General features: G+C 34.5%; 63 protein-coding genes and 8 pseudogenes (2 of these 71 running past the window's edge). 32 read left to right on the top strand and 39 right to left on the bottom strand.

All coding sequences use genetic code 11. The features are described from left to right. The 3 genes from NST60_RS07875 to NST60_RS07885 form a co-directional block, all read right to left on the bottom strand. Window positions 1-97 carry the 5' end (the start) of a GNAT family N-acetyltransferase gene (locus NST60_RS07875; RefSeq protein ID WP_169187814.1) on the bottom strand. Its footprint begins 413 nt before the window's first position, so the window shows 97 of its 510 coding nt (coding positions 1-97); it begins with the start codon at window positions 95-97; its stop codon lies beyond the left edge, outside the window. A 192-nt stretch (window positions 98-289) separates the two neighbouring features. After that, window positions 290-1,405, bottom strand: a complete 1,116-nt coding sequence (locus tag NST60_RS07880; protein WP_100525938.1) for an IS4 family transposase — start codon at window positions 1,403-1,405, stop codon at window positions 290-292. Window positions 1,406-1,703: 298 nt separating this feature from the next. Further along, the gene (locus NST60_RS07885) at window positions 1,704-2,285 is read right to left on the bottom strand and encodes an LOG family protein (protein WP_025911950.1); all 582 of its coding nucleotides are present in this window, start codon (window positions 2,283-2,285) and stop codon (window positions 1,704-1,706) included. A 99-nt stretch (window positions 2,286-2,384) separates the two neighbouring features. On the opposite strand from NST60_RS07885, the gene NST60_RS07890 reads away from it, so the two are divergent. From NST60_RS07890 to NST60_RS07900, 3 genes are all read left to right on the top strand, one after another. Then, window positions 2,385-2,705 carry a MazG nucleotide pyrophosphohydrolase domain-containing protein gene (locus NST60_RS07890; protein ID WP_025911952.1) on the top strand — a complete coding sequence of 107 codons (321 nt, stop codon included), beginning with the start codon at window positions 2,385-2,387 and terminating at the stop codon, window positions 2,703-2,705. Between the two features lie 39 nt (window positions 2,706-2,744). Beyond that, window positions 2,745-3,716, top strand: a complete 972-nt coding sequence (locus NST60_RS07895) for an HD domain-containing protein (protein WP_025911953.1) — start codon at window positions 2,745-2,747, stop codon at window positions 3,714-3,716. Between the two features lie 167 nt (window positions 3,717-3,883). Then, on the top strand, window positions 3,884-5,461 hold the full coding sequence (locus NST60_RS07900) for an IS1182 family transposase (RefSeq protein WP_224427701.1): 1,578 nt from the start codon (window positions 3,884-3,886) through the stop codon (window positions 5,459-5,461). A gap of 138 nt (window positions 5,462-5,599) precedes the next feature. On the opposite strand, the gene NST60_RS07905 is transcribed toward NST60_RS07900, so the two are convergent. After that, the gene (locus NST60_RS07905) at window positions 5,600-6,025 is read right to left on the bottom strand and encodes an HIT family protein (protein ID WP_061786470.1); all 426 of its coding nucleotides are present in this window, start codon (window positions 6,023-6,025) and stop codon (window positions 5,600-5,602) included. Window positions 6,026-6,177: 152 nt separating this feature from the next. Between NST60_RS07905 and NST60_RS07910 the strand changes: the two genes are divergently transcribed. The 7 genes from NST60_RS07910 (at window position 6,178) to NST60_RS07940 (ending at window position 12,301) form a co-directional block, all read left to right on the top strand. Then, complete coding sequence (locus NST60_RS07910; protein WP_061786471.1) at window positions 6,178-6,744, top strand: GNAT family N-acetyltransferase; 567 nt, start codon at window positions 6,178-6,180, stop codon at window positions 6,742-6,744. Window positions 6,745-6,853: 109 nt separating this feature from the next. After that, window positions 6,854-7,315 carry a GNAT family N-acetyltransferase gene (locus NST60_RS07915; protein WP_169187812.1) on the top strand — a complete coding sequence of 154 codons (462 nt, stop codon included), beginning with the start codon at window positions 6,854-6,856 and terminating at the stop codon, window positions 7,313-7,315. A gap of 160 nt (window positions 7,316-7,475) precedes the next feature. Next, window positions 7,476-7,670 (top strand): hypothetical protein, encoded by a 195-nt coding sequence (locus tag NST60_RS07920; RefSeq protein ID WP_025908917.1) that lies wholly within the window; start codon window positions 7,476-7,478, stop codon window positions 7,668-7,670. Next, window positions 7,667-8,020 (top strand): IS66 family insertion sequence element accessory protein TnpB, encoded by a 354-nt coding sequence (gene tnpB, locus NST60_RS07925; RefSeq protein WP_139367959.1) that lies wholly within the window; start codon window positions 7,667-7,669, stop codon window positions 8,018-8,020. Before NST60_RS07920 ends, tnpB begins: the two co-directional genes overlap by 4 nt. Window positions 8,021-8,110: 90 nt before the next feature. Then, window positions 8,111-9,706: an IS66 family transposase gene (tnpC, locus tag NST60_RS07930; RefSeq protein WP_169189603.1), complete on the top strand. Its 1,596-nt coding sequence runs from the start codon at window positions 8,111-8,113 to the stop codon at window positions 9,704-9,706. A gap of 1,055 nt (window positions 9,707-10,761) precedes the next feature. Continuing rightward, complete coding sequence (locus NST60_RS07935) at window positions 10,762-11,355, top strand: uridine kinase family protein (protein ID WP_169187811.1); 594 nt, start codon at window positions 10,762-10,764, stop codon at window positions 11,353-11,355. Between the two features lie 169 nt (window positions 11,356-11,524). Beyond that, complete coding sequence (locus NST60_RS07940; RefSeq protein WP_169187810.1) at window positions 11,525-12,301, top strand: SDR family NAD(P)-dependent oxidoreductase; 777 nt, start codon at window positions 11,525-11,527, stop codon at window positions 12,299-12,301. Between the two features lie 130 nt (window positions 12,302-12,431). On the opposite strand, the gene NST60_RS07945 is transcribed toward NST60_RS07940, so the two are convergent. Together NST60_RS07945 and NST60_RS07950 are read right to left on the bottom strand one after the other, a co-directional pair. Then, a complete protein-coding gene (locus tag NST60_RS07945) occupies window positions 12,432-12,851 on the bottom strand; it encodes a replication/maintenance protein RepL (protein ID WP_061786475.1) in 420 nt (139 codons plus the stop codon). Window positions 12,852-13,237: 386 nt separating this feature from the next. After that, window positions 13,238-13,684: pseudogene (locus tag NST60_RS07950) on the bottom strand (Tn3 family transposase); the annotation flags it as partial. A 1-nt stretch (window position 13,685) separates the two neighbouring features. Here NST60_RS07950 and NST60_RS07955 point away from each other — a divergent pair. Both NST60_RS07955 and NST60_RS07960 read left to right on the top strand, forming a co-directional pair. Then, a complete protein-coding gene (locus NST60_RS07955; protein WP_224427707.1) occupies window positions 13,686-14,897 on the top strand; it encodes an ATP-grasp domain-containing protein in 1,212 nt (403 codons plus the stop codon). A 261-nt stretch (window positions 14,898-15,158) separates the two neighbouring features. Beyond that, window positions 15,159-16,514 (top strand): transposase, encoded by a 1,356-nt coding sequence (locus NST60_RS07960; RefSeq protein ID WP_016205203.1) that lies wholly within the window; start codon window positions 15,159-15,161, stop codon window positions 16,512-16,514. A 150-nt stretch (window positions 16,515-16,664) separates the two neighbouring features. Here NST60_RS07960 and NST60_RS07965 read toward each other — a convergent pair whose 3' ends face one another. The 4 genes from NST60_RS07965 to NST60_RS26745 form a co-directional block, all read right to left on the bottom strand. After that, the gene (locus tag NST60_RS07965) at window positions 16,665-16,997 is read right to left on the bottom strand and encodes an Imm44 family immunity protein (protein WP_318010530.1); all 333 of its coding nucleotides are present in this window, start codon (window positions 16,995-16,997) and stop codon (window positions 16,665-16,667) included. Window positions 16,998-17,622: 625 nt separating this feature from the next. Continuing rightward, window positions 17,623-17,748 (bottom strand): hypothetical protein, encoded by a 126-nt coding sequence (locus NST60_RS07970; RefSeq protein WP_263479876.1) that lies wholly within the window; start codon window positions 17,746-17,748, stop codon window positions 17,623-17,625. Between the two features lie 45 nt (window positions 17,749-17,793). Further along, window positions 17,794-18,693, bottom strand: coding sequence for an IS3 family transposase (locus NST60_RS07975; RefSeq protein ID WP_040344397.1), 900 nt, complete (start codon window positions 18,691-18,693; stop codon window positions 17,794-17,796). Between the two features lie 11 nt (window positions 18,694-18,704). After that, complete coding sequence (locus NST60_RS26745) at window positions 18,705-19,016, bottom strand: transposase (protein WP_016205489.1); 312 nt, start codon at window positions 19,014-19,016, stop codon at window positions 18,705-18,707. Window positions 19,017-19,213: 197 nt separating this feature from the next. Here NST60_RS26745 and NST60_RS07980 point away from each other — a divergent pair, with 197 nt between their 5' ends. Genes NST60_RS07980 through NST60_RS07990 form a run of 3 tightly spaced genes read left to right on the top strand, consistent with a single transcriptional unit; the run spans window position 19,214 to window position 22,933 of the window. Then, window positions 19,214-20,695 (top strand): spore germination protein, encoded by a 1,482-nt coding sequence (locus NST60_RS07980; protein ID WP_341098594.1) that lies wholly within the window; start codon window positions 19,214-19,216, stop codon window positions 20,693-20,695. Window positions 20,696-20,703: 8 nt separating this feature from the next. Continuing rightward, complete coding sequence (locus tag NST60_RS07985; protein ID WP_341098595.1) at window positions 20,704-21,798, top strand: GerAB/ArcD/ProY family transporter; 1,095 nt, start codon at window positions 20,704-20,706, stop codon at window positions 21,796-21,798. 4 nt (window positions 21,799-21,802) lie between these two features. Continuing rightward, window positions 21,803-22,933, top strand: a complete 1,131-nt coding sequence (locus NST60_RS07990; protein WP_341098596.1) for a Ger(x)C family spore germination protein — start codon at window positions 21,803-21,805, stop codon at window positions 22,931-22,933. Between the two features lie 116 nt (window positions 22,934-23,049). Here NST60_RS07990 and NST60_RS07995 read toward each other — a convergent pair whose 3' ends face one another. Continuing rightward, complete coding sequence (locus NST60_RS07995) at window positions 23,050-23,622, bottom strand: DUF3967 domain-containing protein (protein WP_169187806.1); 573 nt, start codon at window positions 23,620-23,622, stop codon at window positions 23,050-23,052. A gap of 364 nt (window positions 23,623-23,986) precedes the next feature. Between NST60_RS07995 and NST60_RS08000 the strand changes: the two genes are divergently transcribed. Next, entirely contained in the window at window positions 23,987-24,781 is a 795-nt protein-coding gene (locus NST60_RS08000) for a DUF3800 domain-containing protein (protein ID WP_169187805.1), read from the top strand. Window positions 24,782-25,250: 469 nt separating this feature from the next. Here the strand turns inward: NST60_RS08000 and NST60_RS08005 are convergent, their stop codons facing one another. The 4 genes and pseudogenes from NST60_RS08005 to NST60_RS08020 all read right to left on the bottom strand — a co-directional run. After that, window positions 25,251-25,511, bottom strand: coding sequence for a YetF domain-containing protein (locus NST60_RS08005; protein ID WP_340906144.1), 261 nt, complete (start codon window positions 25,509-25,511; stop codon window positions 25,251-25,253). Between the two features lie 95 nt (window positions 25,512-25,606). Beyond that, a complete protein-coding gene (locus NST60_RS08010) occupies window positions 25,607-26,044 on the bottom strand; it encodes a hypothetical protein (RefSeq protein WP_160549868.1) in 438 nt (145 codons plus the stop codon). A gap of 294 nt (window positions 26,045-26,338) precedes the next feature. Next, the gene (locus NST60_RS08015) at window positions 26,339-26,926 is read right to left on the bottom strand and encodes a YitT family protein (protein WP_169187804.1); all 588 of its coding nucleotides are present in this window, start codon (window positions 26,924-26,926) and stop codon (window positions 26,339-26,341) included. Between the two features lie 614 nt (window positions 26,927-27,540). Next, window positions 27,541-28,005 (bottom strand): annotated as a pseudogene (locus NST60_RS08020) (DUF421 domain-containing protein); the annotation flags it as partial. Between the two features lie 395 nt (window positions 28,006-28,400). On the opposite strand from NST60_RS08020, the gene NST60_RS08025 reads away from it, so the two are divergent. The 3 genes and pseudogenes from NST60_RS08025 to NST60_RS26750 form a co-directional block, all read left to right on the top strand. Next, the gene (locus tag NST60_RS08025; protein WP_169189601.1) at window positions 28,401-28,673 is read left to right on the top strand and encodes a hypothetical protein; all 273 of its coding nucleotides are present in this window, start codon (window positions 28,401-28,403) and stop codon (window positions 28,671-28,673) included. A 13-nt stretch (window positions 28,674-28,686) separates the two neighbouring features. After that, window positions 28,687-29,034: a spore coat protein gene (locus NST60_RS08030; RefSeq protein WP_174752363.1), complete on the top strand. Its 348-nt coding sequence runs from the start codon at window positions 28,687-28,689 to the stop codon at window positions 29,032-29,034. Between the two features lie 252 nt (window positions 29,035-29,286). Continuing rightward, window positions 29,287-29,658 (top strand): annotated as a pseudogene (locus NST60_RS26750) (PBECR4 domain-containing protein); the annotation flags it as partial. Window positions 29,659-29,747: 89 nt separating this feature from the next. On the opposite strand, the pseudogene NST60_RS08035 reads toward NST60_RS26750, so the two are convergent. The 4 genes and pseudogenes from NST60_RS08035 to NST60_RS08050 all read right to left on the bottom strand — a co-directional run. Beyond that, window positions 29,748-30,296 (bottom strand): annotated as a pseudogene (locus NST60_RS08035) (alcohol dehydrogenase catalytic domain-containing protein); the annotation flags it as partial. 18 nt (window positions 30,297-30,314) lie between these two features. After that, the gene (locus NST60_RS08040) at window positions 30,315-30,683 is read right to left on the bottom strand and encodes a spore coat protein (protein ID WP_126409024.1); all 369 of its coding nucleotides are present in this window, start codon (window positions 30,681-30,683) and stop codon (window positions 30,315-30,317) included. 16 nt (window positions 30,684-30,699) lie between these two features. Next, the gene (locus tag NST60_RS08045) at window positions 30,700-30,945 is read right to left on the bottom strand and encodes a spore gernimation protein GerQ (protein WP_108897239.1); all 246 of its coding nucleotides are present in this window, start codon (window positions 30,943-30,945) and stop codon (window positions 30,700-30,702) included. Between the two features lie 301 nt (window positions 30,946-31,246). Continuing rightward, window positions 31,247-32,340 (bottom strand): annotated as a pseudogene (locus tag NST60_RS08050) (L-dopachrome tautomerase-related protein). 406 nt (window positions 32,341-32,746) lie between these two features. Here NST60_RS08050 and NST60_RS08055 point away from each other — a divergent pair. After that, window positions 32,747-33,187 (top strand): cell wall hydrolase, encoded by a 441-nt coding sequence (locus NST60_RS08055; RefSeq protein ID WP_169187803.1) that lies wholly within the window; start codon window positions 32,747-32,749, stop codon window positions 33,185-33,187. A 425-nt stretch (window positions 33,188-33,612) separates the two neighbouring features. On the opposite strand, the gene NST60_RS08060 is transcribed toward NST60_RS08055, so the two are convergent. Then, window positions 33,613-34,296, bottom strand: a complete 684-nt coding sequence (locus NST60_RS08060) for a DUF421 domain-containing protein (RefSeq protein WP_169187802.1) — start codon at window positions 34,294-34,296, stop codon at window positions 33,613-33,615. Between the two features lie 23 nt (window positions 34,297-34,319). Next, window positions 34,320-34,574: a hypothetical protein gene (locus NST60_RS08065; RefSeq protein ID WP_341098607.1), complete on the bottom strand. Its 255-nt coding sequence runs from the start codon at window positions 34,572-34,574 to the stop codon at window positions 34,320-34,322. A gap of 458 nt (window positions 34,575-35,032) precedes the next feature. Here NST60_RS08065 and NST60_RS26755 point away from each other — a divergent pair, with 458 nt between their 5' ends. From NST60_RS26755 to NST60_RS08080, 4 genes and pseudogenes are all read left to right on the top strand, one after another. Then, entirely contained in the window at window positions 35,033-35,200 is a 168-nt protein-coding gene (locus NST60_RS26755) for a hypothetical protein (RefSeq protein WP_445304407.1), read from the top strand. 25 nt (window positions 35,201-35,225) lie between these two features. Next, window positions 35,226-35,678, top strand: coding sequence for a DUF3231 family protein (locus NST60_RS08070; protein ID WP_341099806.1), 453 nt, complete (start codon window positions 35,226-35,228; stop codon window positions 35,676-35,678). A gap of 565 nt (window positions 35,679-36,243) precedes the next feature. Next, window positions 36,244-36,588, top strand: a complete 345-nt coding sequence (locus NST60_RS08075) for a hypothetical protein (RefSeq protein ID WP_017697713.1) — start codon at window positions 36,244-36,246, stop codon at window positions 36,586-36,588. Between the two features lie 524 nt (window positions 36,589-37,112). After that, window positions 37,113-37,401 (top strand): annotated as a pseudogene (locus tag NST60_RS08080) (reverse transcriptase/maturase family protein); the annotation flags it as partial. A 581-nt stretch (window positions 37,402-37,982) separates the two neighbouring features. Here the strand turns inward: NST60_RS08080 and NST60_RS08085 are convergent. After that, window positions 37,983-38,156, bottom strand: a complete 174-nt coding sequence (locus NST60_RS08085; protein ID WP_017695329.1) for a hypothetical protein — start codon at window positions 38,154-38,156, stop codon at window positions 37,983-37,985. 356 nt (window positions 38,157-38,512) lie between these two features. Here NST60_RS08085 and NST60_RS08090 point away from each other — a divergent pair, with 356 nt between their 5' ends. From NST60_RS08090 to NST60_RS08105, 4 genes and pseudogenes are all read left to right on the top strand, one after another. Beyond that, window positions 38,513-38,719, top strand: coding sequence for a DUF1657 domain-containing protein (locus NST60_RS08090; RefSeq protein WP_160549936.1), 207 nt, complete (start codon window positions 38,513-38,515; stop codon window positions 38,717-38,719). Between the two features lie 77 nt (window positions 38,720-38,796). Beyond that, window positions 38,797-39,252, top strand: a complete 456-nt coding sequence (locus NST60_RS08095) for a YhcN/YlaJ family sporulation lipoprotein (RefSeq protein ID WP_160549937.1) — start codon at window positions 38,797-38,799, stop codon at window positions 39,250-39,252. A gap of 17 nt (window positions 39,253-39,269) precedes the next feature. Next, on the top strand, window positions 39,270-39,749 hold the full coding sequence (gene spoVAC / locus NST60_RS08100; RefSeq protein ID WP_017695333.1) for a stage V sporulation protein AC: 480 nt from the start codon (window positions 39,270-39,272) through the stop codon (window positions 39,747-39,749). Then, window positions 39,749-40,081 (top strand): annotated as a pseudogene (locus tag NST60_RS08105) (stage V sporulation protein AD); the annotation flags it as partial. The gene spoVAC and the pseudogene NST60_RS08105, both read left to right, overlap by 1 nt. A gap of 75 nt (window positions 40,082-40,156) precedes the next feature. Here the strand turns inward: NST60_RS08105 and NST60_RS08110 are convergent. The 3 genes and pseudogenes from NST60_RS08110 to NST60_RS08120 all read right to left on the bottom strand — a co-directional run bounded on the left by NST60_RS08110 (window position 40,157) and on the right by NST60_RS08120 (window position 44,894). Beyond that, window positions 40,157-43,120, bottom strand: a pseudogene (locus NST60_RS08110) (Tn3 family transposase). An 18-nt stretch (window positions 43,121-43,138) separates the two neighbouring features. Next, entirely contained in the window at window positions 43,139-43,993 is an 855-nt protein-coding gene (locus NST60_RS08115; protein WP_169187795.1) for a tyrosine-type recombinase/integrase, read from the bottom strand. Window positions 43,994-44,273: 280 nt separating this feature from the next. Beyond that, on the bottom strand, window positions 44,274-44,894 hold the full coding sequence (locus tag NST60_RS08120) for a flavin reductase family protein (RefSeq protein WP_169187794.1): 621 nt from the start codon (window positions 44,892-44,894) through the stop codon (window positions 44,274-44,276). Window positions 44,895-44,995: 101 nt separating this feature from the next. On the opposite strand from NST60_RS08120, the gene NST60_RS08125 reads away from it, so the two are divergent. Then, window positions 44,996-45,691, top strand: coding sequence for an ArsR/SmtB family transcription factor (locus NST60_RS08125; RefSeq protein ID WP_169187793.1), 696 nt, complete (start codon window positions 44,996-44,998; stop codon window positions 45,689-45,691). Between the two features lie 487 nt (window positions 45,692-46,178). Here NST60_RS08125 and NST60_RS08130 read toward each other — a convergent pair whose 3' ends face one another. The 7 genes from NST60_RS08130 to NST60_RS08160 form a co-directional block, all read right to left on the bottom strand. Continuing rightward, complete coding sequence (locus NST60_RS08130; RefSeq protein WP_101729727.1) at window positions 46,179-46,463, bottom strand: hypothetical protein; 285 nt, start codon at window positions 46,461-46,463, stop codon at window positions 46,179-46,181. A 628-nt stretch (window positions 46,464-47,091) separates the two neighbouring features. Further along, window positions 47,092-47,478, bottom strand: a complete 387-nt coding sequence (locus tag NST60_RS08135) for a YxiJ family protein (RefSeq protein ID WP_016202198.1) — start codon at window positions 47,476-47,478, stop codon at window positions 47,092-47,094. Between the two features lie 43 nt (window positions 47,479-47,521). Next, on the bottom strand, window positions 47,522-47,956 hold the full coding sequence (locus NST60_RS08140; protein ID WP_016202197.1) for a hypothetical protein: 435 nt from the start codon (window positions 47,954-47,956) through the stop codon (window positions 47,522-47,524). Window positions 47,957-48,290: 334 nt separating this feature from the next. Next, on the bottom strand, window positions 48,291-48,731 hold the full coding sequence (locus tag NST60_RS08145; RefSeq protein ID WP_040342972.1) for a DUF4275 family protein: 441 nt from the start codon (window positions 48,729-48,731) through the stop codon (window positions 48,291-48,293). 43 nt (window positions 48,732-48,774) lie between these two features. After that, entirely contained in the window at window positions 48,775-49,152 is a 378-nt protein-coding gene (locus NST60_RS08150; protein WP_016202194.1) for a CPCC family cysteine-rich protein, read from the bottom strand. A 31-nt stretch (window positions 49,153-49,183) separates the two neighbouring features. After that, a complete protein-coding gene (locus NST60_RS08155; RefSeq protein ID WP_016202193.1) occupies window positions 49,184-49,675 on the bottom strand; it encodes a hypothetical protein in 492 nt (163 codons plus the stop codon). A gap of 8 nt (window positions 49,676-49,683) precedes the next feature. Then, complete coding sequence (locus NST60_RS08160) at window positions 49,684-49,878, bottom strand: hypothetical protein (RefSeq protein ID WP_016202192.1); 195 nt, start codon at window positions 49,876-49,878, stop codon at window positions 49,684-49,686. 85 nt (window positions 49,879-49,963) lie between these two features. Between NST60_RS08160 and NST60_RS08165 the strand changes: the two genes are divergently transcribed. Then, window positions 49,964-50,635 (top strand): DUF3885 domain-containing protein, encoded by a 672-nt coding sequence (locus NST60_RS08165; RefSeq protein ID WP_016202191.1) that lies wholly within the window; start codon window positions 49,964-49,966, stop codon window positions 50,633-50,635. Window positions 50,636-50,792: 157 nt separating this feature from the next. Further along, entirely contained in the window at window positions 50,793-51,053 is a 261-nt protein-coding gene (locus tag NST60_RS08170) for a hypothetical protein (protein ID WP_016202190.1), read from the top strand. Between the two features lie 65 nt (window positions 51,054-51,118). Here the strand turns inward: NST60_RS08170 and NST60_RS08175 are convergent, their stop codons facing one another. The 4 genes from NST60_RS08175 to NST60_RS08190 all read right to left on the bottom strand — a co-directional run bounded on the left by NST60_RS08175 (window position 51,119) and on the right by NST60_RS08190 (window position 53,641). Next, complete coding sequence (locus NST60_RS08175) at window positions 51,119-51,550, bottom strand: DUF4279 domain-containing protein (protein ID WP_101729730.1); 432 nt, start codon at window positions 51,548-51,550, stop codon at window positions 51,119-51,121. 18 nt (window positions 51,551-51,568) lie between these two features. After that, entirely contained in the window at window positions 51,569-51,958 is a 390-nt protein-coding gene (locus NST60_RS08180; protein WP_016202188.1) for a DUF5071 domain-containing protein, read from the bottom strand. A gap of 77 nt (window positions 51,959-52,035) precedes the next feature. Continuing rightward, window positions 52,036-52,512, bottom strand: a complete 477-nt coding sequence (locus NST60_RS08185; RefSeq protein WP_169187791.1) for a DMP19 family protein — start codon at window positions 52,510-52,512, stop codon at window positions 52,036-52,038. A gap of 82 nt (window positions 52,513-52,594) precedes the next feature. Continuing rightward, window positions 52,595-53,641, bottom strand: coding sequence for a DUF1835 domain-containing protein (locus NST60_RS08190; protein WP_101729731.1), 1,047 nt, complete (start codon window positions 53,639-53,641; stop codon window positions 52,595-52,597). A 179-nt stretch (window positions 53,642-53,820) separates the two neighbouring features. On the opposite strand from NST60_RS08190, the gene NST60_RS08195 reads away from it, so the two are divergent. Then, window positions 53,821-54,579, top strand: coding sequence for an AAA family ATPase (locus NST60_RS08195; protein ID WP_016202185.1), 759 nt, complete (start codon window positions 53,821-53,823; stop codon window positions 54,577-54,579). 97 nt (window positions 54,580-54,676) lie between these two features. On the opposite strand, the gene NST60_RS08200 is transcribed toward NST60_RS08195, so the two are convergent. The 3 genes from NST60_RS08200 to tnpC (NST60_RS08210) form a co-directional block, all read right to left on the bottom strand. Beyond that, window positions 54,677-54,811, bottom strand: coding sequence for a hypothetical protein (locus NST60_RS08200; protein ID WP_263479781.1), 135 nt, complete (start codon window positions 54,809-54,811; stop codon window positions 54,677-54,679). Between the two features lie 5 nt (window positions 54,812-54,816). Next, window positions 54,817-55,704 (bottom strand): helix-turn-helix transcriptional regulator, encoded by an 888-nt coding sequence (locus tag NST60_RS08205; protein ID WP_101729732.1) that lies wholly within the window; start codon window positions 55,702-55,704, stop codon window positions 54,817-54,819. A 514-nt stretch (window positions 55,705-56,218) separates the two neighbouring features. Further along, a protein-coding gene (gene tnpC / locus NST60_RS08210) for an IS66 family transposase (protein ID WP_101729548.1) crosses the window boundary here: on the bottom strand, window positions 56,219-57,671 show its 3' portion. Its footprint extends 143 nt past the window's final position; 1,453 of the gene's 1,596 nt are visible here — the last part of the coding sequence; its start codon lies off the right edge, out of view — the gene reads right to left on this strand; its stop codon occupies window positions 56,219-56,221.

Here is a 57,671-nt window from a genome sequence, read left to right on the forward strand (position 1 = left end):
GAATTTCATTTACCTCTTTAAGCAAAGCTACCCTTAATTTAATAATCTGGTTGATATCTGAGATTGATGCTTTATCCACGCTATATAATTTTTTCATGCTTCTTCTCCCCTTACAGAAAAATACAATTAATATTTATAATTGCACTAGTGTTGCATAAATGTTGTTAGAATATTCAGTTTAAATATGTCCCCTGTTAAGAGCCAAAAAAGTAAATACCCAACTAAAGGTGGATCCATCCATTTGGAAATTTTTTACAATTAGACTTAAGAGACGACGACAATTTGTTTATTAAGGAATGGTTTTTCCTTCAATCTTTCGAAGCCAAATATGTGCTGGTTTCCACAAAGCTGCCCGTAAATATCGGCTAATTTGTAGGGTTTTTCGTTTACTTTTTGTCTCGATTTGTGCGAGAACATGCAGGCAAAAAACAATAAGTGCGATAAACACTTGATTCTGAATTGCCCATTCGCTTTGGCCGTAAAACTTTTTGATATGGAGATGTTGTTTAATCCATTTGAAAAATAACTCAATCGCCCAGCGTGATTTATACATCTTTGAGATTTCTTCAGCACTTAAATCAAAACGATTTGTGATTAAATGAAGCTCATTTCCTTTTGAATCAATCACTTTTAGAAGACGAAAGTAATTTTCGGCACGGTTTTGCGTCGTACCAATCAACACCATTTGATCCGACAAAACAGATGTATTCTCGGGTAGTTTAAAATCGTAAACCTCCCGTATGACTGCGTTTTTTCGCAGCCTAGAAAGGAAAAAGTAGCCGTCATCTGTCATCCGATCAAAGCGTTCGTAGTCTAAGTAACCACGGTCAAACACATACATACATTCCTTGTCATCAACCATTACTTCAAGCTGACCGCGGTCATGTTCTTTGGCCGTTGTCATAATGGCCTTTTCGGGATAGGATATACCTTTTTCCATAAACACAAGGCGTAAGTGCAATTTAACACCCGCTTTTGTTTTGCGGAATTTTGCCCATTTATGATTAGTCAAATTGAGAGGCAATGTGCTTGAATCAATGATTTTTAATGGCATCACAAGTTTCGTGTTGTGCGTTTTGGCATGAATTTGTGAAACTAAATCAAGGAAAAGCTTTTGGAATAAGTCTGGATTCATGCCATTTAAACGGCGTGAGAGTTGGGAAATACTGATAGAATCAAGATCAATGCCCTTTTGCAGTTGATCATCGAAAAGACAATCGCTCAGCGCATGCAGACTTTCGACTTCTTCTAGCTGCGCAAAAAGTAATAATTTTAGAAATGACTCTGTCGTTAGTTTTTTCGTATAGAAATCTAATTTCAACGTTTTCACGTTTTCTTCAAATAATTGAAGATTTATTGGTGAAAACCATTGTCCAAATGAAGTTTTTCGTGTAATCTTGTCCATGCGATAGTCCTTTTTAGTGGATTTGGACGGGTTACCACCTAACTTATCCATTATAAAGGACTTTTTCTTTGCATAAAATGATAAAATTGAACATTTCAAGTATTTTTAATAGTTAAATTAAATTAACGCAACACTAGTGTTATAATTGTACTTGCAAGCATTTACTGTGTCGAGATAATAGATAATTCTAGTTATCTTATTGATTCTTTAAATGATTTCCTATAACAGTGATTATATTAAGTTACATTGCAAATAAACAAAAGAACAGGATTAGATAGTAACTAATCCTGTTCTTTTATTAGCTTTGAGCTTTTGTGATATATGTTTTCACTGAAGGAGGTTGATATGTATTGAATTGATCTAATAAACCTTGTGGTTTTGTATCTACAAGAGCCATAGAACGATATTTTTCCTGTAGAAATTGCTCTTCTGTCATGTGATTAAATAAAGAAATAAGTGGTGTGTAATAATCATTAATATTCAACAATCCGCAAGGCTTCTGATGTAGCCCTAACTGAGCCCATGTGAAAATCTCAAAGAATTCTTCTAATGTACCTGGACCACCTGGTAATGTAATGAATCCATCTACAAGTTCGGCCATCTTGGCTTTTCTGTCGTGCATAGATTCAACAACGATAAGCTCTGACAGGTTTTTATGAGAAATTTCTCTTTCTTCAAGGAAAGTAGGCATGACACCAATGACATGTCCGCCAGCTTCTAACACAGCATCAGCCACAGCACCCATTACTCCAACACTTGCTCCACCATATACAAGCGAAATATTACGTTTAGCAAGTTCTTTTCCTAGATCCCTTGCACCTTGAATATAAAGGTCAGATGCTCCATTACTTGATCCACAAAATACAGCTATTCTTTTCATAAAGATCCCCTCCTATGTAGTCACCGTTATTGATTATACATAATAATGGATGATTTGGTAAACTTAGTTGAAGTTAAAAAAGGAAGGTGGAACCATTCAATGAACGTAACAGAATTTCAACAGTGGGTAAAGGACTACTACAAAATGAGAGGTTGGTCAGATTTAGATATCTTTATTCGAATTGGTTTTCTGGCTGAAGAAACAGGTGAAGTAGCACGAGCTATTAGGGCTTTAGAAATTGGAAGAGATCGACCAGACGAAGTAGTTGGAACTTTAGAAGAAAATAAGAAAGAATTAACGGAAGAACTAGGAGACGTGTTAGGTAACTTGATTGTTATTGCTAACAAATATGATATTTCATTAGAAGAAATATTCAGATCACATAAAGAGAAGCTTGCAGAACGTTATTCTACTAGATAAATATAGATATGATAAAAGAAGGGAAAGTGAAGTCGTTTTATGAAAATTCATGATTTCATTTATGGATCTTTTCACTTAGAACCAGTCCTAGCAGAATTAATACATACTCAGCCCCTTCAGAGGCTGAAAAAGATTCACCAAGGCGGCGCAAGTTATTTAGTAAATCCAAAGTGGAATGTAACACGATTTGAACATTCTGTAGGTGTCATGCTATTGATTAAAAAATTAGGTGGTTCTATAGAAGAACAAATAGCTGGCTTGCTGCATGATATTTCCCATACAGCTTTTTCTCATGTTATAGATTTCGTTTTAGATAATCCAGAACAGGACTTTCACGACCAAATATTTGAAAAAGTAATTCAATCGTCAGAAATACCTTCTGTTTTACAAAAGCATGGATTTAATATCTTATCTATATTGCCTATTGAGAAATGGTCCTTATTAGAACAACCTCTTCCTTCGCTGTGTGCAGATCGCATCGATTACACGCTTCGTGATTTATCTACCTATAATATGATTTCTTTAGACGATGCTTGTAAATTTGTAGATGAATTAAGAGTGGTTGACGGTAAAATTTGTTTAAAAACAATTGAGGCAGCAGAATGGTTTGTTAAAGCTTACTATACTGAGGTAGTTGACTTCTTTCTTCACCCATTAAATGTATATGGATATGCCATACTAACGGATATATTAAAGATCGCAATAGCCAAGCAGATTATTCATTTTGATGACTTATTATCAGATGATGAAACAGTTTGGAAGAAGTTAATTGACAGTAAAGACCCTGAAGTGCTAAAAAAAATGAAAGATATAAGTAAAAAGGTAATAAATGATGAGAGAAATTACGACATACACCAAAAGAAAAAGGTTCGGATTATCGATCCCTTTGTGCTGGTAGGGAACGCCCGAATGAAGAAAGCAACAGAGCTCTCCACCAAAGTAAGAGAATTAAATCAGTATGCTCTAGAAAAGTCCTTAAAAGGAACATTCCTTAGAGTTCTTAATACTTAGTAAAAAGAAAAGAGGCTGGGACAAAACCCTCCTCTGAACCGAAAAAGCCGGTGACATTTTACGACGAGTAAAATGTCACCGGCTTTGTTTATTTTTACATTAAAATAAGGACCACTTCTGATAAAATAAAGTTACCACACAAAATCTTATCGGAAAGAAGGGTCCTTATGTTTAAAAATTATAACATGAATCAAGTGGTTTTGCCTTTAGATTTAGAAATAAAATTACAAGAAAATGATATTGCCTTCGCCGTTCATCATCTCGTTGAACATATTCCAGATGAAGCCTTTGCCGGCTTCTTACAGAAAACGGGGTGTCCTGCTTACCATCCACGCATGATGATGAAAATCATTTTATGTGCCTACACACAGTCAGTTTTTTCAGGAAGAAAAATTGAAGCGCTTCTCAAAGATAGTATACGTATGATGTGGCTAGCTCAAGGTTACGAACCGAGCTATCGGACAATCAATCGATTTCGTGTTCACCCAGAAGTTCAAGTGCTTCTTCGTGAGTGCTTTGTCCAGTTTCGATGTCAACTTATTCAAGAGAACGAGATTGATAATGAAGCAATCTTCATTGATGGAACGAAGATTGAAGCAAATGCCAATAAGTTCACATTTGTCTGGCGCAAATCAATCGAAAAGTATAGTGCGAGCCTCTTGGAGAAATCAACCCAGCTGTATGACGAACTAGTAGAAAGAGAAATTATTCCACAGATCGAACGAGAAAGTTCGGACGAACTTTCTGTTGAAGAATTATCTCTAATCACTAAAAAATTAGAAGAAAAGGTTGAAGAGTTGACAAAAGAAATTGAAGCAAGTGAAGATGCCGATGAACGAAAACAACTGCGATCAAGCAGAAAAGAACCGAAGAAAGCGTATAAGCAATTTCAAGACTTTGTGAAACGTAAGTTAAAGTATGAAAAAGACATGGAGATTTTTAACGAACGGAATAGTTATTCAAAAACAGATCATGATGCCACGTTTATGCGTATGAAGGATGACTACATGAAGAATGGCCAACTGAAGGCGGGGTATAATGTGCAAATTGCGACAGAAGATCAATATACACTTGCTTACGATGTCTTTTCAAATCCAACGGACACACGAACACTTTGTCCGTTTCTTGACGCAATTGAACATCACTACTTCGAACTCCCAAACTATATTGTCGCAGATGCGGGATATGGAAGTGAAGAGAATTACCTCGATGTGCAGAACAGAAAGCGTACGCCTCTTATCACATATAGTATGTATCGAAAAGAGAAGAAAAAACGCGTTAAGAATGACCCATTTCAGACAGCGAATTGGGATTATCATGAAGAAGATGATTCCTTTACTTGTCCCAACGGGAATAAGTTGACGTTTCGTTACAAATCGCATCGCACAGACCGTTACGGATTTACAAGGTTATTCAATGTGTACGAATGTGAAGACTGTTCAGGTTGTCCTTTTCGTTCACAATGTACGAAGGCGAAGGAAGGAAAGAACCGAAGAATCCATTATAACGAAAAGTGGGAACAACAAAAGAAAAGCATTCAACAGCTGCTTTCAGAAGAAAAAACGGGTAAAATCTACGGAAAACGTAAGATTGACGTAGAACCAGTTTTTGGATATCTGAAGGCTAATTTGCGTTTCACTCGAATGTCCGTAAGAGGCAAAGAGAACGTGAAAAACGAATTAGGGTTTGCGTTCATGGCGGTGAATGTACGAAAGTACATCGCCTCCAGCGTAAAATGTGCATAGACCAATCAAACAGATCAACAAAAAAGGGTTCTCATCATCAAAATGCGATGATGAGAACCCTTTTTCATTATTTTTGGCTAGTTATGTCCCAGCCTCTTTTTAAATGCCGATAATTGTAATTGTGGTAACTAGGGATGACTAGTTTGAAAGATTATTAATTAGCAAATCCTTAGTCTTTTCTAGGTAGTTTTCAGCACTTTTATTATCAATTGGTTCACTCCAAGTAAAACCGTCGCCTTTGTATCTAGGAATGATATGAAGGTGGTAATGGCCCAATTCATTAAACCTTCCACCATTTGCACAGGTAGTAACGCCGTGTGGCTTAAACACTTTTTTAATTAGCTTTATCATATTTACTGTAGCTTTATTTATCTCTATTTGTGTATCTATATCTATCTCATCAATATCGTGAAAGTGTTGCTTTGGTAATATTAATAAATGCCCTTCATTAAAAGGAGCGATATCTAACGTACAACAAATATGTTCGTTCTCATAAATAATATGTCCAGGAGGGACCAATCCTTTAGCAATCTTACAGCCTAAGCATTCATTCTTTTTCGTCATTTGCTTATCTCCCTATATGTAAAAATTAAGATCCTCTTTACAGTTCTTTTTTTTACTATGAAATCCTTTATAAAACGTAGAACAAACAGGGAAATCTAGAAGGAAAAAAGAAATAGTTGATAAGAGATTTTGATTGATAAAGGGGATTAATTATGGTTATAGAAAAGTTTTTGAGTGAAATTCCATTACTAGAAACCCAAAGTCTTTTATTAAGAAAGATAACATTAGATGATGTTGACGATATATTTGAATTCTCTTCTGATATAGAAGTAGCTCATCATATGACTTGGGAAGCTAATAGAAACAAAGAAGAAACGTTGAATAACTTTGTAAATGTAGTTATTGAGGGATATAAGAGGGGACAATCTGCAGATTGGGCAATTGTCCATAAAGGAAGTAACAAGGTTATTGGCACATGTGCTTTTGTAGATTGGTCTAATCAACATAGTAAGGCAGAAGTTGGTTATGTCTTAAACAAGAATTACTGGGGATATGGATTTGCAACTGAAGCTCTTAGCGAATTAATTAAATTTGGCTTTGAATGCATTAGTCTGAACAGAATTGAAGGTGGATGTGATATTGACAATATTGGTTCAGAAAATGTTATGTTGAAGGTAGGAATGAAATTTGAAGGCATTTTAAGAAAAAATGAATTTATTAAAGGTAAATTTCGTGATACAAAAATTTTTGCGATTTTAAAAGAAGATTTTTATTCCTAGAACATGACTTATAGTAACTAACCTTGTATATTCTATCAGTCCCAGAGGATTCTAATTAAGATTATAGAATTTACTACGGACAAAGACTAAAAGGTTAAAGGAGAAAATAATGAGAGTAAGGGAGTTTCAGACAGGAGACATACCTCAATTGGTGCATTTAATGGATCAGCTTGGCTATCCGACTTCTTTAGAAAAGCTAGAGGGTAGATTTAGTAAAATCCAGTCTCAACCTAATTATTATACATTAGTAGCTGAACTGAATAACAAGGTAGTTGGAATGGTGGGACTATGTCATAACTTGTTTTATGAGTATGATAGCTCCTATGTAAGAATTGTCGCTTTTATTGTAGACCATAGACGTAAAGGAATTGGCCAGAAATTAATGAACGAGGCAGAAAAATGGGCGATAGGACAAGAAGCAACTTATATTATGTTGAATAGTGGAAATAGAGAAGAGAGAAAGATAGCCCATAAGTTCTACCTTAATATGGGCTATAAAGACAAAAGTACAGGCTTTTCAAAGCCATTAGGTAAACGAATTATTAAAAATGGAAAAGACCTTAAACTTTAAGGTCTTTTTCTTACATGTGCGGTTGATCATAGCTGCTTTTAATAGTTGATAAAAGTAAAATATATACATGTACATAGTAAGCCCCCATTCAAACAACGCATATAAACACGCAGCACCTTCTGGTACGATACATGTATGAATCAAAGGAGGTGCATGTCTTATGCCACAACAAAAATTAACGATTGTCCCCGTCACACTACACCCAGATACTAAACATTCTTTATCATCCACTTCTTCAAAAGATCCTTCAATAAGCATTTGCACGATCAAAACGGCAAACGCGGAAATATCCTTCTATGGCGGCGTAGGTGAGCACGTTATCCAAACCGTTATGAGGGAGTTGAAACATCTGTGAAATACGATTATACAAGTGTGAAAAATATCTACATCATTTGCGGAAAGACCGATATGCGAAAAGGCATAGACGGGCTTGCCACACTGATTCAAGATTCTTTCGAACTTGATCCATATGGCGATTCCATTTTCTTATTTTCAGGATGGAGTAAAGATCGCTACAAATGTCTGTATTTTGATGGCGATGGCTTCGCCATGCTTTATAAGCGTTTAGATAGTGGAAAACTTCAATGGCCAAAAGATGAAAATGAAGTACGTAATCTTTCACAACAGGAGCTCCGATGGTTACTTGAAGGGTTATCCATTCAGCAACCAAAAGCCATTCAACCATCACTAAAAGGCGCGTTCTAAAATCGTTCAAGTTGGTACTTTTATCTTTATTTCACTATTCAAACTGATTATAATAGGAGGAACGAAACTGAACGGAAAGTAGTGAATGTTGTGTCGAACGCTTCTTCTAATAACAAAAGTAAAGATGAGAAATTAATTCGACTGCTTGAAGAACAATTAGCTCATTCGAATCAACAAAATAAAAAGTTATCGAAAAAGTTGGATCAATCATTGAAACAGATTGAATCGTTGACGCAACAACTTCAACATTTAACAAAACTCTTATATGGCTCTAAAACAGAAAAATCCAAATACAATACGCCCGACGGGCAAGTGTCCTTATTTGAGGATGACCCGTCTTTTACTGATTCTGAGCACACAGAAGAACAAAGCCAACAGACGATTTCTTATACTGTTGTTCGAAACATCCAGAAGAAAAAGAGAAATGATTCATTGCGAGATGATGTAGAAATAGAAGCGATCCATCATCATCCAGACAATACCATCTGTGACTGTTGTCAACATCAAATGGTTGAAATCGGCGGAACGGTTGTCCGTGAAGAAGCTACATTTATTCCCGCAAAAATGATGAAAGTACAGCATATTGAACATGCCTACGAATGTAGGAACTGCAAAAGTGATGCATCACAATCCGCACAAATTAAGCGTGGAAAAGCACCACAGCCACCGATTCAACGTAGCATCGCAAGCCCTAGCGTGCTTGCGAAAGTCATCTATGATAAATTTGCGCAATACTTACCCCTTTACCGCCAGGTCAAGGAATGGTCACGTTATGGTCTAGATACGAATGATAAAAATCTTTCTAATTGGGTCATACATGCAGCACATGATTGGCTACTACCTATTTATGAACGAATGAAAGAGTTGATGATGTTTAAGTCTGTTCTACATGTCGACGAAACGTATTCCCAAATTATTCATCGTTCTGATGGGAAATCTGGTCAATCCAATGCCTATAACTGGGTATATCGAAGTGTGCCAAGCCAAGGTCCCTTGATTATTCTATTTCAAAGCTCTTTATCACGGGCTCGGTCCGTCCTTGAAAGTTTCACGGAGGGGTATTCCGGTACAATTATTTGTGATGGTTACTCTGCCTATGATAAGATTGGCGGAATTACCTTCGCAAATTGTTGGGCACATGTTCGTCGTTATTGGTTGAAAGCCGACAGTAAGAATGGCCAAGTTGGTGTGAAGTATTGTGATGAATTATATCGACTAGAAAGGAAATTTAAACATTTGTCTCCGAGCAAGCGCAGAAAAAAACGCCAAAAATACTCGAAGCCAATCGTTGACAAATTTCTTAACTGGATTGAAACATCACCATTCTACGGAAAAAATGCCCTCGCAAAGGCAGCTGAATATACGTTGAATCGAGCAAATGGGCTTAGAGCATTCTTGAACGATGGCCGCATTGAGATTGATAATAATCCAGCCGAAAACGCCATCCGCCCCAATGTCATTGGTCGAAAAAATTGGCTCTTTAGTGTTAGTGAAGCCGGTGCAAAAGCGAATGCCATCTGTTTGAGTATCGCAGAAACTGCAAAAAGTAATGGCATTGATTTCTATGAATATATAAAGAAACTTTTGACGGATCTACCGAATATCGGCATCCATCAAAATCCTGAAATTCTAGATCAATACATGCCTTGGTCTAAAATGATTCAAGCAACATGTAATAGAAGATAGATGAGGCCGTATTTTTGATAAAAAATCATAAAAATACGGCTATTTATCATGCGTACCATGAAGGTACGCTGTTTTTTATTTCGGGCTTACTGTACATATTTAAAATATAGTATTAGGTTATAATGGGTCTGGTCAAAAGGTAAGCAAAATAAAAAGCAACCTCGACAATTGGCAAGCGAGGTTGCTTTTTATGCTCGTTGAAGAATGAATGCTACAACGACTAAATTATATCATATTTTACCAATAAATATATATTTTTCTTGTTTTTGCATATGTATAAAAGGAGCGCTTTTTATACATTCTTTCTTCAACCACACACCTGAAGATCATCGTCATATCAACGGTGTATAAAAAGCTGCATACTCAAGCAAAAGAATCCTTAGCTGAACCCTACTGCCGCAAGGGTTCTTTTGCTTGCTTGGTTCCTTTAAGAGACTTTATGTAAACTAGCTTTGCATACTGTATACATTAAGAATTCACTTGTTTTTTATAAGTTAGAAGTGAAAATACAATAAAGGAACTGATTAAAATTGATGTAATATGTGTATCTAAATATAGTTTGTGTTCTACAATCAATGTAATAATTGGAGAAAGTATTATAGCAATGAGTATATAAAGTAAGAGCTTTAAAAAGAATTTTGAGGATCTGAATTTATTTTCAATTAAAGCATAGCTCGGTACTAATAAAATATATAATACGGCTCCTAAACCCATAATAAAAAGTACTGAACTAACGGAGAAAAGCCCTTCTAAATATGAGGCCCTCTTACTATTAAAAAAATCACTAATTAAAAGTGAAAGTCCAATTAGAACTGTTGTGATGAATACGGATGAAATTGGTCTATTCTTCATAAAAACACCTCTCTTATGATAATATATTCCAATTATACACTTGTTTTTAAGCCAAAGGGAGAGAGTGTGAATTATATAAGACTGCCTAGAATGCGGATTATGTTAACTAAATATGTATAAAGTATACATATTTAAAACTATAAAGGTTTTTTTTGAAATGAACAGAATTATATCATTGTAATTAGTACAAGGCGGTGATTAAAATGAACCTTTTTCAACAATTAGTCGATTCTATACATAGAATTTCTAAAAAACAATCTACACTTTTATTAGGAATTGATGGCTGTGGGGGTTCTGGAAAAAGTACATTAGCTGAAAAGTTAAAAGAAGAGTTTGCTAATGTGACCATTGTTCATATGGATGATTTTTATCTTCCTTCTAACCAAATTATAAATACTCATCCAACCAAAAAGCCTATTGGTGCAGACTTTGATTGGGAACGTTTATTAAATGATGTGCTAAAGCCAATTAGTCAAGAAATAGAAGGACGATATCAGCGATATGATTGGGAAAAGGATGATTTAGCAGAATGGCATGTAGTGCCTATCGGCGGAATTGTCATCATTGAAGGCGTATATTCAACTCGTAGAGAATTAAAAAATAAATATGATTTTACTGTTTGGGTTGATTGTTCGAGGGAAATAAGGCTAGCTAGGGGAATTCAAAGAGATGGAGATGCTTCTAGGAACATATGGGAAAATAATTGGATGATTTCTGAAGATATCTATGTAAAAGAACATGAACCCAATAAAAGATCAGACTTTATTATACCTGGAACTGGAAAGGATAGAGGATAACTTGATAGTTATCCTCTTGTTTACTGTTTGAGTGCCGATAAGGCACATTATGTTAACTAACTTTGTATATCGTATACAGATATACAAACAGTATTTCTCTAAAAAACATTCCAAAATTTGATAGAATTAATCTATTCAGATTTCATTGAACTTAAAAGGGGAGAAATATATGTTTGAAGAAAAGGTAGGTATCATTACAGGTGGGACATCGGGGATTGGTTTAGCTACAGCAGAATTATTGGCAAAAGAGGGTATGCATGTTGTTATTGCCTCTAGAAGTATTGAAAAAGGAGAAGAGGCCCTTTCCAGGTTAAAAAAGTGGTCTCCCAAATCGATCTTTATTAAAACGGATGTAACTAATAGTCAGGATGTCAAACAGCTTGTTAGCCAAACATATTCCACATTTGGGAGCATAGATATTGCTTTTAATAATGCGGCCAACACAGAGGCTTCTTCTAATGCTACACATCAGTTCAGGGAAGAAGATTTTGACCATTTAATTAATGTTACGTTAAAAAGTGTATGGCTTTGTATGAAATATCAGTTACAAGTAATGACAAAACAAAATAGTGGCGTCATCGTTAATACATCTTCTATGGATGCACTCTTATGTTCTGCAGGAACTGGTGTGTATGCTGCAGGAAAAAGTGGGGTTATAGCTTTGACGAAATCAGTTGCTCAAGAATATGGTCATCAAAATATAAGAATTAACTCCCTTTGTCCTGGTGCATTTCGTACATCTATGCTAGAAGAAAAATTCTCTATTCTATCTCCAGAGGAAAAAGTAAAGCTAAATGAATCCTATCAGAAGTTAAATGCATTAGGTAGAATTGGTGATCCATTTGAAGCAGCAAAAGCTGTAAAATGGCTTCTTTCTGACGATGCATCTTTTGTTACGGGTCAAAACATTATTGTAGATGGTGGAATCGGGTTTAAAATTGAATAACTTTGTAGAGTTATCAATTGATTTTATCACTACCTATAAATGGTTTTATGTTAACTCAAAGTGAACATATATGTGCAGTTGTAGAAAACATCGTGTTCAAAAGAATGAACACGATGTTTTAATGATTTTTTCAATTTGTGTCTTTTAATCTCATAACTTTTCCGTCTGCACTTAGTTCTACTTCGTATCTAATTTTAGATATATCTTTCCATTCACCTCTTCCAAAGAATTGAGGATTTAATAAGAAAACGCCTGTTTCTTTTTTTATTAGAATATTCTTTTTGGTTAACTGATTAACTGCATTAGTTACTGATTGTTGTTTAATCCCTAAATTCTCAGCTACAATTCGTTTATATCCTGAGTTAATAATGATAAATTGGCCTTTATTTGCATAAGTTACGCCCTTTATAAGCTCGTATAATACTTTACTTATCCATCCTTGTATTTCTGCTAACACAACAATATTGTCGAGATATACTTTTATGTAGTCTGGTTCTTTTCCGTAGTTAAAAGAAACACTTGTCGTTTCTTCCGTTATTTCTCCGTTCATATGGCTCTTTTTTACAATTTTAGCATAACGACATTGTAAATATAGTAAATTTTTGTTTAATTGTTTTAGATTTATACATATTCCTAGTCCCAAATGATGAACTTGAGTACAGAACATATCCCATTAAATTGAAAGATAATAAGGGAAGCATCAGAAAACTGCAGTTTTCCTGATGCTTCCCTTATTATCAAGTTTCCACTTGTAATTCATTCATCTTGGTAATCAACTTAAATCAATGTATCTGAGAATATAAATAGGATTCCCCCATAACGTTTAAAGGACATTTGTAAAATAAAAGCCGATGATTACTTAGCGTAGGAATCATTGGGTTTTATTTTGTTGAAATTTCTTAGCGTATGTTTTGCGCTTTTCGTTGGTAGGACCCCTTTTAGGACATTATTTTTCTTAAATTCCTTTGTCACTTCACTTAAATACACAGTATTCCATACGCTTATTGCATTAATTAATATATTTAATGCACTAGCTCTTTGTAGTTGATCTTGTATCCCACGTTCTCTGAATTCACCACGTTTACCAAAAAATAAAGCTCTAGCCAATCCATTCATGGCTTCTCCTTTATTTAGTCCACGATGTATCCTTCTTCTTAATGTTTCATTCGTAATATAGTCAAGAATAAAGATTGTTTTTTCAATTCTCCCAATCTCTCGAAGAGCTGTAGCTATTTTATTTTGTCTTGCATATGAACCTAATTTCCCCATGATTAATGACCCAGAAACTCTTCCTTCTCGAATTGAATGTGCCAGCCTTAAGACATCATCAAAATTCTCTTTAATAACGTTTGTGTTAATCTTGCCCCGAAGTATGCCTTTTATGATTGACGAAACGCCATATGATCAATGGTTACCAGAGATTCATAAAGATATTATCTTATTTTCAGATGAAGCGGTAGCAAGTTCTTTTAATAGCACCCAATACAAAAATATTGAATCGTTTAAAAACTATAATACAAATGGAAATATTCATAAGCTTGCATTAGATTATCACTATGAGGAACCATTTCAAAGAATTCTAGGGTTAGATGAATTTGACCTCATACGATTAGCACATTTAAGGGAATATCTTAATATTCCAGGGCAGGGCTTATTAAGTGCAACTACTTATCGTGATAAATTACTTATGAAAAAGCATCTTGATTATCATAATATTGCTATCCCAGAATATAGGGAATTAAAGTCTCCCATTGACTTAATTGAGTTTATTGAGGAATACAAATATCCGGTAATTGTTAAGCCTAGAAATCTAGTTAGTTCAATGGGGATAGTTTTAATTAGAAGTGAATCTGATTTACAAAAATTTTTAGAAAATGATTTCGAAAAAAATATGATGGTGGAAAATTATATTGAAGCAAAATTATATCATATTGACGGTCTAGTAAAAGACGGTGAATTAATGTTTGTTTGGCCATCTGCTTATTTGTCCCTGAATCGCTGTTGGTTAAATGATGGCTTCACTTCTAGTTACATGCTTGAACCAAAAAATCCAACTTTCAATAAATTGATTGATTATACCAAAAAGGTACTAAAGGCTATGCCTTCACCAGATATTTTCACTTTTCATTTAGAGGTTTTTGAGGAGAATAACGGAAAGTTATTAGTTTGTGAAATTACAAGTAGAACTGGTTTAGGAAGAGTAAATAAAATGCTTGAAGAATGTTGTAGCATTAATTTAAATCGCTCTGTTTTAAGGTTACAATGTGGACTTGAAGAAAATGTGAAACCAAAATTAAATAATTTAGGCGGATGGATTCTTTGCCCTCCTAAATGGGGGAAGTTGGTTAAAATCCCTACTAATATACCTTTTGATTATATCAAAGACTATCAAATACATGGACAAATAGGGGATTCTTATACAGGCGGAGATTTTAGCGGTGATAAAATAGCAAGTATGATTTTAGTGGGAAAAGATGAGGTTGAACTTAGAAAAAATATGAATGAGGCCTATAAGTGGTTTGAAGAGCATACCATTTGGTCAAAAGACTATACTACCTCTACTGATCTAACAAAATTCCCCTTGTTTAAAGTCTAATACTTATATCTAAACTAAATAAGAAGGATGCTAAAGTTTTTTTAGCATCTTTTTGTCTTTGTATACTGATTGCAAATGCATATTGAAAACAATTTATTTTAAACATAATAACAAATGAACCAATTTATATAATCGAATCAATTTCATAAATTAAATCCTTAGAGCCACAAGCTATCAAATGTACGAAAAAAGGAGTACCTCCCCAAAATGTCGAAATAAGTAAGCACCACACAAACTTATAAGACTGGAGGAAGACTCCCTATGACTATTATACGACAAGGAAGCCTATTTGACCTACAAGAATTATATAATTTAGAACCTACCCAACGTTTTGAAGCTATTTTTTCTTCTATTGATATAGACCCAATCTTCGCTGTGGTAACGAAGAAATCACGTTTTGGAAGACCCGTTAAGTTGAACTATGCAGCGATGATTTATTCACTCGTTGCTAGAATCACAGAGCGTATTTCATTTATTAAAGATTTAGTGAAAAGATTACAGAATGACATGATTTTTCGCCTTGATTGTGGCTTTTTAGTGTCAGATACTATTCCGTCAGAAGCAGCTTATTCCAGAATGGTCACAATCCTCAGTGAATCGAATGTACTTGAAAAAGTCCAAGGAACCTTGCTTCATCAAGCGATTTCAGAAGGTTTTATTTCCGATGACACAGTAGCCATTGACGCTACACACTTTCTCGCAAAAGATGGAGCACCACCAAAGGAAGAACAACCGAAAAGTGAACCGAAAAAGCGTGGGCGTAAATCAAAAGAAGAATATGAAAAATGGCTCATTGAAAAGGCGGAACTGGAAGCCAATCTGCCTCTTTTTGATAAAAAAATCGAAGATCAGTTAGACATTCCTTTAGCCGACCTTCGAGCTGAAATTCCTCAAGATCCACAGTGGGGTGTGAAGAAAAACAGTGAAGGAAAAAACGTTTTTTGGTATGGATTTAAAGCTCATTTGGCTGTTGGAACATCCAGTCAATATATTCTTCAATCCCTTCTTTCTTCGGCCAACTTGAATGACGGAAAGGCTGCGATTCCTTTATTAAAAGGAATTCATGAACGAATATCGCTTTCTTCTTTACTCTATGAAACAATGGACGCTGGTTACGATTTTGAAGCCATTTATACGCAAATACATCGAATGGGTCATCGAGCTGTGATTGCTTATAATAAACGCAATGAACCAGAACCAATTGGTTTTGATAAGCATTTCGCTCCTACTTGTGTCCGTGAACATTCCTATCGCTATGATAGCTTTGAAGTAAAATATGAAACACTAAAATACACACGTCCAAACGAATGTAAAGACTGTCCACTAGCCAATGATGCTCTATGTCAAAAGGTGTATAAAGTAAAAATCACTACAGATTTAAGAAAATTTACAGCGCCAGCACGTGGATCTCAAACATGGAAAAAAATCTTCAAAAGACGCACGGCGGTAGAACGTGTGAATGCTTATCTTAAGGGATATTTCCAATTAAACAATGTTCGTTATCGTACAGGAAAAAAGGCTAAAGTCCATTTTGACCTCGTTACGTTAGTTTATAATGCTTCAAAATTAGCTGCAGACCGTCTTAATCAAATGTTAAATCAACAACAAGTTGCTTAATCAAAGTAAAAAAATTAAAAGGAATTAAATTCTGCAAGTTTTTGATTTTTTAAAAGTTAGACTTATGAAATTGACTCATTACATTAAAATATATAATTTTTTCTATAAATATCTTTTTCTAAGGATATGGCATCAAAGTCCTTTTTTGCCTTAGTTCCTAATGATCTGATTGATAATAATATTTTTTGCTAATAATAATCTCTTTATATTGTAATCACCACTAACAAATTTCTCGAAGTTTATTCGAAGCCTGTAACCTGCATCTTTTTCTTTTTTCTTAAATAGTTTTCTTTCTTTAAAAAAGCCTGATTCCTCATACTCAGGAGAGAGATTTACGACAATTGGAGTTATTCCAATACTTTGTAATTCACTACCATAGTTTTTATCCTTAAGGCTTTCTAGTTTAGCTTCAAATTCATTTCTAATCTCTCTAAATTGTTCGGCTACCTCCATGTCGGTCTCCCCACTTAGAAATATTTCCATTTTAGTCACCCCATTATGCTTCTAAAATATATAATTTGATTTCCAGCCTTTCATATCACTTATATTTTTTGAAAATTTAAGTGGATTTAAAAAATCCTTTTGCCTCTATCCTACCCTTAAAAGGGTTAATAAACAAAAACAGTCCAAGATACGCTTGGCTTGAATAAGATCCTGCATATAATGGACTTTTTAAAATGTATTGTTATGGAAAAAACGCATCCTTTACTTTAAGTACATTTATTCACAAACTAAAACACTGACCCATTGTACGGATGTAATAAGGAAGATTGTTTCCATAACATAAAATAATATAGATAAAAGTACCAGCAACTAACAAACTTTTGGATAAACACTCACTTGATAAAATCATATTTTATTCTTCTTTTAACCAAAATAAATACTATTTTAGCGATGGCTAAACAAATTACTTGGCATCCTAAGAACCTCAAATTTCCAAAGCTAAGAAAGTCTTACCGCTCCTTAAGGCAGAATTAAGTGTCTCTCCATTAAAAATAAACGGGTAATAACTGACAAGAAACCAACCTCTTAAACTAGACACAATCGGATTAACCCCCGAATTTTGGACAATAACTCTCTTATTCTTTCATTTCCTCAGTTTTTTATTTTATAGATTTCTTTCATTATTCTTCAAAAAGGCCATGTTGCTTGACATGGAGCCTCTGCGGGCATGATTCTCCTGCCAAGAAGCCAGCTGTTTTACAACATTGGCATCGCCGAACGAGGCTATCATGCCCGCCACTCCAAATCAAGCTGATGCTTTGAATGAATACATCCATTACACCCGAACCTCCTTGATCACCAATGAATCTTGTTTTTGATAGAATTCCTTTGGTGACAAATCTAGTATACTAGAATGCATACGTCTCTCGTTGTAGAACTCCATAAAATTCATGACTTCTTGATATGCTTCTGTGTAGGTTTCAAACTGCCATCTGGATAGGCAATCGTCCTCAAAAATGCGATGGAAAGACTCAATATGAGCATTCATATTTGGTGTTCTTGGTGGAATTCTTTCGTGCTCAATTTTGGAATCTTCACAAAACTTTTCAAAAGTATGGGAAATAAACTGCGGTCCATTGTCTGTTCGGATTACAGGTTTTTCCAATTCATCATATTGTTGGCGTTTTAATAATGCCCTTTTCAGTGTCTGTTTGACATCATCTCCAGTGCAGCTTAATCCCATATGATAGGTAATGATGCCCCTGTCATAAACATCGATGATGGACATGACAAAGAAAAAGCGATCCTCACCTTCGATAAAGCCATATTTAATGTCAGCTTCCCATAGCTGATTAGATCTTGTAATAATGCGATTTCTTGCTAGTTTCCTAGGGTATGAGACTTTCTTTTGGCGCTGTGGGCGTAAGATGCCCAATTCTTTACAAATCCGGTATACTTTTTTCTTGTTAATTTTAAGTTTGTATTTTCGCCTTAAGACCTTAGTGAGTTTGCGATAACCATAGTTATAGCAATCACCGGCAATCTCTTCTAGTAGAAATTCTTTAATCTGTTCGTCTGATATCTTTTGACCGTCCTCTTGGATCGAATAACCTGGTGCTGGACGTCCCTCACTTACTTTTTTCTCCTCAACACGATAATTCTTTTGATAATAGTATGTGGATCGAGGAATACCTATGATTTTAAGCACCTTTGAAATCGAGTAGCCTTTTTGAATCCATTTGTTAGCTACTTCATGCTTTTCAGCAAGTGAGGGTTTTTCTTTTTTATAAGATCCCTCAGGATCGCTATTTCAAGGTCTTTTTCACCTAATAACATTTTAAGTTTTTCATTTTCTTTGGATAATTCTTTGGAGTCTATATCTGGCAGCACAGCCACATCTACTTCACCAAATTTACCATCTTTGTATTCACGAACCCAGCGACTAACCATATTGGGATTCAGATCATACCGGCGAGCTACAAGGGTATTCTTCCCTGTGTCTTGGGCTTCCTTGATGACTTGTAATTTAAATTCTTTAGAATGTTTTATTCGTTTCATGATGTCAGCCTCCTTGGTACATTAAGCAGTATAATAAATATTACTCTTATTGTCCAAGTTCATTTTGGGGCTTATGAGCAATAATGGTTTAACGCTGTCCATTATGATGTATTGGTTCTACGATCCTTCTATCCATATTCTGTATAAAATAATTTTTTTAACAGACACTATAAAAAACGTTGAAGGAAATGATAAGAATGACAGAGCGTAATAATAATGAGAGCTTGCCAGGTTATGAAAAAATTAAATCGATTCTTAATGAATCACCCGACTTGAATTGTCGAAAGATTGAAGCTGGACAAGTGGGGATTCATATTATTTTCATGAAGAATTTAATTAAGCCAGAGATTCTAAATGAATATGTCATTAAATACATTGAACAACTTTCTGTAGAATACTTACATTACACCTATTTAATGAAAAACATTCCTATAGAAGAAATAATGGTAAATATAGAGGAACAAGAAGTTATCTCTTCCCTATTAAATGGATTTGCTTATATTTATTTCTTAGAAGAGAAAAAGGGATTCATGGTGAACTGCGCAAATCCCATTGAACGCTCTATTGAGAAAGCAGAAACAGAATCGTTAGTATATGGACCTAAAATTTCGTTCACTGAATCATTAACTTCTAACGTTAAGATAATCAGACAAAATCTAAATGATTATAATTTGTGCACGGATGAAATAAAGATTGGGGAACGCGTTCAAAAGCAAGTAAGAATTGTATATATAAAAGATATTGCGAACGATGACACTCTTCAGACACTTAAGGAAAGGATTAAACAATTAAAAACGGATAATATAAGTGACAGTGCCGTTTTGGCTCAATGCCTAGAAGATAATCATTACTCTTTATTTCCACAATTTATATTAACAGAGCTGCCCGATCGATTCATCTACTCGATTATAAACGGGCGAATTGGTGTTTTTATAGATGGTAGCCCAGTAGGGATTATAGGTCCTGCTAATTTTTTCTCATTTTTCGAATCAACAGAAGATATCTATTTGAGATGGTCTTTAAGTACATTTATTCGTTTTATCCGATTTTTTGCTATGGTAGGTTCTATTTTTTTAACAGCCATTTATGTGGCTGCCATGACTTATCATTTTGAACTCATACCATCTAAATTGTTATTTATCATTGGACAATCACGTTCACAAGTTCCTTTTCCGCCCTTATTAGAAGCACTCTTACTAGAATTGTTAATTGAGTTACTTAGAGAATCTGGTGCCCGCCTTCCTTCAAAAGTAGGACAAACAATGGGAATTGTAGGAGGTATTGTCATTGGCCAAGCAATGGTTGAGGCAGGATTAACTAGCAATATTTTAATTATCATTGTTGCATTTAGTGCATTAGGGGCATTTTCGGCTCCTATTTATGAAATGGGCACTGCTGTCAGAATTGCTAGATTTCCAATCATTATTTTAGCAGGTGTTTGGGGGTTAAATGGAATCATTTTTGGTATATGTATTCTAATGGTTCACTTGTTAAAATTAACTTCTTTAAATAAACCTTATCTTGCACCTCTATATCCGCTAAGAATGAAAGATTTGCAATATTTTTTAATACGTCTCCCCCACCATTTTTATATGAGGCGACCGTTAGTAAATCGACCAAAAGACTCCATTCGCCTAAAGGAGCGATTAAGAAATATAACAGATTTAGATGAATTTTGAGGTGCAAAATGAAATCAAATATACGATTTGTTAACGCCTTTATGGCGTTTTATATCATACACACTTCGCAAATTGGTATGGGAATTCTTGGAGTTCCAAGAATTGTGTATCTAGAATCAAAAAAAGATGCTTGGATATCCATTTTACTATCTGGTTTATTCGTTAGCTTGATTACATGGTTAATGATTTCTATCCTAAAAAAAAATGAAGGTGGTACTCTTTTTGAAATTCATGAACATATATTCGGACGCTTGATTGGTAGTATTTTTAACTTCCTTATTGTCATTTACTTTATTGCCGTCCATTATTCGATTACCATTAGTCATGTCGAGTTGTCACTAACATGGGGATATGAAGGTGTCTATGAATGGGTCGGGGTATTGGCTTTATTAATATTAACCATTTATGCTGTATCCGGCGGATTTAGAGTAGTGACCGGTGTTTGCTTCTTATCCTTTTTATTGACTATATGGCTGCTATTTGTTGTGTACCAACCACTTCAAACCATAAACCTAACTAGGATTTTACCTATTATGACGACAACTCCTTCAGAAATTATGAAAGGAGTTTTCAAGAGCAGTTATACAATGTTAGGTTTCGAGACGTTATTTTTTATTTTTCCATTTATAAAGGAGAAAAATAAACTACAGCTGTTTAGTCAAATAGCAGTCTGGTTTACGACCATTCTTGTTTTAATAACAACTGTTGTTTCTATTTTATTTTTTAGCGCGAAAGAATTAGAGAAGAATGTATGGCCTGTTGTCAGCATGATTAGCACGGTCCATTTTCCATTTATTGAGCGCTTTGAATTTGTTGCGGTTCCATTATGGATTTTAGTTATTTTTCCAAACCTATGTATCACTCTGTATATTTCTTCCATGGGTATTAAACAGATTTTTCATATAAAACAGAAATATGGAATATGGCTCATCTCCATTATCCCTTTTATCTGCAGTTTTTTAATTACTAAAAGAGTAGATAATAATTATTTTTTTGATCAAATTGGCAAAATTGGATTTTTTCTGTGGTTTATCTATCCGATTTTCTTGTATGGAATAACCATTATAAAATCAAAAATCAATACTCGTTCCAGAAGGAGTTGAAAGAATGAAAAAAATTGTTATTCTGCTGTGTTCTCTTCTTTGTACTGCATGTATGGCCCCTGAAAAAATAATAGAAATGCAAGGAATTTCAACGATTATTGGTTTTGACTTGCTTGATGACAATACATACAAAGGCACTATCAGTTTGTTACAATTTGACCGAAAAGAAGAAAAGACAAGTGTAACCCTTTCTGCCGACGGAACGACTAATAAACAAATCAGACAAAAACTAGAGGAACGGACAAGCCATGATATTACGTCTGGTCAATTAAGGACCATACTGTTTAATAAAAATATGGCAGAAACAGTAGGAATTTCTTCTTTTCTGGATACTATGCAACGAGATAGCAGTATCAGTGATTTAATCTTTTTGGCCATTACTGATAATGCTGAGGAGACGATTAAAAATAAAAACTATGAAGAATATCCCGAAATGGGATCCTATATCTATCAACTATTGGATAAACACGAAAAGAAAGAAATGTTAGTCAACTCCAACTTTCATGATTTTATAACCACACTATATGAAATTGGTATCGATCCTACCCTACCCATGATAAAAAATGCAAATGGGGTAGCACCTTCTATAGATGGTGTTGCATTATTCAAAGAAGATAAAATTGTTGGATCTATTTCGTTGATAAACACCCTTTACATAAAATTATTCACAAATAATAAGGCATTTTTAGGGGATATAACTGTAGAGATTGCTGCTGAAGAACTAGAGAAAAGAGGTATGGCCGAACTCAACCTTCCTAAAAGTGATATTTATAAGATTACACTTCATCCAATAAAGTACAAAGGAAACATTGAAATAAAGAACGAAGAATTGGTTCATTTAAATGCAACGATTTCCGTTTCAACATTAGAATTTCAACCATCTATTTCTGTGAAAAATAAAGATTCACTAAACAAAATGGAGCAACTAATTGGTGAAGCCCTAAACAAAGAATTTGGATATATACTTGAGGAATTTAAAAATTTAAATACGGATCCCATTGGCATCGGAAGAAAAATAAGAAGTGTTAGAAAATATTCCTATTTAACTGAGGAAGATTTAAGACAAAAATATTCAGCACTAAAGATAAAACCAAATATAAAGGTGGAAATTAAGCGAACTGGAACAGTTGATTAACATGTTTTTTTAGGAACAAAATCGTTAACGCGACTTAACCACGACCCAAGTGTTGAAGAATGTACCACAAGTATCGCATTCATAAATCAAAACACCACGTATCCTTAAATCCACTGTTATTTACCGAATAAGCGTTGAAAGAACCCTTTCTTGCTTTCTTCTTCCCTTTTCTCTTCTGCAGCTGCAATTAGCTTCTTTGTCTCCTGGACTTCCCTTAATGATTGGATCAGTGTTTCGTCACGCTTATTAAGCCGTTCTTCTATGTATTTCTGTTGTTGATCTAACCGTTCCAATAATGCTTTGTTAAACTGTTCTTGCTGTTTTTGGCGTTCTTCTTGATGTTCTATGTATGTCATCAAACGTTCGATAAATTGATTATCAGAACGCATTGAAGGAACGTTGTTTTCCTGTTCTATTTCCGTCTCATCAGAGAACGGTGCCTTCTGATGCTTTGTTGTTACTACTAAAGAAGCGTTATTCATTGACATGTTTTTCTCTTGAACAAGTTTTTGAAATTGTTGGAGAACGATTAAGTCTTGCTGCGTGAATATCCTCTTGTTCTGATCCGTTCTGTAAAAGTTATAACCGTGTTCTTCTAAAGATAAGCACCATTTACGCAATGTACTGTCACCAATGTTCAAACGGTTCGTCATATCTCTTACAGTTAGTGTTCCGTCCGTTCCACTCATAGTAAAAACCTCCGATCTCATTTACCGTTATTGTATAGAAAGATAGAAAGCTTGGACAGATGGAACTGATATTCGATTTATCGTCAGATTAAAGTATTGTCCGATTTATATTATTGTTTTAACTATAAAAAACACTTCCCTGAAATTAGGAAGTGTTTGAAAATTTTAAATCATGCTATTATGTAAGAAAAGAAAATAAATAAAACTACCAAGGTAGGCAGTTAGGTAAGCAACAAATTTCACGCATCACCAGGATGAGTGAATGTTTTGTCTTTATATAGTTCGCACTACCAGAGTGAGAACTGATATGTAAACCAATATTACCTAATAATATATTCTTTGTCAACCTTCCGAAGAGGGGAAAATGATGGTTCAAAATGAAAATATAAAAGTGTTTTTTGATGAGAGTGGGAAAAGAAAGGATAAACCTAATCTTATGGGTGGACTTTCAATTCCTTCTAAGATCTATTCTTTACCAGAAATTGAAGCTTTATCCCAACAATTAAGAGATGGAACCGTAAAGCTTCACTGGAAAGATGTTACGGGTAAAGCTGATTATCGTACAAATATCGTTAAGGCTTTAAATCTTATTGCTGAATATCATCATTTGCTTAAATTTAACGTTATTCATTATGACTACTCAATGTTAGCGAATAGAAGGGGATTTGGTGAGGATTTAATCGATAGGATGATTTATACAAAATTCCCAGAACGTATAATATATGGTCTTTTGAGGGGATATGGTCGTACTGTAGACATCACAACTGACATCTACATAGAAGACTCTACAGAATATAAAAGCTTTCAGTTAAATGATTTAATAAAAGAGCAGCTCAATATTCAATCATTGTATCGGGGAGAACATTATGTGGTATTAACAAGTCAGTTAGTGCCAAAAGGGGAAGAAATAGGGGTGGAGATAACAGATCTCTTACTCGGTGTTATTCGGAATATTATTGAAAATAAACCTGATTCAGAATCAAAACAGTATCAAATTAGAAATTCAGTAATAATTAGCCTTCTAAAAAACCCTAAATTCTACTCGTTGATTAGCAATATTAAGTATTTTGAATGGAGTAATGTCAGAGAGTTAACGGAAATTAATTTTAATGATTATTTACAGATCTTCATTGCAAATCATTATGAATATTGGAAGTAAAGCATCTTTTTTTGAAGGTGCTTTTTTTTGATCCTCTTACCCCAAAATTGGGGTTTGATTTCGATATTATGTAAACTAAATCAATGGACGGAAAATTTCGTTTATTAAAAATCGTATTAATAAAGGATTTGTTTAAAATTCAATACATAAGTATTGTTAAGTATTGAATCTAAAAATACTGGTTATTATAGGTATAAAAATAATCAGTACTTAATTTAAGAATTTTATTAAAAATCTTTACTCTAATTCCCAGTGAATTTACACCTCCTAAAATGTTACAATTTATAGGAGGGGTAGCGTCAGGAAAATGCGGATTTACAACGTTAAGGAAATCAAAATATAAAAAGTCTAATTTCTCGGTGTTATAAGTGAAAAATTTGGCTTTAGTTACTTCATTAAAGCGCCTGATTGTTGAAGACTAAAGTTTATATTCATCAAGAAAATTGATGTGCTCTTATCCTAACAAATTTTATTTAGGACTTACATGTATGCCTTCACTCTCTCGCCAATCTGCATAGAGTATACGCTTTACATTATTATATCCATTAGTAGTTAATTGGTTATCTAACCACTGTTGATCAAATCCGAGTTCATGTAAATTATCCCATAAAATTTCCCCATCTATTTTTAAAGATGTTGGGACGTCTACTGGACTTTCTGGAAGATTGAGATCTTGCTTGTCTGGTTTTTGATACTTGGAATTTAATAATAGTGTTGTGTAAATAACTATTTATAAAGAGTAAAAAATGAACAAACGCCAACACCTTGAACATAGGGTTTGGCGTTTTCTCTATACGAATTTTGACCCCTCTCTATTTGGGATGGCTAGACTTCCATTTTATAGTCTAATAAAATTTTCCTTAAATCCTGTCTCGGTATTTCCAAATTAATTGTCACCCGTATAAGTTCGTCCTCTTTATCACTTTCCCGATCCGACAATTCGATTTCGCGATCAGATTGAGTGGACAACTCCACACCTTCCCTCACATCGGAATTAACGTCTTCTTTACCACTTATTGATTCTCCATACAACATTTCCCACTGTTCATATAAGTTTTTTGCTGTGTGATATTCATCAAGATCAGCTTCTGTATCTATCTGTAATTTTTCTTTCAACCCACGACATGACTCTTCCCATTCCTCTAAGGTCTTCAAATCAAATAATTTTGAAAACCTTGGTTTCATTCTTTCCCAATGCAAATAAATGTTATCACACCATTTCAGCAACTCTTCACGATATTGTATTTCTTCTACTTCTTCCACTCCTCTTCATCTCCCGACCATAATTTTCATCCATAATATTCAAAAAACAATCGACATGTTTAAAAGTACAAATAGGTAAATTTCGTTAATGCTTCTGGTTATGAAAAGGTAAGTGGCCTCCGGTAATTGATAATAGACTTATCAAAAGTAAATTATTCAAAATGACACAAACCTTTTATTAAAACATCCTTGTTAATGATTTTTACCTATTTGATAATAACAATTTCATCATATGCTCCGCGATTGTCCAATGACTAGACAGTTGCCTAATTGTTATTAATTGGAATTACTTGGTCAATAATCATTGCTTTTAAAATTCCAAGTGCAAAGGCTTGTAGTTATTCCACCAGATGAAATAGTTATAGCCGAAAGAAAGAAAGTTTCTGTTGAAACGAATAAACCCCCAAGACAAATAACAAAAACATCCATAATGAAAATGATGATCCCAACATTAATTTTAATGAATTCAGAAAAGTACTGGGCTAATAAATCTGTTCCACCTGTGCTTGTCTCGAAGCGAAGCATAAGACCAATGCCAAAACCAATGAATACACCACCTGTAAATGAACTAAGAATTGGTGAAAATTTTATAGGAACTTGATTAACGTTATGAAAAAGGTCAATAAAAAATGATGATAAAAGCATACCGTGCAAACTATTAAAAAAATATGAACGATACTTAAACCAAGCTAGAGCAAAAATGGGGATGCTCAATACCATTATCGTGAACCCGGCGTTTGTATTTAATAAATAACTAATAATTAAACCTAGGCCAATAATTCCGCCATCTAAAACTTTGTTTGGTATTAAAAAAGTATTTATTCCCAACGCTATTGACATGCTGCCTACAAGAATAGCAACTGCTTTCATAAAATATGGCATTTATTAAGAACTCTCCTGTCTAAATGGACGTGTTCTATGTATATGCCAAAAACGTTAGAATTATAGACAACTTTTACTTCACTGAATATAACTTCTGAAGTGCAAGTAGACGCAACATAAGCGCAAAAAAACGATAACTAATAACCCTAGCCCTTGTAGGTCAAGTAACCCTGTTTAAAGGAAAATGTCTATTAATGATACAAAAAAACTACCCGAGGTGAGGCAGTTTTTGCAGATAGACATTAAATTTATTCAATTATAATATATGATATAGGTGCATTCCCAGTTTACTCCCTTTATTTTACACTAGGCGATAACATAAATACGATTTTGATACTTCTGCTCTTTCCCTACTAACGAATAGGTATCACGACTTCCTTCTAGAGTATTTACATCATTTGTAGCAGAATATTTAGTTGAAAAAATTTCCTAGCGTTTTTAAATTTAACGGCTGAAGAAAAACTTTCTATATATACATATACCCGAATCAATTTTAAAAAAATATTTTTCCAAAGATTTTATTTTCAAGATTCGACTTAATGATATTATATAAAAAAATGGTACTACTTTTTTGTTATGTGTCTTAAGATCATCCAAGATAGCGAAATAAACCATTATCCTTTTAAAATAGGCATCACTTTATCAATAGCTTCTTGTAGTTTTTCACTATTTTTACTATACATTTGCTTAGCTTCTTTTGATTCGGTTCCAAGAGCAAACAGCTCTAAGTCTGCTTGGCACTTTTTCATGGTCGAAAGAATTAAAGGTCTTTCTTGAGGAGATGCGACTTGTAATTGATCGTCAAACAGGTCAACTGTTAACTCTCCATAGGAATTAACTTGTCCAAGAAAAACATTTTCTACCGTTACACCAAGTTTTTCTAATTCAGTGTGTAACCAAGCACGGCTTCGTCCAATCGTCGCAAGTGGTTCATCCATTATCACACCATCCATAATAACAGTCTGAGACTCTTTAATTGAAGCAACCGTCAAGTTTAGATCCTTTGCTGTTAATGGATGGTTTTCTTTCTTTAACATGACGGATAAATCCCCTGTTGCCTCTAATACAGCGAATTCTATAAACAAGAAAATGGTGAAAAAAGCGAGGTATACATTAGTAATGTACAAGGACTATACTGAAAATATTTTAGGAACAAAACCACGAGCTAGACATAAGAAAATAATTGAAAATTATTTAGATGAAAGTTTTACCAATCCTATCATACATAAGGAAATTCATGGTGATAAAGTCTATGTCCCCTTAGATTTAAACAGGGTCTGGAATAGGATAAATTAATATTTAGTTTAGCCACAAATACTCCCCACCTAAGTATAGGTGGGGAGTATTTAATGCTATCTAGAGGTGGGGGGGTCTTTAAAACTAGTCTAAAATACCTGCATATTTTTGACCGCTGTGTGGCAATCTACCTAAAGTGATTACAACATTGTTAACAGGAGGAAACATCATGCAACAAATGCAGACGGGTATGAATAATCAACAAGCACAAGCTTTAATGACACAACCGCCTGAAATAATGTCAACAAAGGATCATCTCTATGTAAACGATATGTTAAGCTGGAATTTACTTGCGATGAAGAAAATGCATTTTTTCGCTCAACAATGTCAAAATCCCGAAGTAAGAGCAGCACTTGAACAAGCTGGACAAATGCATGATCGACACTATCAACAGCTGCTTCAACAGATGCAACAGTATGTATCTCAACCTTCACAAAATATGAATCAATAAGGAGGAAACTATAGTGGAAAATAATACTCCAAATAGGATTAAAAATCCTGAAACACCAGTCCCTAAGACGCCGCAAATGAACGATAGAGATTTTCTAAACGATGCCTTAACTACGGAAAAATATATATCTTCCTCATACTCGACTGCATTAAAAGAAGCTAGCCATGAATCGTTGTATCGTACAATAGCGTCTGTTTCCCAAGAAACAGAAGACTGTCACCGCAATCTATATAACTTAATGTTTAAAAACGGATGGTACGGTTTGGAAAAAGAAACTCCACAAACTATTCAACAATCGGTTCAGCAATTTTCTAACTACATGCAAAGTCAAGATCCATATAGAGGTAATGTAATACAATAAAAGAACACGTGTTCAAGAAGAATAAACTCAAGGTAAAACAACAATAGTTATGCGAGACAAAAGGTTGGTTAGTTGTTAACCAACCTAGAAAATAATTTAGAATTTACAACAATCGAAAGGGTGGCGGTAAGATGAATCTTAAGTGGATGAAACTTTTATCAACGGTTTTTCTTTCAATTTTCTTGTTATTAGGGTGTAATAATGGAGATGATGTTTCCAGGGTCAATTTTTCGTTTTAGGGGAAATTAAGAAATGTTATCAGTTACAGATTTACTTACGATACAGAAAAAACCAAATATAAAAGACGTTTCCCTTCAACTATTCCAAGAGTTTTACAAGGAACATTTATGTGGAAGAGTTTTTCATTTTGAATTAGATGATACCGATAGACCATCGATTAAACTGCGTTTCAAAGAAGAAAACCTGTGTCACTTATTAGGGATTCAATACATAGTGGCTAAGCTTAAAAATAAACATGAGTATGCTGGTAAAACAGGTTATCAAAAGCTAGAAAATGGAACGCTCACTTTTGACTTTTTGAAAGCTACAGATAGGACATGGTTCAAATCAAAAAGAAATCGAATGCTGTATTTTCCATTTGTACATCAAATTGTTCAAAACCCAACAGTAATTGTCTTTTCAAATGACGGTTTAAACACAAATCTTGATGTTGATGCATTAGTCGTTTGTTCACTCAATGAAGGTGGTGTATCTATAACGGTATCTCCATCCTTTACGCCTGCATTGTCAACACTCCAAAAACCAGTAGTCATCGCATCGGCAATAACTGCTAACTTTTCATCTGGTTCTTCACAAGTCTCTGGAATTTTGAAATGAGTAAAGTTGGCAAATGGCACTCTTAAATATTCAGCTTGCCCACCTGGATAGCCCCCCGTCGTACCAGAATATCCAAAATAGGCACCCATATCACCATTATCATTTGAATTATCACATTGGCTTTCCAAATGATTTTTACAGTAATGGCATTCACCGCATGCTATATTAAAAGGAATAATGACACGATCTCCCTTTTTTAGTTTGGTCACGCCTGGACCAACTTCTTCGACGATTCCCATTGGTTCATGACCAATAACATAGTTTTCTTGCAGGTTAGGAATCATGCCGTGAATTAAATGTAAATCAGACCCGCATATAGCTGTACTCGTTACTTTGATAATCATGTCATCTGGTTTTTCAATCTTTGGATCTGGAACTTCTTTCACTACAACATTTTTAATACCTTGATATGTTACTGCCTTCATTGGTCACAGCCTCCAGTGTTAGTGTTCATCAGGTGTCCGGTCAAACATACCTTTTCTATTGGTCTCAACAGGAAATAGATTCATTTTGCCAATCATCAAGGTATTGTTGGCTGAAAGTTGATCTAGTTTATACTGTTCACTTAGTTCGTATGGATGGAACCATTTTTTATTAATCATTAGTTCTGTAATTTCTTGGTACATGGCAATCCCTTGCATTAACTGGTTTCGTAAGACCGTTCTAACATCAGGTGATGCGGACTCCGTTAATGCGACAGCAATATTGCGCACGCCTTCTTTGGCACGAAGAAGTAAATCCATCGCAAATGTGGTATCTGCCAGCTCTGGTACGTGCAGTGAGTTTATAGGGTCTAAATAGTCATGGTTCAATGAATTTGCCTCCTTTTCAATTGACTATTGGCGTTGGACGGTTTTGAGGAACAGGAGCTTCAAAAGGTGCACGTTGATAAATTGCCTGTAATTCCCCAAGCGCTTCGATGGATTGTTCAACATCTTTTTGCATTAACGCTCTCAAATCTTGATCAAATACCAATCCTTGCATTAGTTTTGATTTCGCTAAGCAAAGGGTTTTGAAATTAATAACTTCATGCAAATCCAATGATTCATGATCGGCTAATTTTTGATTATCCATTTCTACTTAACCTCCTTATTCGTTAATACAATCAATTGTATTGTTCCAAAAATAGGAGGAAACATTCTTTAAGGTTTTTTATAATCGGTAAAATTCATAAATGGGAGGAATTCATTAATTTGTGTAGCTGGGGATGATGGCTGCTGCGGTCCTTTTTTCATGTACAAAAAAAATGTTCAACCAGATATATCGTAAGTCCGAAATATAAATACAGAATTGAACTTACCAACATTATAAAAATTTCCAGGAACAGTTTAACATTTACCAAATAAACTGTTCCTAATTTTAAGTTTATTTATTATCAAAAGGTCGGAGCAGGAAATTCATCAATTTTGATACGAAGTAAACTATAAGGTTTCTGTCGTAAGTCTTTTCCATAATGAAATCTAGGCTGTCGATGTAATTGGTTCACAATGACATACAAATATTGATCCGGACCAATTGAAAAAGTATCCGGCCACAACATTCTCGGGTCATGTATGATCGTTTCCATTGTGCCATTTGGCAATATCTTGCGGATACAGTTGTGTTCATAATCTCCAGCATAAACAGTTCCCTTTGCATCAGTGATCATTCCATCAGATGCACCTTTTTCTCCCCAATACTCCACATGATAAGGTAATTCCATGTCCGGTATGCTTCTGTCTCTCAGGGCTTCTGTTGTGATCGAGAACAGATGACGACTGGTTAGTGGACAAAAAAATAATACCCTTCCATCAGGCGAAATCGCAATACCGTCAGAAGCCAGTCTAAATGGAGAAGTACTGCCATCTTTATTTCGATTCATTAATACTTTTCCTTCTACTTTCGGTATAAAATAGGGATCGGGTGAAGTTGAATTTGCCCCATTTAACCGTCTGAAGGCGTTCCATCTGCTAAATCTACGACGATTATAGCTCCTGGTCCTGTTGAAGAAGAATCCGTTATATAAGCATACCCTGCTTTTCCAACACGAAAATCAAAACGGACATCATTCAAATAAGTTGTAGGCAGGACAACATCTTCTGTAAAGGTATATACTTTTCTTATTGTATTCGTTTCTAGATCAACAGCGACTAATTTTGCCCCCCCTTTAATAGGTTCAGAAAAATTGGGTGCAGCTGTATCTAATACCCAAAGTGTTCCCCTTCCATCAGCAACTACACTTTGGACACTGATAAAAGTCCTTGTAAAATTCTCGGGGTTAACCAAATTGGTTTGTAAATTAGGATAAGGCTGCAATTTATCCTCAACAATTTCCGCCACCGTAAATTTAACATCGTCTCCCCATTTCGGGAAGCAAATGAAAATACGACCGGTTTCTGAAACAGTAACACCTGTAGGCATAGCCCCATAAAATGGATAAACCAGTTCAAAATTACCGAAATATTTTTCACTAGGTAACATAGGTATCATCATATCCTCCTTAAGCATCAAACGGGATATCACCTATATATGATTTATATTTTTTCTAGTGCATGTTTCTTAATAAGTTTTTTTCTATAAAACATTAACCTCTATCGATTCAACAACTAAAGTCGGTCGGAAGAACAAAATCGCTAACGCGACTTAAATCACGTCCCAAGTGGGGTAGCGTCAGGAAAGTGCGGATTTACAACGTTAAGGAAATCAAAATATAAAAAGTCTAATTTCTCGGTGTTATAAGTGGAAAATTAGGCTTTAGTTACTTCATTAAAGCGCCTGATTGATGAAGACTAAAGTTTATATTCACCAAGAAAATTGATGTGCTCTTATCCTAACAAATTGTAAAAAAGAGACATGAATGTTGCTTTTTTTCATACTGTATTTTGGAGGTGGAAAAATGGCAAGAGTCGCTTACCGAGATGCAGACGTTGATTTAATGGCAAGGATGATGAGAGCAGAGGCTGAAGGTGAAGGAGTACAGGGGATGCTATATGTTGGAAACGTGATTGTAAACCGTGCTGTAGCTGATTGTGCGGATTTCATGGATGTAAGGACCATTGAAGATGTTATTTTTCAAGTACAAGGGGGAAATTACTCCTTTGAAGCTGTGCAAAAAGGCAATATATTTTATCAACGAGCAAGAGAATCTGAAAGAAGATTAGCAAGAAAGAATTTGGAATATTGGAGAGATTACCCAGCGAAATATGCTCTTTGGTACTTTAATCCATATGGTCCGTGTCCTCCAACATGGTATGGCCAACCTTTTAGTGGTCAATTTAAACAACATTGTTTTTATGAACCAGCGCCTGGAACATGTGAAAGCGTTTATAGTCGTTGAGGAAAAGATTCGAATATTTTTAAAAACTAAAACTTTTAGCAGCAAAAAAAAGGATTTTCTTACTGGAAGATCCTTTTTTCAGTGTCTATAAACATGATTATGTTAATTATAATCCCCTATAAACATGGTTTTGGTTCCCTTGATGGCTAATGGTTTTATTCATTTCTTACATATTCAATTTCAAAGGAGGATTTCCAATAAAATCACTTTTTCTTTTTTCGGTCCGAATTTTTGCGATTAGCTCATTCTATAGGGGGTAGCGTCAGGAAAATGCGGATTTACAACGTTAAGGAAATCAAAATATCTAATTTCTCGGTGTTATAAGTGAAAAATTAGGCTTTAGTTACTTCATTAAAGCGCCTGATTGTTGAAGACTAAAGTTTTTATTCACCAAGAAAATTGATGTGCTCTTATCCTAACAAATTTTATTTAGGACTTACATGTATGCCTTCACTCTCTCGCCAATCTGCGTAAAGTATACGCTTTACATTATCAAATCCATTGGTAGTTAATTGGTTATCTAACCACTGTTGATCAAATCCGAGTTCATGTAAATTATCCCATATAATTTCCCCATCTATAATTAACGACGTTGGGAGGTCTACTGGACTTTCTGGAAGATTGAGATCTTGCTTGTCTGGTTTTTGATACTTGGATTTTAATAATAAACTTATTTGCCCATTAGCTTCCAATATACCGTATTTGACTTCGCGAACTGAAAAGACATTATTTTGACGGAGTATACTCAATACTTGATTTACATCCAATTTGTTCTTTGTAAGTAACTTTCTGTCCATAACACCATCTCGAATGATGATGTTAGGATTGCCTAATAAGAGAGAACGTGTCGATTTATTTTTTAGAGTCATAAACTCTATTCCCAACATAAGAAACGTCCACAATCCGATGGCATATAAAAAATGAAAAATCCCTATCTTATCTTGATAAATGGTATTTCCTAATAAATCTCCAAGTACTAACACAAAAACTAAGTGAAACGGGGTTAACTGATAGATGGACGTTCTGCCTGTTATGATAATAATAAAAAATAAAGTAGCAAAACCAACGATGACTTTAATCGTCAGTAAACCAATAGTAACTTCTTCCAAAGTCTTTTCCTCCAATTTAAATTTTACTTAGTTGTAAGATCTTGAGGTTTAGATAAAGAGGCAAGTTTTAGAATTAAAGCTCGAGTTACAATTCCAACAATGAAGTAATATATGAATGAATATCTGTATCTCCACTCTATATAATTAACAAATTTGACCCACTCGCAAAAGGGTTCACCTATAAATGCATATGTTAGTGCCATAATGATCTGGGCTAAAATAAAAGATTTCCATGTTCTAAAATATTGATATAACAACATGTAAGCTACAGGTATCATTGAAAAATCAAAGGGAAAGGCCCTAGGAATAATAGGTAGAATGCAATTGGATAATCCCAAAACCTATATTGTAAGCCAACTACATCTAATAAGGTTGTTGTTATGATAATTATGGTACCAAATAACAAAATTTCTAAAATAATGTCTCGTTTAACAAGTTTAGCCCATATAAACCAAGGCACAACTAAAAAAACGACTAGTATCCACCATTCCCAAGTTAAAAACTCATTTTTAGCCAACCATTTAATTCTAAATGATAGAGCTTATCTTCTAATAAACGTATTTCCTTAAGATGTTCAAATATATTATCTATTGATATCACCCCTATATTTAAATGAAAAGGTAACAGATATTTTTGAATTCAAACTCTTTGAGCTGCCTTTTTAGTATTACCGTTTTTTAGTAATGTAATCATTCCATATTATGGTACTGTTCTTGCTAAAGTTACTCGCAGCGATATTTATCAACTTTTTTCGGAATGTTTATATAGTGAAACAGAATTACATGGGAAAGCGTTAAATCTTATGAGTTTAAAAAGTTTAAATGATAGACCACCAAATATGGAATACCCAAAAAGTGTAGAATTTATACAACACAACATCGTTAATAAATACATGGTTTGGTGAGAAAAGACCTTTAAATACTTTAGAAATAGGAGAACTTTTTGCAGCAGTTGAAAGAAATACAATTGGTCTAGTTCTTTTAATGGGATTAATACAGGTAATGAAAGACAAAGAAATAAAAGATTACTTATTAAAAGGAAAAAAACTTACTGAAAGACAAATAGAAGCATTTTCAAAATTTTTGAAGGGAAATTGTAATTTCATGGGTACCCCCCTGACTATGGAGGTAACCGATTCAACAACATTACCATTTTCCGAAAGGTTAATTATGTTTTTCATTGGTTCTTCAAATCAAGTTGGTGTTTCTGCTCTCGGATACGCTCTATCTATTACAATGAGAAAGGATTTAGCAGCTGTGTGGTCCCTATTCTTTGTGGATGTAATGAAGTACGGTGGGGAAGGATTTAACATTTTAGTTGAACGCGGATGGATGGAGAAACCCCCTCAACCGATTGATAGGAATGAATTTTACAAATCCTAAGTACTTGAATTTGGAGCAAACTAAATGGCGAATGAAAAACAAACTTTATTATGTAATTTTACGTATAGTATATTCCAGTTCGATGGCTGCTGATTTAAGACGTAAATATATGATTTGTCTGTTTAACCCTCCTCCTAATACTCCGGATGTGCTGCATTAGGCATTTGAACTGGTAAATTACCCTTTTAATGGCAAATTTATTATCTTAAATCCAGGCCCCCCTTTTTGAAGCTTTCAAAGCTTATAGTACGATTCAGTTTCTAATTTCATTTTATTAACGATATGCCTTATCATCATATCCTTTTTTATTTATTCCAACGTTCCCAACTAGTAACAGTAACATCTCCTTATCACCTTCAGCTCTTAATAATCTTCCTAAAAAGAGGCAATATCTGATTCCCTAGCATTAATTACTCCCAAAACTTCACCTCATTGTATTGTCCAACTTAATGGAGGCTTAGCTTGGGTAATGCTTATAACCTGTAGAATAAAAATTAGAATAAAAAAATAATAAACGGAGAAAATAATTTAGGAATATAAATGACGATAGAAAGGGCGGTAAAAAATGAATCTAAAGTGGTTAAGACTATTAACAGCAGTTTTTCTATCTGCCATCATGTTAATGGGGTGTAATAATGTAGAAGAGGATAATGATCCACCACCACCTGATATAGAAGAGCCAATTGAAGATCCTAAAGATGCAAATGACCTAGATAATGTAGATGAAAATAAAGATGATGAAGCTGATTTAGTGCCTGATACAGAAGAACCAATTGAAGATCCTAAAGATGCAAATGACCTAGATAATGTAGATGAAAATAAAGATGATGAAGCTGATTTAGTGCCTGATACAGAAGAACCAATTGAAGATCCTGAAGATGTAAATGACCCGGATAATATAGATGAATAATGATTTAAAAAGGTATAGATTAATAAGTTTCAACACCGTTTGTTTAGAACTGCTTCTTGTAAGAGAAGATGACAAAAGTGGGAAATAGAGTAATGGACAGCTTTAAAGCTGCCCATTACTCTATTTATTATGTAATTCTCCTTAGGTCCAGATAAAAAAATGTCCTCCTAATAAACATCAAGTCCACTGTTTTCGAGCTGACAGTTTAAAAATACTTTTAAACATTTTAAATCATTTCTACTAGTTTTTCCTCTATAGCATGGATCATATCAACTAGTCATTTTTTAAACATTTCATTAATTTCCCAAGATTCGATTCGTTATATAAGTGGTCTGTGGGTCCATACCTTTACCAATTAAATAGGTCATTGCAGCAACTTCCTCCAATGCATGGACATATACGTATCTTTTGCTTTTTCTAATTCATATTTTACAAAAGGGGCAATAATATTTAACACTTGTGATTTCAAATGGTTGTTTGATTTGTTGCTCTATATTGAGGGTGATAATTAGATATGTGATTATGATATTGAAAGCTTCTTCGATAACATTAATCATCACAAGTTGGTAGATATTCTGAAAAGAAGAATCCAAGATGAAAAATTCATCCACCTTATCTGGAAATTCTTACGTGCCGGTTATAGGAGAAATGGATATATCACAACACACATTCAGCGGGACTCCGCAGGGTGGAATCATCAGTTCGATTTTAGCAAACATCTATCTAAATGAACTAGATCAGTTCATAAGGGAATTAACCCGGTCTTTTACAAAAGGGGAAAGAAGAAATCGAAACCCTGAATATAGGAGACTTAGTGACACTAACTTCTTAACTATGATGGACAATATTATGGTATATAAGGGAGGATGAGGAAGTGAGGGGGATACTATGAGTGATAAAAAAAGAGAATCTTGATTTTTCGTTCAAGCATATTGGGCAGCGAATGGCTTATGTATGATTTAAGTTTTACCAGCGTGACCTATATAGTGCTTTTGTAAGGAGGCTTCTTTCTTGAGGAAATTTATTTTTAAAAGATTATTTCTTTTAGGAAGAGCGTTACTATCTATTTTAGGAATGAAGTAGCCAGAAGGAGATAAAAATTGAAGTTGGAACTTTTGTTATTCCAAAAATATGTCCTACTTACATTTTTGGAAGACGGGATGATTATATGATTATGATAGCCAATAGAAAAAATGCGTTTCTTATTGATTCTGAGACCCTTTATTTAAATTGATGTAAATGTCCTTGAGTGTATGTGGGTGGGACATAGGGGCATTGTCCCTATTGGCTACTCTAACACTTAGGATAATTCTATTACCCTAAAACGAAAGTGTCCTTTCACCTTGTCCCTCAATTACCCTAGAAGTTGCTATACACAAATGAATATGCTTATTTTAATGTATCCTGTCCCAAATCCTACTTAGATCTAAGGGAACATACACTTTATCGCCATGAATTTCCTTATGTATAATAGGATTTTTAAAACTCTCCTCTAAACTTACAAAAAAATTCTTTTGTCTAGCCCGTGGTTTTGGTCCTAAAACCATTTCACTATAATCTTTATGCATATTTCCTATTCTCCTTTGATAATTTTCCACTTTCGTATGTTAAATAATTTATAACACAAACCTGCAACTATTACTCCATTTCTAAAACAAAAAGCAAATATGTCTATGTTTGGACTAAAACTCACAGTAACCATGAATAAATCAACTGAATTTTAATCACTTTTGTAAAAAAGCGTGATTTTCAATTTTCACTACCCTTCCTCTCGCAGAGTTTTACTTACAAAATGTATTTTTACCAAAAACATTAAAATATTTCATATTTGAATTTTTTAATATTGATATATATTTAAAACTAAATGAATAAATATATATTTTATTTAGCACCATATTAATGTCAACCATAGGAGGTGTTATTCATGACAGTCATCAATGACGTTAAAACAGCTTTAGCAGGATTAAAAAGCGCTCAAGCTAGCTTTGAAACATTTGCTCTCAGTACGGATAATCAACAAGCTAAGCAACTTTATCAAGATGCTGCTACACAAACCCAATCTGTTATTGATAATGTTGAACCACGTGTTCAACAAATCGAACAAGAAGAACCTCAATACAAACAACAATAATGAGTATGGCGAAAAGGTTGGTTGAGAGGCCAACCTTTTTTAGCATCCCAATACTGGTAAAACATGGAGGTGATTTCATGAAAGTGAAAATATTATTTTTCATTTTAATCCTTATCGGAATGGGTTCAGGGTGTAACGGAAACCAAAATCAGTTAGATAATTATAATGATTTGAGTATTTCACAAGTACATACAAGTAAACCAATTGATCAATCTGTTGCCAATCATGCTAAAGAAAAGATTATCACTAAGGAAGAAATTTCGGATGTAAAGGCTGTGAATACAAATAATGAGCTTTTAGTAGCGATAAAAGTCAGAAATTTCAACCGTTTCCGATTAAAAAATATCGAGAAGTCAGTTAAATCTGACTTAAAAAAAATGTATCCAGATCACAATGTATTTGTTTCGAGTGATAAAAAAATGTTCTGGGAACTTGAAAACATAGAACAGAGACTGAAAAAAAACGATACGAATGAGAAAAACTTAAAAAAGGATTTAAATAAACTGAAAAGTCTAATGAAGGAACAAACATAAAGAGAAAGGATCGAGTTATGTCTAATAATCAAAAGAAACAACTTACTCCTGTGCAACAGGAATACCAAAAATTGCAAAAACAACGAGAGATTAAAAGACCGGTTGTTAAAAATTGTATAAAGGCCTTTATAACTGGTGGTCTTATCTGTCTGATCGGTCAGTGTATTTCTGACTTCTACATTTATTTTTTTGATTTTACTGAGCAAACGGCCGGAAATCCGACAGTGGGTACGTTAATTTTTATTACGATGCTTCTTACTGGTTTTGGTGTATATGATCGAATGGCCCAATTTGGAGGGGCTGGAACAGCTGTACCCGTAACTGGTTTTGGCAATGCGGTCATATCACCTGCCATTGAGCATCGTTCCGAAGGATTTGTACTGGGCGTAGGCGGCAACATGTTTAAATTAGCAGGGGCGGTTATTTTATTTGGTGTTTTTTCTGCTTTTGTCATTGCCCTCATCAAAACCATTTTAATCCAGTGGGGTGGTTTATAATGCTGGCAGGTCATCGTACATGGATTTTTGAACAAAAACCAGTGATACTTTCAACTGGAACAGTTGGAGGACCATTTGAAGCAAACGGAGCGATCGCAGAAGATTTCGATCTCCTTCATGCTGATTTATGGCTTGGACAGGATTCCTATGAAAAGGCACATAAAGTCCTTTTTGAAGAAGCCTGTCAAAAAGCCATGGAAAAAGGGGGCATCCAAAAAGATCAAGTTCAATTTATCCTAGCTGGGGATCTGATCAACCAGATAACTCCGACAAGTTTTGCTAGTCGAACAATTGGAGCTCCGTATTTTGGTTTATTCGGTGCCTGCTCTACGTGGGGTACCGCCAGCATTTCGGAAAAAAAACACGCTAAGAGAACTTATTTGAAAAAAGAGCCAAAATTTACCCCGTTAAGAGTAAATCGGCTCTTTCATATTTAAAGGGCGTAAGGATTGTAAACTTGTTGAATGTAATCCCTCAAACTTATATTCTCCTAAGAAATTGATGTGTTCCCAACCTAAAGGCCATATATACGGCATTAAATCTTCTCGAAATTCGCCTGTATGTTTTAATTCTTCTACTGCTTTTTCCATATAAACCGTATTCCATACACTTATCGAATTAATAATAATATTAAGTGCACTGGCCCGTTGTAATTGATCTTGAAGAGCTCGCTCTCTAAACTCTCCGCTCTTTCCAAAAAATATGGCTCTAGCTAAGGCATTTGTAGCCTCACCCTTGTTTAAACCTTTTTGTATTTTCCTTCTCACTGATTTACTTGAGATATAGTCTAAGGTGAAGATAGTTTTTTCTATTCGTCCCATTTCACCAAGAGCGGTTGCCAATTTATTTTGTCTTGCATAAGATCCAAGTTTCCCCATTATAAGTGAGCTAGATACTTTACCTGTTCTTACTGAGTATGCTAACCGTAAAACATCATTGTAATTTTCTTGAATGACCTTTAAATTAATTTTACCTTTTAATAGTGCCTGAACATTTGGATATTCTTGCACACCGTTAATAGTAAAAAGTTTCGTATCCATTAAGTCACGAATACGTGGTGCAAAGCGGAAGCCTAGAAGATGTGTTAATCCGAAAACTTGATCTGTATATCCAGCGGTATCTGTATAATGTTCTTCAATCATGAGGTCTGTTTCATGATGAAGTAAACCGTCAAGGACGTATAGTGCATCTCGGGCATTTGTATTAATTACTTTTAAATAGAAGGAAGCAAATTGATCACTTATAAACCTATAGATAGTTGCTCCTCTTCCTGTTCCATAATGCGGGTTTGAATCAGCATGTAAAGAGCGAACGCCAATAGGTACCCGCATTCCATCTGAGGACGATGTATTACCGTCTCCCCAATATGTTGCTAATTGTCGCCGATGTTGAAAATTAACCAGAACAGACTGAGCTCGAACCATAGCATCATCATACATTCTCCATTGTGCAGTGTTTGCCATTTGTCTATAAGAGATTCCAGGAGTAGCCTCTGCCATTTTTGTAAGACCAATATTTGTTCCCATTGCCATCAGAGTTGCTAATACTATATTCTTCTCTTCTTGATCAGGAGATTTGTTCGTTGAAGCATGAATAAATTGCTCATGAAATCCAGTCCAGCTGGCTACTTCTAATAGTAAATCTGTGAGCTTTATTCTTGGCAACATATTATGTAGACGGATACTAAATGCTTTTGCTTCTTCTGGAGTCCCTTTATCTAACCTTTCCACATATAGCTTTCCTTGGCTGATATCAACACCTTCTAATTTTTCACTGTTTTTTGATAACCAGTCCAAACGTTGGTTTAGCGAAGTAATCCTTTCTGTTAAGTACTCCTCGACCGTTAAAGGAACTGCCAAGTAATTTTCCACATTTATTATGTTTCTCCAATCCTCTTCAGATATTAAGTAATCATCAAATGCCTTATGCTGTCTACTTCCTGAAACAAATATATCTCCTGATCTTATGTAATTTCGCAACTCTGTTAATGCTGCCAGTTCGTAATAATGTCGGTTAACATTACCTTCGTCGTCATACACATGTTTTTGCCAACGATTTGATACAAAATTCAAAGGTGCACTCATCGGTACTTTTCGCTTTCCGTTTATGTTTAAATCATGTATAGTATGAAGCGCTTGAAGTACTGGCTCTGCCGATTTAGTTGATCCAAACTGGAAGACCCTTAATAGGGCAGGCGCATACCGCCTGATATAGGAATATCTAGTCTCCAACAAATCTAAATAATCATAGCTTATAGGTCTTGATAACTGTTTGGCTTCCTCAACCGATTCCACCATTTTATCCCACGGCATAACATCATCTAGAGCTGTAAAAGCATCTTTCCCTACTTCTTTCGCTTCAATAAGTGCTCCACATATCTTGATAAATTGTACAAGTTTTTCATTCAGTTTTTTACCATTTACTTTTTGCATCTCATCTTGTGCTTTTTTTCCTTTTAATTGAAGATTCATCATGATACGGTCGTGTATTTCAATTGCATAATCGATTAAATCTTGTGTAATTTCTAGCATAAAAGCAACTAAAATACTGTATCTTCTTACTTCATCAAATCTTCTAAAGGCATACGGTTCATATTTTGATCCTAATCTTGCAAGCTGCCGAAGGCGGTTGGAATTAATCTTGCTCGTATCAACTACAAGCCCTATATCTTTTACATATTCAAACCGCTCCACAACCTTGAGAAAAGACTCTGGTGATGGTTGAGAAGGAAGCAGTTTTAACCAAGCTAATGGCGAAATTCCATTGTTTGTGGGTAGAAGTAAAGCATCTATTCTTTTCTTTTGTTCAGATGTTAAGTCATCATACAAAATACTGTATACCTATTGATCTGCTTGCTGTTTGGCTTCCCAAACTATATTTTCAATTACATACATGGCAGGAAGAATAACTTTTGATTTCCGTAACATGGACAGTGCTATTTCAATTAAATGAAGTGAGTTGCTGTTTTCCATAGCTTGTTGTGTAAGATGTTTCAACAGATTTTCTTCATGTTTAGAAGAAAAATTACTGTACTCATACTCTTCACGAATTTCACTAAGATGCTCCCATAATGTGTTATTACGATTAGCATATTTAGAAAATTCTTCTGCAGGAATCTGTAGCTGTCTTGCGATATGGTTAATTACTGACATAGGAATATCTATATACTCGGTTAAAGACCAGCCAGGATAACGAATTAATGCAAGCTGAAGAGCAAATCCTAAACGATTGTATCCTCTACGGTGCTTGAATATTAAATGTAAGTCATGTTTAGAAAAGGTATGAAATGTTACCAAATCCCATTCTGTTAAACGTGATAAATCCATTAACTCATTTCGTTGTGCCTCTGACAGTAATTGTTTAACTCCCATTGTTTCCCCATTGCTCCTTTATAAGAGTTCCATTTTATTTTTTAACTGCAGTTGATTTGGATTTGTGTAAAGTAATGTTGTATGGATATTAGAATGCCCAGCTTGATTTGCAACTTCATGAATACTAAATCCTTTTTCAATTGCATTGGTACAGAAGAAGTGTCGTAACTGGTGTGGAGTAATAACCTTGCTATATGATTTGAAGATACGATTGACGACCGTACGGTCGAGCTTTTCCCGCTTTTTACTAATAAAAAGATAAGCAGATTCATGTGCTGTACTGTATGTTTTTCGTTCGATAAGATAATCTTTGATAGCATGAGTTACCTTACTATTTAGCAATACAATTCGTTGTTTATTTCCTTTTCCACTTCGAATTATACATTCCCCAGTCTGTAAATTGAAATCGCTAAATTTGATAGATAATGCCTCTGAAATACGCACTCCCGTGTATGCCAGGAGAGTGACAATTGCATAATTGCGTTTGTTCTTATCCTCTAACACACTTTGCAAAAACTTCTTTACATCTAATTCAACAATTTGGGTTGGAGAAGCATACGCAGTTTGAACCTTTATCATATCTGTTTTTAAAATCACCTGGTCTTGTTGAACGCTTTTCTTTATTAGAAATTCATTAAATTTAGCAAGACTACTAATCTTGTGGTTGATAGTTTTGGCATTTAACATTTTGACATTCTTTAAATAGCTAATGTAATCTAAGATATTTTGTCGGTACAAATTTGTTAATTTTCTGTCATATGAACCTTCAAACCATTTTATGTACTGTCTAATACCTAATGTGTATCCCTGAATAGTGTTCTCAGTTTTCTTCTCCTGTTTAAGATAAGAAGAAAACTGTTTTGCAACATTCATGTATTTTTCTCCTCTTCTGTAAGTTGTGTTGCATCCATAAATGTTCACTTCTTAATAAATTGTGTTGCGTTAAACCTATAGATTCATAGTTATTATAGCACCTAATACAACACAATTAATATTGTGTTGTATTAGGTGCTATAAGGAAATCGAAATACCACTTCTTAGCAAAAGAGAAAATAATAAAGAAGCCTAATTCCTTAACATGTGAAATTAGGTTTCTTACTACAATATTTAACTTCAATTAGGAAAGGATTGTCCACTTTAAAAAATAATATATTTATATTTCAGATCGAAAAGTTTTACCTAACTGGTTACCAAGACCAAAATAATGACGAAAATTATATATAAGTGGGCTCCATTTATTTGGGTCAATATGATTTTCTTCAATAATGATTTCCTTATGAGCATGTACATGTATAGCTTGTGTCTCAACAATTGCAAAATCAGGAGAGTAATCAGGAATTCGAATGTGTTTCACCCTTGCCTCAATTTGAATTGGACATTCCATAATTCGAGTAGGTTTGACCGATTTAGACTCAGTAGGTGTTAATCTACTAATATCATATTTTTCTTTTTCATATGTAAATCCATTCTTTTTCTTATAATCTGGAACGGGATTTTTCCCTGTATAGGGGGCTAATTGTTCAACATTCTCCCATAATGAAGGACTCGGAACATTGATTACACATTCAGGATGTCGTTCTAAATTTTCAATAGCTTTCCCTCCAAGTCCAATTCCTAATATAATACAATCTCCTAATGCCCATGATGATGACATAGGGCTGATGTTTACTGTTCCATCTTCATTTAGCGAATTTAGTAAAATCACAGGAGTTCCGTAGTATAGAATTTTAGGTTTAATAATATCTGTGTTTGGAACCTGAGCCATTTTTTTCATCTTTATTTCTCCTCCTATTCATATGTTCTTCCTTATTTATTGTAGAATATAAACATTTCGATTATCATCGAAATATGGATTACATTAAGGGGGGAATTAAAATGAATGCAAATCCAAATGTAGCAATGATTGCTACTCTTGTAAGTGAAGCTTCTCGTGCAGCAATATTAACAGTCTTATTAGATGGTAGATTCCATCCTGCAAGCGAATTAGCATATATGGCAGGAATCAAACCACAGACGGCTAGTTTTCATTTGACAAAAATGGTCGATGCGAATGTAGTTACAGTTGAAAAACAAGGGAGACATCGATATTATGGAATTCGAAATCAGGAAGTTGCTCAAGTTATGGAGTCATTTTTATCAATAGCTCCACCAATTGAAATTAAATCATTAAAACAGGCTTCGGAAGATAAAGCGATGCGTTTTGCAAGAACATGTTATGATCACCTTGCAGGGAGTTTAGGAGTACAATTAACAGATTCTTTAATTAAAAAAGGTGTTATTTATGAAGAAAAAGACGGGTTTACTGTTACTGAAAAAGGAGAAATATTTTTCTTAACTTTTCAAATTGACCTTGAAAAAGTTAAGAAGAAACGTCGTTCTTTTACTCACAAATGTTTAGATTGGAGCGAAAGACGTCACCATCTTGCGGGAGCATTAGGAAATGCCGTCTTAGAGAGATTATTAGAGTTAAATTGGATTCAACGTCTACCGAAAACACGAGCAATAAAAATCACTTCTGAAGGAAAAAAGGGACTAAAAGAAACATTTTCTTTTGATATTACAAACAACTAAGTTTTGAATATAAAACAGCCGATTTATCCTTAAAGAAGTTAAAATCGGCTGTTTTTTTGTCGAAATTTTCTTAGCGTGGTTTTTTTCCGAAATGCTGGCGGTACCCCTTATTGACATGATGGTATTAGTTTTATTCTCCAATACCAACCCTCTTAATTAAATAAGAAAATTTTTTGATTGGAGAAAGAATTATTTTATGAGTGGAATAGGAATACAGGAGTGTGGGGAAATATTGAAAAGAAAAAGACTGAACTCTTACTGGACAATGATTACAGACGTACAGAATAGAAGGAAGCAAAGGGATTAAAATTGGTTACTGATTGGAATGGGGATTGGACTAAGATTGATTTGCGATGGGATTTTTTATGATTTTGGAAATAAAAAACGAAGGTCTGCCGGGAAAAGTACCGGAAAACCTTCGGAATTGGAATGTAATTTTTACTTAAGAACCCTTAATTTTATTTATGGAAACATTGAAACTTCCTAATTAGTTATTTTTATCCCGATTAGTCGTTTTGTATTTTTCACCTTTGCTGTCATAAGTGATCCATTCTCCAATAGGTTCTCCATTTTCAAAGTATCCTGAACGTTTTATGGTTCCATCAGCACGATACCATTCCCAATAACCTACTGGTAAATCCCCAATCATTTTCCCCTTCGACCATATCGTTTTCCCGTTTGCATGGTACTTTATCGTGTATCCATCAATCACATCTAGTTTCTTTTCTTTAACGCCATTTGGCTGTATTATGTCACACTGTTCTTTCTCCATAACAGACCTCCGTTAAATTTTTTAAATGATAAATGAGGAAAAATTAGATATTTCTATTTTGGTTCGAAAATATTTATTTTGGGGTTACAATACTGTTCAGTAATAATAATGTCTTGCTTCCCTCATTTTCTCAAACCCTTGTTATTCCTACATTTTTATTTCTGAATTTTCACCCAGTTAAAATAGAGTTCTGCACAACTCACCCATTTTCCCGATTTTCTTCTCACTTTTTTCTGCCACAACTTTATTTTTAATTAAAATAATGTCGTGGGATTTCTTGCTTTTCTTCCTGCCTTTTTCTCCTGCTTTTTCTCACTCTTTTCGGGATTATGGGGTTCTTACGAACCCCTTACACTTTTTATCCAAACGTTGATAGAACAGGGCTTATCAGGCTTTTTCTTCTATTTTTTAGTCAGGCAAAAAAGGATGGGATTCCTGTTCCCACCCTTCTTATCTTTTCATTTCTTCCTGCCTTTATCCACACGTTTTCCACAGGCATATCAGAACTTTGTTTTGATTATGACAGGGGTTTATTATGTGGCACAGGAGTTTATTATGGGGTTACATAGTTACTGCAGGGAATAGGATTAAAGGGATTAGGGAGTATAAAGCATTTTAATCCCACAACTCATTTCATATATGTAGATAAATATTGCAACAGCAATTTTCTTGCCTTTTCAAAATCCATATATTCTTGGTAAAATCCATCATATTGAGTTATGTTATCTTCAAAAAATCTATATTGTTTAAAGAACTCAAAGAATGAAAACCTCAACATTTCTATTTGACCTTTTGGAATTTTATTTGATTTCCCTATTAAAACATAACTTAAAGACCCAGCGATGTTCATGCAATAAGTATTAAAATCCGCTGTCAACCAGTTATCATCATCAGATAACTTGGAAAAAGCATTACTGTAATCTTCTTGGATTTTATCTGTATCTCTATAGGGGAACGGTTTCTGCAATTTCTCATTTATCAGTACCAGTTGTCTTTCAATATCATTCAAATCCATTTCCTTTTCTCCGCATCTTCCACATTATTTCCTGTTACGTTAATCATTTCGATAGTATCAACCTTCTTAACTCCTTTGTCATTTGTGGGGATGTAAGATAAATAGAATCATCGGTAATATACATAAACGTACTCTTCTCATTTTCCTTTCCTAACCATAAATGAATTCCATGTGTAGGCAGTCCCCCTTCTTCCGCCTCGTATTCCACCATTACATCGTAATCAGGTTCAGATATCTTAACCTCCCCTGGTTGTTTGACAGCAGTCGTAATCGCCTTTTCAAAAACATCTAATGATTCATCATCTTTAATTGATAGAATAATCTCCTCATTCATTTCTCCTGTTCCATTCGACTCTGAAATTTTAATTTCTGATATTTTTCCATCTAAAAGAACCATTGTTTCTTCTTGTTGTAATTGGCAACCTATTAAAGCGATTGCAACACATAAAATTGTTAATATCGAAAATATAACTTTCAAGCTATTTTCTCTCCTCTATCATCAAAATGATGACCTTTACAAAGTGAGCAGAGTTGCCCACTTAATAAGATGGTTTATATATTCTATCGGTGTCGGTATCAATCACAAAATCAACCTCTGTATCTTCGTTATAGGCAAGTTGGTCAAAACAGTTAATTCGGCAAAATATAGCTGGAAGGTCTAAAATATCTGAAGTAAGAGTTTTGGAATTTATGTACCTTTTCATAAGTTCCTGTTTTGAACACCTATTCCCTTTAATTAGAACTTGGTGATAATATCCGTCAATTTTAACTATCAATGTCATCACGATTGACTGCTAATCAATCCATAAAGCTTAGTTTGTTTTGTCTTTTTGACTGAAATATGGACCACACCAACCTGTTTCATGAGTTTTTACATAAGTCCAATTAAACTCTTTATCTACTACGTAAACATCTTCTTCATTTATAAAGTCCTCGGCTGTTAAAGGTGACGCATTTTCAAGTATAAAAGCATCATCCGTATGCTGATAAAAAACATAGCAAGATTGTTTTGATTGTTTGTTAAATGTTATATCAGCTTGTTCTTCTTTTAAGCATTTCCTTCTTTCATAACTAAATACATGCCATAGGTAGCCACAGCAACCATCTTCATCATAAAGATAAATAGATTTCTTTTCTTTATCGCTAAGATGATTGACAAAGTTATCTTCCCATTGCTTTCGCAGATATGTCCCCCACTTAGGTATTTCTATCACTCTTACTTTTTTCATTCTTAGTAAAGATACTAAATCCATCATATTTTCCAACATGACACCCACTTTTTATATAATCAAATTGCTAACCGTATGTTTCATAAGAAATCTCCATTAAAATTTTTTCGTATGACTTTATCTTCCTCCAAAGTGCCTCATATTCCAACGAATCAGGTTTGCACTTGTCTAATTCAACAAACATACTTATTAAAGATTTTTTTAATTCAACTTCTTTATCGGTTTGTTTTTCTATATTTCTCCTATCTCGATACATAATGAGGTGTTCTTTAAAATTCTTTCTCGCTTCTGTAAGGGAATAATCACCATTTGGTCCTCCCCACACTTCATCCGCATTTGGGTCGTCTTGTCCATCGTCTTCCCAATGACAAAGTTCACATATATCAAATATTCCCCGTTCTTCAATTGTTGGTAAACCACAACAAGGACACTTTTCCCGTTTCAATCTAATCTCTCCCTTTAGTCAGATAAAGTTTTTACCGCAAATGACGTTTATACTGCTTAAATACCTTGTGTGGTGGAATCCCTACCGTTTCATCAGGTACATAACAATCTCTATCGTGATATGGCATTTCTAACTCTTCCCATTCAAAATCATCCTCAACACATTTAATAAATAAATCGTAACCCTCACCATCTGAAGGGGATAACCCTAACCTTATTTCTTTATGCTTTAATGCAACATCAATCGCTTCTTTAAGTTCGATTAAAGCTGTTCGATTGGCAATAAGATAGGCATTACTATGCCACATCTGTTGTCCAAATATATGGCACAAAGGGGTCGGTTCATCCTCTTCATAAAAATGATTCTTATATGCTTGATTTAGCTGTTCAAGTACGGTTTCGGGGCTATAAATATCTAAATAGGTATCCATACCACTTTCCCAATACCTTTGTCCACCACCCCAAAACTGTGAAACAAAGTCATCATATAAATCATTGTTCTCCACAAATAAATATCTTTCCAAGGCATCTTCTAAATCCCCAATATAATAATAGCTGTGTATTTGTATTTCATCCTTTTTATAATAAAATGATAAAGAGTATCCGCTATTTTTTCGCTTTCCAGCAAATCAAAATTATTTTTCTTTGTACTCTTAGGCTTTAATCCCCCATTTACAAATGGTGTTTCTGGAATATAAATAGCTGTGAACAATTTTACATCTGACATTTATAGACACCTCCTAAACCAATATTACCTCAAATCCTATTTTTATAAAGTACGCAATTATTAACCATATATTTGGAGGAACAATATGATAAACTTTTTATCCCAATTTATGAAAGAGCATTTTGATAACCTTACTCTAAGACCGCCCCTATTTTATTCATGGGAATATGGTATCCGTTTTGAAATTTCTATGCCCTGGGTACAACATGAAGATAAGAACAATCTTCAGCAAATCGAAGAAAGAATTAATGGCATATTCAATAAAGTTTTTCATGATACCGATGAAATGTTACTGGTCACAGACATTCATTGTGAGAAGAACGATACCTTTTTACAAAAGAGACCAACAAAGGTCTATCAAAAATATATAAAAGACAAGGAATTAAGACGAAAACTGCAACATAGGGTGTTACCAAGTGTTTTTTGGGAAGATGAAGACGGTGAAGATTATGAAGAAATGGTCACGCACCGATTTGCTCTGTCCTGTGAAAAGAGCGACATTCGTTATAAACCGCTCTTAACTGCTATCAGTTATGAGGATTTTCCACATCCATCCCAAATTCTAAAAGGGTTATACCGCCCTGGTATTGATATTTATTTTGTAAATGTTACAAAGAAAATGATTTACCATCTATATGATGACCGAGGCTGTGACGTTATCGCCTCAAACAAAGAAGATTTACATTCACTTTATGAAGAACTAAATGATTGGATTTTAGACTATGACCGAGAACAGATTGATAAGATATTCAAATAATCCATTTGTTGTATAATTAAAGAAAAACATCTACAAGAGGTGATTAACTTGGACCTTCTCACCACATTTCTTGCCATCAGGCTCTGCCTGTAAGGGTCTAATTTTCCTTTGGGGGACTTTTACAGGCTAAGCCATTTCCCAAGGAGTGTGATGGCAAATGAAACCACATCAAAAAAATCGTAGTCGTTCCTATTTTCGACATCATCGGAAAAGAGTGATTCAGCGTAAAATAAAGATTGCCAAACATTTAGGTTGGCAATCTCGCTTTCCTGGATATTTCGCAAAAGGGAAAGTTCATTGTTCGTGCTGGATGTGTTCCCAAAAGACGAAAAAAGATGGACTTCCTCATTCGCAAAACATTCAATTGGAACGCTTAAAAAGTCAATTATATGATTACTTTAGCGAAGGGGAATTTTAATCGTTTAATGAGCAGGGTGATAGTTCTTCCCTGCTTTTTCATTATTTTGTAGTCTTATGTCTCCATCAGCTATAAACATAAAGGTCAAAATCCACATCTGCACCTATGGAATCGGCAAAATGAATAAATCTCCTATCTAAGTACATAGCTGGTTTTTCATTATTTTCTATTTGAATAACGATGGTAAATCTATACGCTAATTCATAATTTTCTCTTAACTGATTTAACAGTTCTTCCTTCCCCTCCAATTGATTCAAAACGAAATCCAATTGTTCACTAATATCATAAGACTGCTCGTAATCTGTACCTAACTCCCAACTGGTATATTGCCGATAATGCGTTCCTGTAGAGGTCACATTCGGATTAGATGGTCTATTAATAGCTTCACCTTTTTTATATGCCCTTGTCGGCCTTATTCCTAACACATTTGTAAAATACTCAATAGAAAAGTCATCTGCCTTCGCTGAAAAATAAACCTTTACATTCGTTTTTTCCATTTATAAGCTCCCTAATATTCATTCAAACATCTGTAAAATCTCCAGTGCAATTTCATCAAGTTCTTCTAACCTTTCTCCTGCTGTTGGACTTTCAGCAAGTCTTATTAAATCCATTTTAAATTGCATTCTTAAATCCTCTGGCAATCTTTTCACCAAAATTATTAAACACCAATACTTCCAAACGTCATCATTCGTGGCTAAAACATTTTTAATTAGTGGTACAATTTCATCTGGACAAGTTAATAGAAGTTCTGAAACCTCCTCTGCTACCGGCCAGTTCATGTCCTGAATCCATTCCATAAGACCTGGTAACAAAAGAACGAGTTCTTTTCTACTTAGGTTCTTTAATTGGTTTACTCTTTCGGAGTCATGCTTATCTCTTGGTAGATATTCAGTGTAATTTTTCATTTTGCACCTTTAAGTTCATAATGTAATTTATAAATTTAGTTTATGTACAAACTTTTTTCACTGCTTCAATAAAAGAATTAATCATCAACAACTTTAATTAAATCGGTGTGTATCATTACAAAGTAGGTTTCGATTAATTCTCTCAATTTTTCATTGAGGTTATAATATTCTCCGTTCGCTTTTTCGATAACGCTATAAAACTTATTTTCATCTATTTCATTATTTTCCAAAGCAATGTACAATCTCCACATTTCCTCGCCATATGTTTTTTCAATCTCGGCATACTCATGAGCATCTATTTTTTCAAGAACATCGATTAGTTCTTCCAAATATCGAGTGATTCCTACTTTCTCTATATGGTCTGAATTCCACCTTAATAAACTTTCATGACCTCCACTTTCCATTTCTGAATAGTATTGAAGAACAATAAATGCTTCATATGCTATTTTATTTTCTGATGAGTAGCCAAATTCAATCAGCACATCACTAACATTGTTCCATATATCATCTCGATTTAATAAGTCTCCTCTTTTTATTCTTGTCTTCTTATTCATGCTTAGAGTCACCTTTCTACCTTCATTTAAATACCTTTTTGGATAGAATCTCCAAAAATAAATTATATTCTTCAGCCAACCATTAGCGTTTCAATCTCACACTGTAATATCTCATAGCCTTCAAATTACCTTCCATCTCAAAAACACCCTTTTCTATCAGCTTTCTTAGCCGATACTCAAAGAATGCATCCCCCATATATTGGTCTAAATGCCCTATCACTTCTCCTATTAGTCTTGCAGATTTCATAAAAGGTTCAGGTTCTTGTACTCTTTCTCGGTCAATCTGAAGTTTTTTCGCCATATTTATCATATATTGGTCGTAAAAGACTTCTCTAACGCTCTTTATCTCTTCATTTCTCCAGATACGCAAGGTTTCCTTGGAATCGGCAAGAGCCATCCATTCTTCCTCAAGTTCCTTTCTCTCGTACTCTGATAATGATTTTGATTGGTCTTTCTCGTAGATAACTTGCAATTGCTCTGGGGACATTTCTCCTGTTTGTAGAATAGTATATTGAATATCTGGTCGATTAAAATGTTCAGCATATGCCTTTGTTGCATTAATCACCTTGATTTCATTCGTTTTATTCCGCAATAAATATAGAACATATCGTAGTCCTGTCTGTTCATGAGTGTTATCAGCTACCCATAGCGTAATTGGCACATTGTCAGGAACAGAATTTATTTGATTGACAGTGTTATAAAATCCCTGTTGATAATCTTGAAATTGGTCATCATCCATCACATTTTTCATCCATTGAAATCTTGCTTCTTGCCCATCACTTTCATGTAGTTGCTCAATAAGACCAATCGAGAATATATCCCAAAAGGAAATAACCTTTTCCCTCTTAGATAGGCCCATTTTCTTTAAAGCATATTTTAGTGACCCTGCACCAGAAAGCCCAAAGAGAATATGTACCTTTTGAAAAGTCTCTTCCTCCTTCGCTTCCGACCGTTCCTTTGATAATTTGAACACCGTTTCGTATATGCTTTCCACGTCATTTATAAAATTCGTCTCTGAATAATCCGTTTCTTTTACAAGATTCAATCGGAATAAAATATGAAATAGTAGTGACTTTGCTTCGCCTTCAGGCAGTTCTTCAATGGATTTTTTCAACTTTTCTATTTCCACTATGCCACTCTCCCTATATTCACCTATAAACTCAAATACTATGATTATCAGCAATTTACCACAGAAAATGAATTTTTAAATAAGTCTAAATCCATTCTATGTTATTATTTGGTATTAAGAAAGCCATTTATGAACTGCTTTAAAAAGGAAACAAAAACATAAATACGGAGGTATTTCTTGTGGAAAATTCAAATGAACATCAATATTTAAGGGGTTTAAGACTGGAACGTGACAGCATAGCTTCATTTGAGAACTACCCCTTTCGTTTACCAAGCATAAAGACTTTGGATGAACTATCCTTTCATCCAAATGTCACTTATTTTGTTGGCGAAAATGGGATGGGCAAATCAACGTTATTAGAAGCCATTGCGATTAATACTGGATTTAATCCCGAGGGTGGTACTTTCAATTTTAACTTTTCAACCTTTGATTCTCATTCTCCATTGGAAAAGTATATAAAATTAATAAGGGGATTCCAAAAACCAAGAGATGGATTTTTTCTACGGGCAGAGACTTTTTATAATGTGGCTTCCAACATCGAAGCATTAGACAGTGAACCTGCTCCAGGACCACGAGTGATTGATTCCTTTGGGGGAGTGTCGCTTCATGAGCAGTCGCATGGGGAATCTTTTTGGGCAACATTTATCAATCGTTTTGGGGGAAATGGCATTTATCTATTAGATGAACCAGAGGCCGCCCTATCCCCTCTTAGACAACTATCCATGTTAGCCCACATTCATGAATTAGTCCGTCAAAATTCGCAATTTATTATTGCTACCCACTCTCCCATCATCATGTCGTATCCAAATGCTAAGATTATCGAACTTACAGAGGAAGGGGCTAAAGAAACCACTCTTGAAGAAACGAACCATTATCATATCATGAAGCAGTTTTTTGACGATAAAGAAAGATTATTGCATCATTTACTTAATAAGTAGGATAATCTTATCAGTGAATGAATCGCAACTGAATTACACTCAGCCTGTATTTTTAACATTTTCCAAGCACATACAGGCTGTAATTTATAAATAACGTCTAAAAATTATGTCTTCCTTTCTTCTCTCTATTAACTACATAAAGTATTCCAGCTACCAAACAAAGAATAAGTGCCATATTAATACCGCCAAGATGTAAAAAACTTTTCATTAAAGCCATTAGAAAATTCATCATATTATCTACTCCCATTCTTCAAAGGATAAGTTGGTAGGTTCATCTAAAAGGTCGGCAGAAAAATCAATGTTGGTCGTTGGTGTTTGTTTATCTACTTCCTCAAATTTAAGTTCATCAATCCATACCTGCCCTTTCCCCGAAAGTAAAACACCAAAAGCAATGACTGCACTGTTTTCAGGTACATCTAAAACAATATGATAATGATTCCATTCATTATTCCCTGTAATTGGGCGGTCACCCATATTATCGAATTGCAATACATCATGTAGTGCATCATCGACTCGCATCCAAAATCCACAAAATCCATCAACCTCTTTAGATTTTAAAAATCCAGAGAGCTTTAATCGTTTGCCAAGATACTTCTCGGCTTTAAATTCCTGCATCATTGTTGCAAACTCACCTTGAGATTGGGCAGTAACAGATTTTAGGAATCCAGATGCCCTCCCTTTATGAGCGTTTTCTCTATCAATTCCCATCTGATAATTAAACGGATGACTCCCACTTAACTTCCATCCTTTTAATAGCTGTTCATTTTTCAACACGATTTCCTCCCTTTGTAAAGTTAATTTGCCTATCATTTTACGGTATTGTCCTGGCGGTAAATTGTAATATTTCTTAAATGAACGAGTAAATGATTCTTGCGTTTCAAAGCGATAATAGAGAGCGATATCTATTATCTTTTCATCCGTATAAAGTAACATGTTAGCTGAGTTAGCAATTCTTCTATAACGGATATATTCAGATGCAGTTATACCAACCTCTTTTTGAAAAACACGAAAAAAATGATATTTTGAAAATCCAGCAAACTGAGCAACACTTTCTAAAGATAGCTCTTCATGTAAGTTCACCTCTATATACTCAATCGTTTTCTGTATGATAGAACTATAGCTCATTACATGAACCTCCTTACAAATAAGATAACAAAGAGAAAACTAATTTTTTTGACATATATTGCTTTTTTTATCCATTTCTTCAATTTTTCACGCAAAAAAAGAGGGTTCACTTTCCCTCATTCTGTTCGGCATTGGTTGTATTTTTGCTATTTGTCATCCCTTTTATTAATGCAATCTTCGCAAATTAAACATTTAGGCGTTATTTTTAACACAAATATTCCTCCATAATTTTCATTTGACTATTTGCATATTAATTCAAGCAAATTCACATTAATCCCCTATCGACAAATAACCATTTGTTTATATAAGATTAATTCCCATATATTGTTTCCCTTCTTTTTATTTATTCACTGATTGGAATTTGAAATATCACATGTCTTCCTGTCCACATTTCGCTTTCAACAATTAATTCTTTACTTTCCTTTTGAAAAATGAATCCCGCACCCATTTGTTCTTTATAGGTAAGCGTAAAATAATGCCCACCTAGTTTTTCAGGTGGGCATTAGTGTATTCTCTATTTAAGTTTAGCTGGAATCCGGCATTCCTCTGGAATAGTCTTTGACCACGGAAGGAACTGGTCAAGTGCTTCCTGATCATCTATATCTATTTGTGGCAGCTGTTCAAAAAGATAAGTTAAATAATTTAATGGATTTAATTGATTCTCTTTGGCCGTTTCGACAATGCTGTAGATGACCGCACTGGCAGTTGCTCCTTTCATCGATTGGGCAAATAGCCATGCTTTTCTTCCCATAACGAATGGTTTAATCGAACGTTCTGCTCTATTATTATCGAGTTCAAGTCGCCCGTCTTTCATAAAGACAATGAGTTTTGACCATTGGTTTAAACTATAATTTATGGCATCACCTAATTTGCTTTTAGGTGGAACTTGAGGGCGTTTGGATTTTAACCATGCCAAATAAGCGTCCAACACGGGTTGACTACGTTTTTGACGTTCTTCTTTTCGCTGTTCAGGGCTACAATCTTCAAATTCCTCTTCTATCTGTTTTTCAATTTTAAATAATTGTGTACAGAATTGAAGACCTTCAGCTGCGAGACTCTTAGATTTATCTACACCCGTAGGCAAAGATTTGAGCGTTTCGTCATATTTACGGCGTGCATGTGCCCAACAGCCAACTAACTCCACATCCTTCATATCATGGTAACCTCCATAACCATCGACATGAAGATAGCCCGCAAATCCTTTTAAAAATGCTTTCGGGTGTTTACTATGACGAGAAGTTTTATAGTCATATAAGATAATCGGTGAAACATCCCGACCAGATCGATACAACCACATATAGGATTTGGAAGTTGCTGCTTTACCAGGTTCCGCTAAAACTTGAACGGTTGTTTCGTCCGCGTGTAGACAGTCAAGTTGAAGTAGTAACTCATGCAAGCGATTGTATAGTGGTGAGAGCCATTTCGTTGCACCATATATTACCCAGTTGGCAATCGTTTGGCGTGATAGGAAGACACCAAGTCGTTCAAATTGTTTTTCAATTCGATACAACGGCATTCCCTCTACGTATTTTTGATTCATAATATAGGCCATTGAAGAAGGGGAAGCGTGACTTTTTGGAAAAACTGCCGCAGGTATTTTAGCTGTCACAACTGGTGTTTCGATTCCTTCACGTTCACATTGGCGACAGCTGTAAATATGTTGTACATGCTCAACAACCTTTACTTGAGCAGGGATGATTTTTAATTCTCTACGTGTTTCCGTGCTCATTTCATGTACCGTTTCGCCGCAACACAAACAAACCTGCTCTTCTTCCGATAAACGATAATGGATCGTTTCCATAGGCAAGTTTTCAAGCTTCGCATCCCGTTGTCCTACATACTTCTTTCGATGATAAGTAATCGTTTCAAGTGTAGGCTCTTCCACTTTTACATCCGCTGTCATTTCAGCTTCATTAAAAAGAGGTAGTTCGATCTGATCCGGATTGGTTTTTTCACTAGATGCCCCG

It is taken from the genome of Niallia sp. FSL W8-1348 (assembly GCF_038006745.1).
Taxonomy (GTDB): Bacteria; Bacillota; Bacilli; order Bacillales; family Cytobacillaceae; genus Niallia; species Niallia alba.

What these genes read in the sequence shown, in the direction of transcription:
- NST60_RS07985 (WP_341098595.1), top strand. Translation starts at nt 20,704, where the DNA reads ATGAAATCAAATATACGATTTGTTAACGCCTTTATGGCGTTTTATATC.
- NST60_RS08165 (WP_016202191.1), top strand. Translation starts at nt 49,964, where the DNA reads ATGATAAACTTTTTATCCCAATTTATGAAAGAGCATTTTGATAACCTT.
- NST60_RS08160 (WP_016202192.1), bottom strand. Translation starts at nt 49,878, where the DNA reads ATGTCAGATGTAAAATTGTTCACAGCTATTTATATTCCAGAAACACCA.
- NST60_RS26745 (WP_016205489.1), bottom strand. Translation starts at nt 19,016, where the DNA reads ATGAAACGAATAAAACATTCTAAAGAATTTAAATTACAAGTCATCAAG.
- NST60_RS07910 (WP_061786471.1), top strand. Translation starts at nt 6,178, where the DNA reads ATGGTTATAGAAAAGTTTTTGAGTGAAATTCCATTACTAGAAACCCAA.
- NST60_RS07965 (WP_318010530.1), bottom strand. Translation starts at nt 16,997, where the DNA reads ATGGAAATATTTCTAAGTGGGGAGACCGACATGGAGGTAGCCGAACAA.
- NST60_RS08175 (WP_101729730.1), bottom strand. Translation starts at nt 51,550, where the DNA reads ATGGAAAAAACGAATGTAAAGGTTTATTTTTCAGCGAAGGCAGATGAC.
- NST60_RS08185 (WP_169187791.1), bottom strand. Translation starts at nt 52,512, where the DNA reads ATGAATAAGAAGACAAGAATAAAAAGAGGAGACTTATTAAATCGAGAT.
- NST60_RS08200 (WP_263479781.1), bottom strand. Translation starts at nt 54,811, where the DNA reads ATGATGAATTTTCTAATGGCTTTAATGAAAAGTTTTTTACATCTTGGC.
- NST60_RS07880 (WP_100525938.1), bottom strand. Translation starts at nt 1,405, where the DNA reads ATGGACAAGATTACACGAAAAACTTCATTTGGACAATGGTTTTCACCA.
- NST60_RS07890 (WP_025911952.1), top strand. Translation starts at nt 2,385, where the DNA reads ATGAACGTAACAGAATTTCAACAGTGGGTAAAGGACTACTACAAAATG.
- NST60_RS08115 (WP_169187795.1), bottom strand. Translation starts at nt 43,993, where the DNA reads ATGAATGTTGCAAAACAGTTTTCTTCTTATCTTAAACAGGAGAAGAAA.
- NST60_RS07905 (WP_061786470.1), bottom strand. Translation starts at nt 6,025, where the DNA reads ATGACGAAAAAGAATGAATGCTTAGGCTGTAAGATTGCTAAAGGATTG.
- NST60_RS08180 (WP_016202188.1), bottom strand. Translation starts at nt 51,958, where the DNA reads ATGAAAAATTACACTGAATATCTACCAAGAGATAAGCATGACTCCGAA.
- NST60_RS07995 (WP_169187806.1), bottom strand. Translation starts at nt 23,622, where the DNA reads ATGAGTGGAACGGACGGAACACTAACTGTAAGAGATATGACGAACCGT.
- NST60_RS07920 (WP_025908917.1), top strand. Translation starts at nt 7,476, where the DNA reads ATGCCACAACAAAAATTAACGATTGTCCCCGTCACACTACACCCAGAT.
- NST60_RS08170 (WP_016202190.1), top strand. Translation starts at nt 50,793, where the DNA reads ATGAAACCACATCAAAAAAATCGTAGTCGTTCCTATTTTCGACATCAT.
- NST60_RS08090 (WP_160549936.1), top strand. Translation starts at nt 38,513, where the DNA reads ATGACAGTCATCAATGACGTTAAAACAGCTTTAGCAGGATTAAAAAGC.
- NST60_RS08130 (WP_101729727.1), bottom strand. Translation starts at nt 46,463, where the DNA reads ATGGAGAAAGAACAGTGTGACATAATACAGCCAAATGGCGTTAAAGAA.
- NST60_RS08145 (WP_040342972.1), bottom strand. Translation starts at nt 48,731, where the DNA reads ATGGATTTAGTATCTTTACTAAGAATGAAAAAAGTAAGAGTGATAGAA.
- NST60_RS07885 (WP_025911950.1), bottom strand. Translation starts at nt 2,285, where the DNA reads ATGAAAAGAATAGCTGTATTTTGTGGATCAAGTAATGGAGCATCTGAC.
- NST60_RS08000 (WP_169187805.1), top strand. Translation starts at nt 23,987, where the DNA reads ATGATGGTTCAAAATGAAAATATAAAAGTGTTTTTTGATGAGAGTGGG.
- NST60_RS07970 (WP_263479876.1), bottom strand. Translation starts at nt 17,748, where the DNA reads ATGATAGCCTCGTTCGGCGATGCCAATGTTGTAAAACAGCTGGCTTCT.
- spoVAC (WP_017695333.1), top strand. Translation starts at nt 39,270, where the DNA reads ATGTCTAATAATCAAAAGAAACAACTTACTCCTGTGCAACAGGAATAC.
- NST60_RS08055 (WP_169187803.1), top strand. Translation starts at nt 32,747, where the DNA reads ATGGCAAGAGTCGCTTACCGAGATGCAGACGTTGATTTAATGGCAAGG.
- NST60_RS07900 (WP_224427701.1), top strand. Translation starts at nt 3,884, where the DNA reads ATGTTTAAAAATTATAACATGAATCAAGTGGTTTTGCCTTTAGATTTA.
- NST60_RS07960 (WP_016205203.1), top strand. Translation starts at nt 15,159, where the DNA reads ATGACTATTATACGACAAGGAAGCCTATTTGACCTACAAGAATTATAT.
- NST60_RS08025 (WP_169189601.1), top strand. Translation starts at nt 28,401, where the DNA reads ATGCAGACGGGTATGAATAATCAACAAGCACAAGCTTTAATGACACAA.
- NST60_RS08045 (WP_108897239.1), bottom strand. Translation starts at nt 30,945, where the DNA reads ATGGATAATCAAAAATTAGCCGATCATGAATCATTGGATTTGCATGAA.
- NST60_RS07915 (WP_169187812.1), top strand. Translation starts at nt 6,854, where the DNA reads ATGAGAGTAAGGGAGTTTCAGACAGGAGACATACCTCAATTGGTGCAT.
- NST60_RS08015 (WP_169187804.1), bottom strand. Translation starts at nt 26,926, where the DNA reads ATGCCATATTTTATGAAAGCAGTTGCTATTCTTGTAGGCAGCATGTCA.
- NST60_RS08065 (WP_341098607.1), bottom strand. Translation starts at nt 34,574, where the DNA reads ATGATACCTGTAGCTTACATGTTGTTATATCAATATTTTAGAACATGG.
- NST60_RS08085 (WP_017695329.1), bottom strand. Translation starts at nt 38,156, where the DNA reads ATGCATAAAGATTATAGTGAAATGGTTTTAGGACCAAAACCACGGGCT.
- NST60_RS07935 (WP_169187811.1), top strand. Translation starts at nt 10,762, where the DNA reads ATGAACCTTTTTCAACAATTAGTCGATTCTATACATAGAATTTCTAAA.
- NST60_RS07945 (WP_061786475.1), bottom strand. Translation starts at nt 12,851, where the DNA reads ATGAACGGAGAAATAACGGAAGAAACGACAAGTGTTTCTTTTAACTAC.
- NST60_RS07990 (WP_341098596.1), top strand. Translation starts at nt 21,803, where the DNA reads ATGAAAAAAATTGTTATTCTGCTGTGTTCTCTTCTTTGTACTGCATGT.
- NST60_RS07895 (WP_025911953.1), top strand. Translation starts at nt 2,745, where the DNA reads ATGAAAATTCATGATTTCATTTATGGATCTTTTCACTTAGAACCAGTC.
- NST60_RS08205 (WP_101729732.1), bottom strand. Translation starts at nt 55,704, where the DNA reads ATGAGCTATAGTTCTATCATACAGAAAACGATTGAGTATATAGAGGTG.
- NST60_RS07940 (WP_169187810.1), top strand. Translation starts at nt 11,525, where the DNA reads ATGTTTGAAGAAAAGGTAGGTATCATTACAGGTGGGACATCGGGGATT.
- NST60_RS08125 (WP_169187793.1), top strand. Translation starts at nt 44,996, where the DNA reads ATGAATGCAAATCCAAATGTAGCAATGATTGCTACTCTTGTAAGTGAA.
- NST60_RS08135 (WP_016202198.1), bottom strand. Translation starts at nt 47,478, where the DNA reads ATGGATTTGAATGATATTGAAAGACAACTGGTACTGATAAATGAGAAA.
- NST60_RS07980 (WP_341098594.1), top strand. Translation starts at nt 19,214, where the DNA reads ATGACAGAGCGTAATAATAATGAGAGCTTGCCAGGTTATGAAAAAATT.
- NST60_RS08075 (WP_017697713.1), top strand. Translation starts at nt 36,244, where the DNA reads ATGAATCTAAAGTGGTTAAGACTATTAACAGCAGTTTTTCTATCTGCC.
- NST60_RS08120 (WP_169187794.1), bottom strand. Translation starts at nt 44,894, where the DNA reads ATGAAAAAAATGGCTCAGGTTCCAAACACAGATATTATTAAACCTAAA.
- NST60_RS08095 (WP_160549937.1), top strand. Translation starts at nt 38,797, where the DNA reads ATGAAAGTGAAAATATTATTTTTCATTTTAATCCTTATCGGAATGGGT.